This window comes from Staphylococcus sp. GDY8P54P, from assembly GCF_017892645.1.
Taxonomy (GTDB): Bacteria; Bacillota; Bacilli; order Staphylococcales; family Staphylococcaceae; genus Staphylococcus; species Staphylococcus ureilyticus.
The window spans coordinates 1-57,671 of record NZ_JAESLN010000029.1 but is presented as its reverse complement, the minus strand read 5'-3'; the positions used below and the strand labels follow the sequence as shown (position 1 = coordinate 57,671).

Here is a 57,671-nt window from a genome sequence, read left to right as displayed (position 1 = left end):
ATTTAGTGAAGGAGGAGAAATAATGAGACAAGTCTTACTTAATATGGTCATTGCATTTTTATGGGTGTTATTTCAAGATGAAGAATCATTTAAAGCTTCTACCTTCTTCTCAGGTTATCTTATTGGTTTAGTCGTTATTTATATCCTACATCGTTTTTTTGGCCAACAATTTTATTTGAAAAAGGTTTGGGTAGCATTTAAATTTTTAACGGTATACTTATATCAGTTAATTACATCAAGTATGACAACAATCAACTACATTTTATTTAAAACGAAAGACTTAAATCCTGGTTTAGTTAGGTATGAAACGACTTTAGAAACTGATTGGGAAGTTTCATTTTTGACTATTCTAATTATCATTACACCGGGTTCAACGGTAATTAGAATTTCAAAAGAGAGAAAAAAGATTTTTATACATGCAATTGATATCTCTGAAAAAGAAAAACAGAAACTGCTTAAAAGTATAAGACAATATGAAGGACTCATATTGGAGGTGGCAGAATGATCGAATCACTGATAAATTTCTTTATTACAAGTTCAATTATTTTATTTGGGATAGCACTTATCTTAACGTTGTTTCGGTTAGTAAAAGGACCGACGACAGCTGATAGGGTGGTTGCATTTGATACTGCTAGTGCTATATTAATGTCAACTGTCGGTGTGTTAAGTGTTGTCTTTGGTACCTTTTCTTTCTTAGATTCTATCTTATTGATTGCGATCATTTCGTTTGTAAGCACCGTTTCTATTTCAAGATTTATAGAAGGGGGGCATGTCTTTAATGCAAATAACAAGCGAAATCGTTAATTTAATTGCAGCTTTTATGATGTTTTTGGGTAGTATTATCGCTTTAATTAGTGCGATCGGTCTGATTAAGTTCCAAGATGTCTTTTTAAGAAGTCATGCCTCTACGAAAAGTTCAACATTATCAGTATTGTTAACACTTGTAGGTGTTGTCATTTATTTTATTTCTTCACAAGGTTATTTAAGTGTTCGGATGATTTTGGCATTGGTATTTATCAATTTAACATCTCCAGTAGGTGGACACTTGATATCAAGAGCGGCATACCGAACGGGCGCTTATATGTACAGGAAAAGTGATGCACCTAAACAAACAAGTATCTTATTAAGCGCTTCAGAAAATGATACATTTGAACAATTGAAAAAGCGTGCTCAAATACGGGAAGAGCGTAGACGTAAAATGAATGAAAAAGATCAGGATATGTATTAAATTAAATAAATCAGTTATTTAAGCATCTATTTATTTGCTTGAAAATAACTTATTTGGAAATTATGTATTTGACTAAGCGGGTTGGAAATCAAAGTTAAGTTTGATTTCCAACCCGCTGTTGTTTCTATATATGATGTTATTTGATTGGCATCGTGGTGTTTGTAGAATAACAAAATTTTATCATTGTTGAAGTGCAATACATTTTAGCGTCTGCTAAAAAAATGATAAAATTATATATATTTGTAATTGTGTTAATGTTAAAAAGTACATATCTGACAAATATCATTGTTCATACAAACAAAGATATGAAAGAGTTTGAGACACAATATGTTCATAAATAAAACGATTGTATTTTTGTTTCAACCTCAGCAATTATGAAAGTTTAAATGTTGAAAAGAGGTGAAACCATGCAAATATTTGAAACAATACTTATATTTTTAGCTGTAGTAATCGCAAGTTCTTTAGTTCATATTTTATTACCTAAAATCCCTTTAGCTTTTATACAAATTATACTCGGTATGTTACTGTATATTACCCCAGTTCCCGTCGAATTCCATTTTGATTCAGAATTATTTATGGTTGCTCTGATAGCACCGCTATTATTTGTTGAAGGTGTAAAAGTTTCTCGTGTACATTTAAGACGTTATATCAAACCTGTTTTAATGATGGCATTAGGTCTTGTAGTAACCACAGTAATCGTAGTTGGTTTATTTGTGCATTGGATTTGGCCCGAGTTACCGTTAGCTGCTGCGTTTGCGCTAGCCGCAATCTTATGTCCAACTGATGCCGTTGCTGTTCAAGCAATTACGAATGGTAAAGTACTCCCTAAAGGCTCTATGACAATTTTAGAGGGTGAGTCATTATTAAATGATGCTGCTGGTATCATATCTTTTAAAATTGCTGTAGCTGCATTGATTACGGGTGGCTTTTCAATGGTGAATGCTGTTGAACAGTTTTTAATATCTTCTATTGGTGGATTTATTGTAGGTTTAATTATTGGCGTGGCACTTGTTAGGTTTAGAGTATCACTTTCTAGAAGAGGTATAGAAAATATAAATATGTTTACGTTTATACAACTTGTGACGCCTTTTATTACATATCTCGTTGCTGAAATGTTTCATGCGTCAGGCATTATTGCAGCTGTAGTAGCAGGCTTGGTTCATGGGTTTGAACGTGACCGTATTGCACAGGCACGTACTAGATTACAAATGAGTTATAACCATACTTGGAATATATTGGGTTATGCATTAAACGGTTTTGTTTTTTCCATTTTAGGATTTTTAGTTCCAGAACTTGTTGGCAGAATTATAGAAAATGAACCCCATAATTTTATTTTTCTAATTGTAGTCACGGTTTTAATTGCTTTAGCAATTTATTTATTTAGATTTTTATGGGTGTTTGTTTTATATCCTTATTTTTATTTACCAATTAGCCCATTCCAAAAAATACTAACGAATTATGAAGATAATACGAAAGTCACTGAGAAACCACCAAAACGTGGTATGTATGCTTTTATTATGACATTGTGTGGCGTACACGGGACAATATCTTTAGCAATTGCTTTGACATTACCTTATATGTTGGCTGATCATCATTCTTTCGTATTTAGAGATGACTTATTATTTATCGCATCCGGTATGGTCATTATGAGTTTAATTATTGCACAGGTTTTATTACCTATTGTGACACCTAATGCGGTTCAACCGAAGCAACACGGTATGAACTTTAAACAAGCACGGGTGTATATTTTAGAAAAAGTTATAGAACACTTAAATAAATTATCCTCTGAAGAATCAAGTTATTTATATGGAAATGTTATCAAAGAATACCATGACAAATTAGCATTTCTTAAAACTGTTGAGAACGAAGATGAAAATACTAAAGAGTTAGAACGATTACAAAAAATTGCTTTTGATGTTGAAAATAATACGTTGAATAGTTTGGTATCTAATGGCGATATAACAACAAATATCCTAGATAACTATATGCGCTATGCGGAACGTACTCAGGTTTATAAACAATCATCTCTCATTCAACGTATTAAAGTTGAAGTGAAAACGTTTGTCTTAAAAAGTAGAATTAAAACAAAAGTGAGAACAAATGCAGCTTCCTCATTATCAGTGATTGAAAACTTGAGAGAAATTTCTAATGTTATGAGAACAGTGCATTATCGTGTAGTCAGTCGTTTAGGTAAGGAAACAACTGAAGCAAATAAATTAGAAGTTGGTATGATTTGTGATAGTTATTTAATGAGAATAGAAAACTTAACGCCTTCTAATTTCTTTAATCCAAAAAGTGAAACTTCAATTACTAAAATTAAATTAGGTGCACTTAGAGAACAGCGTCGTGTTTTGAATGAACTTTCTGAAGATGAAGAAATTAGTGAAGTTACTGCGCTAAAATTACGTGAAGCGATTAATTATGATGAAATGATTATCGTAGATAGTTTAACAGATTAAAGCGCATAAATTAGCAAGTTTAATTCATGCTTAAATAAAAGAAGTCATGAGTTACCTCTTCTTTTCAAGTTTTAAGGGAATGAGCGACGATATCTAATTTTATTAAACAGATGTCGTCGTTTAACCCGACAACGAGGGTATTAAGGATTACTTGAGCTACTGCTCATGCATAAGTCTTACTAATTCAGCAAAGCTGAAAGTATAAAGAGGAACGCCTGAGGTGCTGCTCATGCATAAGTCTTACTAATTCAGCAAAGCTGAAAGTATAAAGAGGAACGCCTGGGCTACTGCTCATGCATAAGTTTTACTAATTCAGCTATAGCTGAAAGTAAGACTAAAAAAAATCTCCATCAATGGGGGGAGGAGCCAACCATTGATGGAGTTAAGGGAGATAGATGATTTAAGGCTTGAATACCACCATACCGTACGTCATTAGGAGGGAAACGTACGGTATGGGGCTATTCACCTACAATGTAGGTTAAATAGCCTTATTTTATTCCATACTACCGTGAACAGTATTGATATTTTCTTGCATCATATTAAAATATGAATCTCCTTTAGTGCCTTTTTTACCTATAGAATCTGTATATACTTCTCCATAAATATCTAAGTTTGTTTCTTCACTTAGACTTTGCATACTTTTCTTATCTACACTCGTTTCTACAAGTAAATGTTTAAGGTTATTGTCTTGAACAAATTTTACAGCTTGCTTCATCTGTTCAGGGGTACCTTGTTTTTCGGTATTGATTTCCCAAATATAACCAGGTTTAATATCAAACTGTTTTGAGAAATATTTAAAAGCACCTTCACTTGTGATCATTGCACGTTGTTCTTTAGGTATATCATTGAATTTATCATGACTTTCTTTTTTCAAATCTTCTAACTTAGCGATATAATCTTTGGTATTACTTTGAATATCATCTTTATACTTGTCATTTTTCTTAATCAAGGCTTTGCTTATTTCTTCTACATATTTAATACCATTATCTAAACTTAACCAAGCGTGTGGATCTTGTTTTGATTCATCGCCTTCTTTAGCACCGTTTAAGTATAAAGGTTTAACATTTTTTGAAACTTTAACAACAGAACCATCTTCATATGACTTATTAGCTTGTGATAATGCGTTTTTAAACCAACCATTACCTGTTTCTAAGTTTAGCCCGTTATAAAACACAACGTCAGCATCTGTCAATGCTTTAATATCTTTTGGTTTTACTTCATATTCATGTGGATCTTGACCGATTGGGACGATACTATGAATATCTACTTTATCGCCTCCAACATTTTTGACCATGTCATAAAGGATTGAGTTTGTTGTTACAACTTTTATTTTTTCATGTGATTGAGAATTAGAATCGTTGTTTCCTTTACCACATGCACTTAAAAATAATAAAAGAATCATTGTAATTGTTAATAGTTTTTTCATTAAATTGCTCCTTTTTTTGTGAAAAATTGCATTTTATTACAAGTGAAAATAATGATATAAATGATAAACGCACATAAGACGATAGTTGCACCACTTGGAATATTATAAATATAACTAAAATACATACCGACAACTGAACTTATAACACTAATAAGACTAGAAATGATCATCATCGTATGTAATTTTTTAGCGATTAAAAATGCAGCTGAAGCAGGCGTAATCAATAAAGCGACAACTAATATAATACCTACTGTTTGTATGCTTGCTACCGTAACGAGTGAGAGCAATAGCATAACGAAATAGTGTAAAAATGTAGTGTTTAAACCACTCATTCTACTAAAAATTGGGTCGAATGTGGATATCATTAATGGTCTGTAGAAAGTTATAATTAAAATCATAACGATTAAACCAACTACGACTGTTGACCAAAAAGTAGCGTGTGTCACTGCTAATAGGTTACCGAAAAGAATATGATATAAGTCGGTGGTACTATTAATGAGACTAATTAAAATGACCCCGGTAGCTAAAAATGCTGTAAAACTAATACCTATCGCAGCATCAGGTTTGGTCTTACTACTTTTGGTAATGAATCCGATAAAGATACTAGCAATCATACCTGTCACTAACGCTCCAACAAACATAGGAACGCCGAATAAAAATGATAATGCGACCCCAGGTAAAACTGCGTGACTCATTGCGTCTCCCATAAGGGACAGGCCTCTTAATACAATGAGGCAACCTACTGTACCACAAACGATTCCTACAACAATTGAAATAATCAATGCATTGCTTAAAAATTTGTATTCAAATAGGTGTTGAAAAAATTCCATATCGTGTTACTTCCTTTCTATTTATGCCGATTCTGACTTTTGTTGCTCTTCCTGTGTGGGGTTTAAGAAAGTTTCGTTTAAATGGTCAGGTTGCATCGCAACATGACTTTCTCCAAAGAAACGAATTGTTTTGTTTAAAAGAATAACACGATTAAAATACTTTTCTGCTTTAGATAAATCATGGTGTACAATTAAAATTAATTTCCCAGCTTCTTTGAGCTCATTTAATTGAGTCATTATGATTTGTTCACTATGGAAATCGATACCTACAAATGGTTCATCTAAAAGATAGAGTGTACTTTCTGTCATGAGTGCTCTAGCTACTAAAACTCTTTGTAATTGACCTCCACTGAGTGCAGAAATTTGTCGATTTCTTAAATCTTGTAATTCTAATGTTGATAGTAGTTGATTAAGTCTAGCTCTTGTTTTAGGGGTAACAAACCTAAACCAACCAATATCTTTATAGGCACCTGAGAGTACAACATCTTCTACCTTAATTGGAAAGTCTAAGTCAATATGTGCTTTTTGTGGGATGTATGTAACATTTTTAAGTGTTTGTTGTATAGCAATGTTATGTAAATTAGCGATACCTGTTGACTTAAATTCACCAATAATTGATTTGAGTAAGGAAGATTTTCCTGCTCCATTGGGTCCCATAATACCTATAATTTCACCTTTTACGGGAATTTCTAAATTAATGTTTTCCAAGACATGTTTATTCCCTAAAGTGAGATTTAAGTTATTAATTTCTAACATTTTTCTACCTCCTTAAATTAAATTTTAGGCTAACCTAATTTAATTTATAATATAACATTAACTTTTAGCGTGTCAAGTAGATTCGTGATACAATAAAGTGAATGACTTGAGAGGTGAAACCATGCTAACTGAAGAAAAAGAAGATTATTTAAAAGCAATTTTGACTCATAATGGCGATCATTCTTTCGTTTCAAACAAGACGTTATCCCAGTATTTAAATATCAAACCACCATCTGTAAGTGAAATGGTGAATCGTTTAGAAAAATCGGGATTTGTAGAAACGAAGCCATATAAAGGTGTGCAATTGTCAGAAGAAGGTTTGACATATACCTTAGATATCATTAAAAGACATCGATTATTAGAATTATTTTTAATTAAGATATTAGAATATAATTGGGAAGAGGTACATCAGGAAGCTGAGGTGCTAGAACACAAAGTTTCACACTTATTTGTAGAACGTTTAGATAAATTATTAGATTACCCAATCACTTGTCCGCACGGTGGTATTATCCCTAGAGATAATAAATATAAAGAGATATATACTACAAATTTATTGTCGTTTGAAGCCGGTGATATAGTGACGATAAAACGTGTGCGAGATAGAACAGAATTGTTAGTTTATTTAACAAGTAAATCCATATTGATTGGGGAACAAATAAAAATATTAGATAAAGATGATACCAATAAAGTGGTAATGGTGCAGAAAGAAGAAAAAGTGACAGTACTGAGTTATGATAATGCAGAACATATTTATGCAGAAAAATAAGAATTTGCATACTGAAGTTTTTTATATGCAACTTAGAAGGATTTAAAAAATTGAAATCGTCTATCTAATAAGCATAAGACAAAGTTTGAAAAGGACATTGTAGTCATATTTAATAGTTAATAGTGATATTGAAAGGAAAAAAGTCTGAGTCATAAATCCTAAAAAATAGCACACAGATGATTTAATTCAATCTATCTGTGTGCTTCTTGTTATTCAATGCTGCGGCGTATTGTTGGCTCGCTTTCTTAGAGGACAGCTTCTGCCCGTCGTCTTCAGTTTGTCCTGTTGTCTCAAGCGTCTTATCAAAATACAACCTATTAAAGCCGATTTTTATATTATTTCAATGGATATTGGCTTTTTCACTTACCCAATAATTTTATGTCCTAGACTCTTTTTGAAGAGGTCTAAGGAATAAAGTAAACTCGGAATAATTGATATACAGTAAATAAATTGATCGCTATCCAAATGAAGCTATAGAGGAAGGTTGGAACACGAGTCAATGCTTTTAAAGTGCTACCATCCCAAGTGATTTCATTTGATGAGAAAGTCAATTTGAATATTGTCCAAGATGATTGAAGAACTTCTCCTAATAAAACACCTAAGATAAAATGTTGTGTAATGGATATAACATAAAGTATCGCTAATTGATTATCACTTTTAAATAAGCAATATAATAAAAAAATTAAAAGTATTACTATGAACATTGGTAATAGCTTTCTAGATGTTAAGCATACAAAATATATAAATATTAATAGGTAAGCAGTGATAAACAAGCTTGGATATTGATATTGCGTAGATAGAAATCCTATATATAACATCAATGGCGGCATAACGTAGCCACCGAATGTAGTGATGGACTGACCAACACTATTTTTTGATTGTGTTATGGCGTAGCCTTGTTGAGATGTTGCTAGACGCTCAGCTGGTCTTGCCACAATCACTAAGTCTCTCGCTCGTCCACCGCTCAATTTATTAAATAATATATGGCCAAACTCATGTGTTAATACAGGGATATAGTTAAAATAGATATCTAAAAATTGGTTGATAGGTTTATTTCGATAAGTATGTATGATGATATAGATTATAGCCACTAAAACAATCCAATAAAGATGTAATTGAATAGAAGAACTGAAAAACGCATTTAGCTTAGACATGAAATACCTCATTTTTAGAATACGAAAATTTAATATTTTACGAGATACGATAATAATCAAACAGTATCTCACATATAATAGTATAAAGTAAGATCATCCATAAATCATTTGGACTTTTGATGTATATTATATTTTAAAGCGGTTTGACCTAGGTTTTATTAATATTGTAATATATGCGAGAGTAACAGTATTCATATTACAAGTAATGTATTATAGGGTAACGAGAAAAAGAATTGAGTTAGGAGATAACCAATTATGACAAGAGCTAATAAATTAGAAAAGGTAAACGTATTATCTGTTTTATTCGATAATGTAACTCTGACAGAAATGCGTGACCGTATAAAGCTTTTTTTTGAATCACAATCTGAAAAGAATTTATTTATTGTAACTGCTAATCCTGAAATAGTTGACTTTTCTACTGAAAATGAAGCATATCGTAAGTTAATTAACAAAGCAGACTATGTCATTCCTGATGGTACAGGTGTAGTTATGGCTTCAAAACTGCTTAAAACCCCTTTGAAAGAACGTGTTCCAGGTATAGAATTAATGGAAGCATGTTTGAAAATTGCTAATGCTAATTATCAAAAAGTCTTTTTATTAGGTGCAAAAGATGAGGTTGTCGTTCAAGCTGTGAAGAAATTAAGTGAAAAATACCCTAATATTCATTTTGATTATCACCATGGCTATTTTAATTTAGAAGATGAAACGGTATTGAAACACGTGAGTTCATTTAATCCAGATTATGTTTTCGTTGGTATGGGTTATCCTAAGCAAGAACAATGGATTGAACGTCATGATCATTATTTTAAACAGACATTACTAATGGGTGTAGGCGGATCTATTGAAGTTTTTAGTGGAACGAAAAAAAGAGCGCCCAAAATATTTCGTAAATTAAATATCGAATGGATTTATCGTTTTATCATTGATTGGAAACGGTTTGGTAGAATGAAAGCCATACCGAAGTTTGTATTTAAAGTGATTAAGCAAAAAGCAAAGCAATAAAAAATCGGCTATAGCATTGTTAAGCTATAGCCGATTTTTTTACTACAATGACTTTGATATATTTAGCAAATATAAGTTTATTTTAGTTATGATTTATTTATTAAAATTGTCATGCAATTGTGCAGTCGTTATCTATGATATTTAACAGTCAATAAAATTATTTCACTTCAAATCTTGAGTTATCCAATTTACTTCTAAAGGCTTTTTGTTCCTCTTTGGAATATTTTTTAAAACCGTTTAAGAATTTTTCATATTCGGGTAAAACCTCGTCTAGTTCACCGAATTTTTTTAATTTACCAGCTTCTATCCACGCGATTTTAGTACAAAATTCACGCACTTGTTTCATATTATGGCTTACGAAGAAAATAGTTTTACCTTGCTTTTTATACTCGTAAATTTTATCTAAACATTTTTGTGCAAAAGTTTGGTCTCCAACTGATAATGCTTCGTCAATGACAAGAATGTCTGGATTTGTCGTGATATTAATTGAGAAACCTAACTTGGCTCGCATACCACTAGAATATTTTTTAACAGGTTGATAAATGAATTCTCCTAGTTCACTGAATTCAATAATATCAGGTGTTAAGGCTTTAATCTGTTTTCTTGTGAATCCCATGCATAACATTTTAAATTCTATGTTTTCAATACCTGTTAACTGTCCATTTAAACCAGCATTAATTGCAATCACACTAACTTCACCGTGGCGATTCACATCTCCAGCAGTAGGGGATAGGGAACCACCAATAATATTACTAAGCGTAGATTTACCTGACCCATTGATGCCTACAAGGCCTATAACATCACCTTCGTATGCTGTTAATGACAAATCATTCAGCGCATAAAATGTCTTGTTTTTATTAAAAGGGACTAAGGCATCTTTTAAACGCTCTTTATTATTGCGATAGATGCGGTATTCTTTAGTTACATGTTCAATGTTAACCGATACATTCATAATTTTACCTTCCTTATTTGCAGATAGTATATAGTATATTATATTATATATGAGTTGTTAAATTTATTAACCTATTGTAAAGTAAGTGAGTACAAATTTTAAGATAACGTTCTTATACAATTGTTAAAGTTTACTGAATTTAAGTTATAAAATCAACTAAAATGAGGTTATTTTAGCTTCGTTGTTTTTCTATTATACAACAATCATATGAGGAAGCACATCCGCTTTTATTACATAAAATATTTAATTTACCCAATTAAATATAGGTTGTTAAGATGAATAACAAAGCGTATATTAGATTTGAATGTAGACTTTTTATAGCATAATTATGATTAGCAAATTGATTGAAAGTGTGGTTTATTTAAATGAGTGCAGTGTGGGTAGTCTTAAAAGAGCATTTTAAAAATTTCTATCTAATTCAAAGGTTAGCACAATTCCAAGTTAAAATTACTAACACCAATAATTACCTTGGTATGGCTTGGGAATTAATTAATCCAGCAATGCAAATTATGGTTTATTGGTTTGTATTTGGTCTAGGAATTAGAACTAATAATCCAATCGAGGGTGTCCCATTTATTTATTGGTTACTCGTTGGTATTAGTATGTGGTTCTTTGTGAACCAAGGTATTTTGGAAGGTACGAAATCAATCGCAAGTAAATATAACCATGTCGCTAAGATGAATTTTCCGTTATCAATTATACCATCATATATAGTGATGAGTAGGTTCTATGGTCATATCGCACTATTAGTTGCTGTTATTTTATTATGTATGTTAGGTGGTTATTATCCATCTATTTTTACATTACAATTATTTTTATATGTACCATTTGCATTAATTTTTACTACAACAGTAGCATTGTTTACTTCTACGTTAGGTGTATTAGTAAAAGATACTCAACCAGCAATTCAAGCATTGATGAGAATGGTATTCTTTGCTTCATCTATTTTAATTGTACCGCCAGAAGGTATTGTTAAAGATGTTATGCAACTGAATCCAATTTATTATCTTGCTGAGGCGTATCGTGCATCGGTTCTATATAACGAATGGTATTTTGTTACACATTGGGAATTAACATTTTACAACTTCTTTATCATTGTGTTTTTATTTGTCATAGGATCTATATTGCATATGCGTTATAGAGATCATTTTGCAGACTTTATGTAATTGAATTCAGACAAAGACGATTTATATTTAATCCTTTGGTGGCTTAAAAGTCATTAAAGGATTTTTCTATAATTTTAAATATAAAATAGCTATAATAAAAGAGAATAAATAATTACCGGCGGTGGAAATTTGAGACAGTTAATAAAAAAACTTTATATGACAATCATTAGTTTTTTAAATTTGATATATATAAAGAAAAAAATAGATCATCATCATATTGTCGTCATGATGACATTTGCTGAAGATGTACTTCCAATCATCGAAGCATTAAATCGAAAATCTTATGAAGTGACAGTGATTGCCAAGGAAAGTAATAGAAAATATGTTGAACAATTAGATAATGTGACATTTATACCTGCGGGCAATAAAAAAGTCTTTAAACATATAAAGGCCTTGAGTACGGCAAAAATTATTGTGATAGATACATATTATTTATTGTTTGGCGGTTTCAAAAAGAAATCGCAACAGACAATCATTCAAACTTGGCACGCAGTTGGTGCACTGAAAAATTTTGGACTTACTGACCACCAAGTAGATTTAAATAATAAAAAAATGGTGAACCAATATAAAAATGTTTATCGCGCTACTGATAAATATTTAGTAGGGGGCGAACCAATGGTGAATTGTTTTAAATCCGCGTTTGGTGCGAAAGATGATCAATTTTTAAGAACTGGATTGCCTCGTCTTGTTCCATATGTAAATTTAGATATCAAACAAAAGCAGCAAGCATTAAAGTTACAATATGGTATCAATGATAAATTAGCGCTTTATGTGCCAACGTATCGCGAGCATCACCAAGCCAATCAGATTATTGATAAGGCGCGTTTTGAAACAGCATTACCTTCATACACATTGATGAGTAAGTTACATCCATCACTACCTCAAGATGAGCAACACAATATTAGTCTACAATCGCTTATGGTTATGGCGGACGTTATCATCACAGATTATAGCTCATTAGCAATAGAAGCAAGTTTGTTAAATAAGCCGACGCTTTTTTATGTCTATGATGAAGCAAATTATGAAAAAGTACGGGGGCTAAATTCATATTATTATGAAATTCCGGAATTTTACAAAGCATATAGCGAAGAAGACATCGTTCATATACTTCAAACACATGCAAGTGCATTAATGCCATTGTTCAAAAATTGGCATGACTATAATGTTCCAAATAGCTTAACTCAGGTTATAAATCATATAGAGAAAATGGTGAAAACATGAAAATATCAATTATCATACCTGTCTATAATGCAGCAAATACACTTCAAAGAGCAATAAGCTCGGTGGATACAAAGCAAGATTATGAAATTATTTGTATCAATGATGGATCAACAGATGAAAGTAAACAAGTTTTAGAAAGACTACAAAAAGCATACAAAAACATTCGTATTATTAATCAAGCAAATCAAGGTGCAGCTGTGAGCAGAAATAATGCATTGGAGTATGTTACTGGTGATGCTTTTATGTTTTTAGATGCAGACGATGAATTTTTGCCAAATAGTATCGATGCTATGGCAGATTACTTTCAACAGGATGAACATGTAGATATTGTACTAGGACAAATTGGAAGACTAAATAAAGGTGCATGGCAAAGTTTTTATACACACCAACCCATACAAAAATTTGATAAAGTGAATTTAGCACAATGTCCTGAAATGATGCAATCTATTGGTCCAGGAGGCAAGTTATTTAGTGCGACATTCAAAGATTTACGCTTCGATGAAGATGTAGTGTTTTGTGAAGAGCATACATTTATGATATCAGCTTATAAGAAAGCTCGAGATGTGCAATTATTACCTTTTATTGTGTATGGTTATCATGAAGAAAAAGGGTCGGTGACAGATCAAAGAGCAGATCGCTTTGTAAATTATATGAGCGATGCGATTAAAGTAAGACATAGAGTGATGCACACATTGTTATTAAGAGAAGAACGGATTTATTACAGTTATCGTATGGATGAACTCATTGTCAGTTACTTGTTGCAAGCATTTCTCACAAATAATAAAAAATTAACAGAATCATTTTTAGATGTTGTAACGTCTTATATGTATAATATGCAAGAAGCAGATTATTCAGGAGAAGCAATGTTTAGAATAATTAGGGTTGTTGAACAATGTGGAAAAAATTGGAATAAAGCGTTATATAAAAAATGGCGAGAAGCATTACTTAATGTAGGCATTGGTAGACCGAATTATTACCGTTTTCAAATGGAAGTGTTACCGAAACGTGTAAAATTCAGAGGTAAAATGAAATTAAAACAAATATTAAAAAAATGAATTTTGGGTATAGTTCGTAAACTTCAAATCAGTGTGCTATACTTTTAAAAAATGTAAATTTTAATTAAATTTTGTTAAGGAGTATGAGCGTATGAAACGTGTTATTACTTATGGAACGTATGATTTATTACATTATGGTCACATTGAATTATTAAGAAGAGCTAGAGAAATGGGCGATTATTTAGTAGTTGCACTATCTACAGATGAATTTAATCGCATTAAAAATAAAAAGTCTTATTATAATTATGAACAACGAAAGATGATGCTAGAGTCTATTCGTTATGTTGATCTTGTAATCCCTGAAAGTGGCTGGGGACAAAAAGAAATCGACGTCGATCGCTATGAAATAGATACTTTTGTAATGGGGCACGACTGGGAAGGTGAATTTGACTTCTTGAAAGATAAATGTGAAGTGATTTACCTTAACCGTACAGAAGGTATTTCTACTACTAAAATCAAGAAAGAACTTTATGGTGATGCTGAAAAATAAATCAGCAGTCATTTGTTGATATTGAATTATAATTTTAATAAATCATATGTTAAATAAATATATTAAGTGAGGCTGGGACATCGTAATGTCTCAGCCTCAACTTGTTTTGTCATCGAACAATCAAGCTCTGAAAAACCCCGAGAAGATTTCTAAGTTAAAGCATCTTTTCGGGGTATCATTTTGGCATTAATAATTCATGACTTTATTTATGATTTTTTCTGTTTTTGAAAGTTTCGATAATAAGATAAATAATAATTGCGATTGCAGCTATGATTAATATCGTACCTAATAAAGTGAGGATCGGATGTTCATCCCACGTCGTTTTCACAACTGTCGTAGTTTGATGCAGAATTGGTTTGCTTACTTTAACAGTTGGTGGGCCGTATTTATCGGAAATAAATTTTCGATCATATTCAATATGCAATTTACCATCTTCAATTACATAGTTATAATCATTTTTATCGAAATCATTTGGAAGTACATCGTATAAGTCTTTTTCTACATAATATGTTTTTCCATTAATTTTGTGATTGCCTTTTGAAATAATTTTTTTATATTTATATTGATCAAAAGACATATTCATTAAGGCATTGCCCATCATATTACGTTGTTTCTCGCCACCTAAGTTGTCGTAGTTACCAGCACCCATTATTGTTTGATTAATTCTAAATTTATCTCTTTTTGTAGTGATAGTGTGATTGTAATCTGCAATATCACTAGAGCCAGTTTTTAAACCATCTGTCCCCTCTAAACTCATATCCGCACCCTCTAAAGAGTGATTGAATGTGTAATATGTAACACCGTGTTGCGTTGGAGCTAATTGTTTAGTGAAATAAATGATTTTTGGTGTATCTTGAATGGTACGTTGAGCTAAAATTGCAAAATCTTTAGCTGTTGATGTATTATTCTCTTCATTTTTATATTTTTTTGGTGCAAAGTCTTTTAATTGTTTATTTTCAGCACCTGTTGGATTAACAAAATGTGTATCTTTCATACCTATTGATTTTGCTTTTTTGTTCATTTCATCTGTAAAATCTGAAAGGTTTCCAGATACTTCTTGACCTAATATAAGCGCTGCGGCATTACTTGAATTTGAAACAGTGATTTGGAGTAACTCTTTAATCGTGTAAGTCTCTCCAGGATAAAGCTTGGTATTACTTAATTCAGGCAAGGTAGACATGCTGTAATGTTTGTCTGTGATTTTAACTTTATCATCTAAAGATAAATCCCCACGATTAACGGCTTCGAGTGTTAAATACATGGTCATCAATTTGCTCATCGAAGCGGGATACCAATCTTTATCAGCGTTATATTGGTAAAGAATTTGACCGGTTTGGGCAATATTTATTGCACCTTCAGGTTGATAATTATCAGTAACATTATAACCATATTGATTTGCCGCCTGTGTAGGTGTGACTGTTTCAGCGTTGGCAAAAGGTGTTATAATTGAACCGACGAAGAGTACAGTTACAATTGCCAGAATTAACTTTCTCATAATTACATTCCCTCTTAATATGTTCTGTTTTATTGCAATAGAGGTATTTTAGCATATTGTATGTAGTTTATAAAATATTAAACAGAAGAATATTTTTTATAACTAATTTATTGAAAATTATTGTGTAAAACATGATAAAATAAATTGAAATTAATTTAACTTAATACTTTAAAATTAATCTGCTCAAAATTAATGTAAGTAAGAGGTAATTTAAAATATTTTTAGAAGAGGTAATTTAGATATGAATCAAGAGAATCCATTATTCTACTTATTTAAAAAATTATCATGGCCTGTTGGACTGATTATCATAGCTGTTTTAATTTCTTCATTAGGTAGTATTACAGGACTAGTAGTTCCTTTTTTTACAGGTAAGCTCGTAGATAAATTTTCTTTTGAAAATATTAATTGGATGTTTATCATAGCATTTATTTCTATATTTATTATGAATGCGTTGCTTAGCGGTATAGGACTGTATTTATTGAGTAAAATTGGTGAGAAAATCATTTATGCAATTCGATCCGTTTTATGGAAACACATCATTCACTTAAAAATGCCCTTTTTTGATAAAAATGAAAGTGGACAATTGATGAGTCGTTTGACAGACGATACAAAAGTAATCAATGAATTTATTTCACAAAAATTGCCCAACTTATTGCCTTCAGTATTGACTATTATCGGCTCTTTAATAATGTTATTTGTGATGGATTGGCAAATGACTTTGCTGACTTTTATCACGATACCTATATTTGTATTAATTATGATTCCATTAGGTAAAATTATGCAAAATATTTCTAAAAAAACACAGGCAGAGATTGCGAATTTCAGTGGCTTACTAGGTCGTGTATTAACAGAAATGCGCTTAGTTAAAGTTTCACGTACTGAAAAAATTGAGTTAAATAATGCTCATAAGAATTTACAAGAAATATACTTTTTAGGACTAAAGCAAGCTAAGATTACAGCTATTATACAACCTATATCTGGTGTAATTATGCTTTTAACGATTGCAGTTATCTTAGGTTTTGGTGCAATTCGAATTTCTACTGGAGCAATCACAGCAGGAACCTTAATTGCAATGATTTTTTATGTTATTCAACTTACGCAACCTATCATTAATTTATCAACTTTGGTTACAGATTATAAAAAGGCTGTAGGGGCAAGTAGTCGTATATATGAAATCATGGAAGAACCTACTGAAGTTTTTGAAATAGAACAAGCAAAACCAATGATTGATGGTAATTTAACATTTGAAAATGTACATTTTAAATACGGTAATAAACCAATTCTTACAAATGTGAGTTTTGATATACCATCTGGTAGTATTACTGCTTTTGTAGGACCTTCTGGTTCAGGTAAGAGTACAATTTTCAATATTATTGAACGAATGTATGACATAGAACAAGGTGATATCACTTATGGCGACCAATCGATTTATGATATAGATCTAGGTCATTGGCGTGAGAAAATAGGTTATGTCATGCAATCTAATTCAATGATGAATGGCTCAATCAGAGACAACATTTTATATGGCATTAATCGTGAAGTCTCAAACGATGAATTAATTTACTATGCAAAATTAGCAAATTGTCACGAATTTATTATAGCGTTTGAAGATGGATATGAAACAATTGTTGGCGAGCGAGGTTTGAAATTGTCAGGTGGCCAACGTCAACGTATAGATATTGCCAGAAGTTTTGTTAAAAATCCAGATATCTTATTATTGGATGAGGCAACCGCTAACTTAGACAGCGAAAGTGAGCGAAAGATTCAAGATGCTTTAGAAGAATTGATGGAAAACAGAACAACAATCGTGATTGCCCACAGACTATCTACAATTAAAAAAGCTGAACAAATTATTTTTATTGATAACGGTAGTGTGACAGGCATAGGCACTCATCAGGATTTGATTGGTAATCATGAAAAATATCAACAATTTGTTCATACACAAAATTTAACGAAGTAATATTGAAAACACGTATGATTGGATGCTGGATAAATATATTTTTTGACTATAAACGAACCATAAAATTTTTATTTTATATAATGTACATACATGGTATAATTATTGTGAATTCATAAGTGACAATCATTTGGGGAATGATAGATTTTTATCAAGAATGAAATTAAATAAATGGATTACAAAATTTAAGATGAGTATATTCGCTGCTATATAATTAAAATTGATAATTAACTTAATGAGCGAGAGCAGATATACTCATCTTAATAATTCTTATACATAATCGAGTGTTGCTTTTAAATATTCAAGTAGTTATTTATTCAATAAGAAATGGTGGGTGTATGATGTTTTTACTTATTAATATTATTGGGTTAATTGTGTTTTTAGGTATTGCTGTACTTTTTTCCAGAAAGAAATCAGATATCCAGTGGAAATCTATTGGCATTTTAGTCGTAATCAACTTATTCTTAGCATGGTTCTTTATGTATTTCCCTTGGGGGAAGTCAGCGGTTCAATTATTGGCAAATGGTATATCATGGGTTATTGAGTCTGCACATGTAGGTACGGGATTTGCTTTTGCCAGTTGGACAAATACAGAAATGATGGATATGGCTGTGAGTGCGCTATTTCCAATTCTATTAGTAGTACCACTTTTTGATATTTTGATGTATTTTAATATTTTACCCAAAGTTATAGGTGGTATTGGTTGGGCTTTAGCTAAAATTACACGTCAGCCAAAATTCGAATCTTTCTTTGGTATAGAAATGATGTTTTTAGGTAATACAGAAGCATTAGCAGTTTCAAATGAACAATTGAAACGCATGAAAGAAACACGTGTGTTAACAGTGGCAATGATGTCCATGAGTTCGATATCTGGTGCAATTGTTGGCGCGTATGTATCGATGATACCAGGTGACTTAGTGCTAACTGCTATTCCATTAAATATCATTAATGCAATTATAGTTTCTTCTATTTTAAATCCTGTTTCTGTGGAAGAAAAAGAAGATATTATTTATAGTATCCGTAATGAAGAAATTGAAAAACAGCCGTTTTTCTCATTTTTAGGAGATTCAGTATTAAATGCAGGTAAATTGATTTTAATCATCATTGCTTTTGTTATCAGTTTTGTTGCACTTTCTGATTTAATTGACCGTTTTATTAATTTAATCACAGGTATTATCGGTGGTTGGGCTGGTATAAAAGGAAGTTTTGGCCTAGATCAAATTCTCGGTACTTTTATGTATCCATTTGCTTTATTACTAGGATTACCGTTTGATGAGGCATGGATAGTGGCACAACAAATGGCGAAAAAAATTGTGACAAACGAATTTGTGGTGATGGGTCAAATTAAAGATGTTATTGATTCATACTCACCACACAGACGTGCAGTTATTGCAACATTTTTAGTATCGTTTGCGAACTTCTCAACAATAGGGATGATTATTGGAACATTGAAAGGTATTGTAGATAAGAAAACATCTGATTTTGTTTCGCAATATGTTCCAATGATGTTGCTTGCAGGAATTTTAGTATCGTTAATGACAGCTGGATTTGTTGGTTTGTTTGCTTGGTAATGATTGGTTGTAAGTGAATGACTCACTTAAAGATGATATATGTCGAAATAATTGTCTAGGTCTATCAATCATGTAAGAAAATTAAATACAGTGAATTTATAATCGATCGTCTTGAAGTAAAAGTTGTATTAATTACTTAGTTGATATCAATAGACGGTAAAAAAAGGAGCGTGAGAAATCAATTGATTATTGATGTCAATAACGCTCCTTTTTTATATTAATGCTTGTTCGTATATGTATTATGATGATTTTAAAATAAAAAATAAAGCCAAGTAATTGACGTGAGGAGACACATGCAATATTACTTGGCTTTTACGGGAAATGAATTAATTGTATATTAATAGTAAGGACTAGGTACTAAAAATATACTCGAGCAAAAATTGTTTTGTATGTTACTATAAACAACACAAAGGAGATGGCTTCTTATTGGCAATCAATAAGAAGATAAATTTTATTATAGCAAAGGAAAGTGTATAAGTAAACCGAAAATTCAGAATTTTTGAACTTTTAAAAGTGTAATAAAAAGAAATCTTATAATATCAAGGTTTTACAAGTAAGTGATTCAGAATTTTTTTCAAATATTGTTGTGGTATGTTCGATAGTTTGCTAATATTCAATTGATTGAAGTTAATATGAGGGGGTCATGTGGGTGAATAAAACAGTACGAGATTTGTTATTCGTTATAATTGGGTCATTTATATTTTCAGCAGGCGTTAATACTTTTATCATATCTGCTGATTTAGGCGAGGGAGGCGTGACCGGTATAGCTATCGTACTTTATTATGCCTTTCACATATCTCCTGGTGTAACAAACTTTGTATTTAATGCAGTACTTATCGCTATAGGTTACAAGTTTCTGAGTAAGAGAAGTATGTATTTAACGATAATAGCGACAATATTAATCTCACTATTTTTAGAACTAACAGTGAGTTGGAAAATTGAGACAGGTAATATTTTAGTTAATGCAGTATTTGGTGGCATGTCTGTAGGTCTAGGTATTGGTATTATCGTACTTGCTGGAGGGACAACTGCAGGAACAACGATTTTAGCTAGAATTGCTAATAAATATTTAGATGTTAGTACACCTTATGCACTGTTGTTCTTTGATTTAATTGTTGTTGCAATTTCATTAACAGTAATTCCTGTTCCGAGTGCGTTGGTTACAGTAATCTCACTTTATATCGGTACAAAAGTAATGGATTATGTCATAGAAGGTTTAAATACGAAAAAAGCAATGACGATTATTTCTAGTAAACCGGATGAAATAGCTAAAGTGATTGATGAACAGGTAGGACGTGGGTTGACAATTTTAAATGGGAGAGGCTATTTCTCTAAACAAGAAAAAGACATATTGTATGTTGTTATTACTAAAACGCAAGTTAGTAAAGCGAAACGTTTAATCAAACGCATTGATAACGAAGCATTCTTAGTGATTCATGATGTTCGTGATGTTTATGGTAATGGTTTCTTAATTGATGAACATTAAAAATGAAAAAATGCTAATTAAAACCTTGGTGTATGGATTAGATCCTACATCAAGGTTTTAATTTGAGTATCGCTACAATAATCCGATAACTAAGAATTTTCTTATATTGCTAAAAAAACTGTATGGCAATTTAAAATATATTCATAAACCATACATTTTGCTTGCTATCATAAAACATTTATTAGTCATCATATCTAAAAAATGATATAATATCATCTGTGATAATGATTATCATTTAAAGGACAAATTAGATTAAAAATGACATAGATATAGATTGTTTTTGGTACATTTTGTATTAGGAAGAAGGGAAATTATGACTCGATTAGAAGGAGAACAAGTTACGATAGGTTATGGGGATAATGTTATTGTAGATAATTTAGATGTTCATATTCCGACTGGTAAAATCACATCTATTATAGGACCCAATGGTTGTGGAAAGTCTACATTACTAAAAGCATTGTCACGTCTTTTACCAATTAAAGATGGTGAAATTAAATTAGATGGTGAAAATCTGCATACACAATCAACAAAAGAAGTTGCCAAAAAAATTGCGATTTTACCACAATCACCAGAAGTGGCCGATGGACTTACGGTTGGAGAGCTTGTTTCTTATGGTCGCTTTCCACATCAAAAAGGATTTGGGAGACTTTCTGCGGAAGATAAAAAGGAAATTGATTGGGCCATGAATGTAACAGGTACTTATGAATTCCGATTACGTTCTATCAACGATTTGAGTGGTGGTCAACGTCAAAGGGTATGGATTGCGATGGCATTGGCTCAAAGAACGGATATTATTTTCTTGGATGAGCCTACAACATATTTAGATATTTCACATCAATTAGAAATTTTAGAATTAATCACCCAATTAAATCAAGAACAAGGTTGTACTATTATTATGGTGTTGCATGATATTAATCAAGCAGTTCGATTCTCAGATCATCTGATTACGATGAAACAAGGAGACATTGTTGCTGCTGGAGGTACAGAAGATGTTTTAACCAAAGAAAACTTAGAAAAAGTATTCAATATAGATGTAGAGATTAGTACAGACCCTAGAACAGGGAAACCTATGCTAGTTACCTATGATTTATGTAGAAAAAGCTATTCAGAAATTTAGGTGTAATCATGGCTACGCAAAAAAAGGGAAAATTAAGCTTCACAACAACATTAATAATTAGTTTGGTTCTATTAGTCATTGCTTTGACGGTATCAATATTGATTGGAGATGCTAAAATTCACATTTCTACAATATTTGATGCGATATTTAATTATGATAATAAGAATCAACAACATAATATTATTAGTGAAATACGGATACCAAGAGATATAGGAGCAATGCTTGTAGGTGTAGCATTAGCGACTTCAGGTGCAGTCATTCAAGGCGTTACTAAAAATGGTTTAGCAGATCCGAGTTTAATCGGATTAAATTCAGGCGCTTCATTTATGTTAGCGCTAACTTTTGCATTTTATCCAACAGCACCATTTATAGTGCTTATGATTGCAGGATTTATCGGAGCAATCATGGGTGGATTTATTGTATTGATGATTGGTAGGTCAAGAAGTGATGGCTTTAATCCGATGAGAATTATACTGGCCGGAGCTGCCGTAAGTGCTTTGCTAACAGCCTTGAGTCAAGGTGTAGCGTTATTGTTTAGATTAAATCAAAGTTTAACGTTTTGGAGCGCTGGTGGAGTTTCTGGTACGACTTGGGGGCAGCTTGTTTGGGCAGCACCATTTATTATTATTGCATTAGTTATCATTATTGCGATGAGTAAACATCTAACTATTTTAAATTTAGGTGAAACTTTAGCAATTGGATTGGGACAAAATGTTGCTTTAACACGTGCAATTGCTTTGATTATATCCATGGTTATGGCAGGTATTGCCGTAGCAATGGTGGGTCAAATAGCATTTGTAGGACTAATGGTTCCACATATTGTACGTTATTTAGTTGGTACAGACTACGCTCGTGTTCTGCCATTAACTGCTGTTATTGGCGGGTTATTGCTACTCGTTGCTGATACGGTAGCGCGCATGTTAGGTGAAGCTCCAGTAGGTGCAATCATTTCATTTATTGGCGTACCTTACTTCTTGTATTTGGTTAAACGAGGAGGACGCTTTTCATGATAGACCCAAAATTAAGATATAAACAGTTCATTACCATGATTATTCTTATAATATTGGTGGTATTCGCATGTGCTTGGAGTATGACTTCAGGTGAATATAAGATGTCTATAGGTACTTTTTTTAAAACGCTTATAGGTCAAGGTGAATATACCGACACACTTATACTTATGGAATTTAGATTTCCGAGAATGGTTATTACTATTTTAGCTGGTGCTGCTTTAGCAATGAGCGGAGCTATCATACAAAGTGTAACTAAAAACCCTTTAGCGGAACCTGGTATTTTAGGTATAAATGCAGGAAGTGGGTTTGCTATAGCACTATTTATTGTAGTTGGTCAAGTGAATGCAGATAATTTTGTATATGTATTACCAATTATAAGTATGATCGGTGGTATACTGACTGCGCTAGTTATTTTTTCATTTAGTTATAATAAAGGAGAAGGTATCACACCAGCAAGTATGGTGTTAGTAGGCGTGGGTATGGCTACTGCTTTAAGTGGTGGGTCCTTGACGTTAATGTCAACATTTGACGAAGATCAATCAGAGTTTATTGCTTCATGGCTTGCGGGTAATATTTGGGGCGATGAATGGGCGTTTGTAATTGCCTTTTTACCTTGGGTCATTGTACTGATACCGTTTTTATTATTAAAAGCGAATGTTTTAAATTTATTAAATACGCATCAACATATTGCTCAAGGTGTAGGTGTGAAAATTGGTAGAGAACGAATTGTATTATTGTTAATAGCAGTAGTTCTGTCGTCAGCTGCAGTATCCGTGGCAGGAGCTATTGGTTTTATAGGTTTGTTAGGTCCACATATTGCTAAATCAATTGTTGGTCCGAGACATCAAATGTTTCTACCAATTTCCATATTTATTGGTGCCTTTTTACTTGTGTTGGCAGACACTGTCGGACAAGTGATATTACAGCCTTCTGGTATGCCAGCTGGTATTGTTGTATCAATCATAGGCGCACCTTATTTTTTATATTTAATGTATAAAACAAAATCAGTTTAAATATGAAAATAGAAATCATTAAATGTTTGTGTGTAATAAATAAGTATGCAATAAAATTTCGTTATAACTAGATAGTCATTTAAGAAAAACTTTACAGATGGGCGGGTTTTAGAATCAATTTTGAAAAAGATTGATTGAGAACCCGCTCTTTTTTTTAAATAAACCCTTTGAGTTGTTAGCGTTTACATTTGTGTGTAGGGTATACTATAAGTGAATAGTGAAAACAGGAGGTCCTCAATATGAAAAAGCTCATTAAAGATAAAACACAATTTTTACCAGATATGTTAGATGGTCTTTCGATTTCAAATAAAAATGTCGAAGTAATTGCTGATACGGTGGTTGTACGTAAACATAAAAAAGAAAAAGGCGTAGCTATTGTATCTGGTGGTGGCAGTGGTCATGAGCCAGCACATGCAGGTTACGTAGCGCAAGGTATGTTAGATGCTGCAGTGTGTGGTGAGGTATTTACATCTCCAACGCCAGATAAAATTTTAAGTGCGATTAAAGCTGTGGACAATGGAGATGGTGTACTGCTTGTTGTTAAAAACTATGCAGGTGATGTCATGAATTTTGAAATGGCACAAGAAATGGCAGAAATGGAAGATATCCAAGTAGAAACCGTTGTGGTCAAAGACGATGTTGCTGTTAGTGATAAAGCACAACGTAGAGGCGTTGCTGGAACAGTATTTGTGCATAAAATAGCTGGATATTTAGCAGAAAACGGAGCCTCACTATCGCAAATTAAAGAAAAATTAAATGAATTATTACCAACTATCAAATCAATAGGTATGGCTTTAACGCCACCATTGGTTCCAACAACAGGTCAATATGGCTTTGATATAGATGATGGATCTATGGAGATTGGTATCGGCATACATGGTGAAAAAGGTCTCTCACGCCAAAAAGTTGAAAGTGTAGATTTAGTCGTTGAACGATTGATTGCCGAACTATTGAAAGAGATAGATGATGAACGACTTATTGTGATGATAAACGGTATGGGAGCTACACCTTTATCTGAACTAAATATTGCAACAAAATACGTGGCACAACAACTCGAAGATAAACAAAAAGATGTGAAATTATGGTTAGTTGGAGACTATATGACTTCATTAGATATGGAAGGTTTATCAATAACATTTTTACCATATACGGAACAAGTTTATGAAGCATTGATTGCACCGACAAGTAGCCCGTACTTTAATGCTTAAATAAAAAATATAGGTTAGGAAGTGAAGCGGAATGAATGTGTCAGAGTTAAAAGAGAGATTGCTTAATTTAGTTGATGTCTTTGAAGAGAAAGAATCATTATTAACAGAATTAGATAGAGCAATTGGTGACGGTGATCATGGCGTAAATATGTTAAGAGGGTTTAAAGCCTTGCCCGAACAGCTAGATGATAGCTCTGTGTCTACATTATTAAAATCTACTGGTATGGCTTTAATGTCTAATATTGGTGGTGCTTCTGGTCCACTTTATGGATTTAGTTTTGTGAAAATGTCTCAAGTTGTTGGTGATGAAATTGATAAAGAGAATTTAAAAACAATGCTTAACACATTTTCGGAGGCAGTTGCGCAACGTGGGAAAGTAGTGTTAAATGAAAAGACAATGTATGACGTTATTGAACGTACCAACAAAGCGATAAATAATGGTGAAACTTTATCATTTGAAGATTTACAATCTTTTGCAGAAGCAACTAAGGATATAGAAGCAACGAAAGGTAGAGCAGCCTATTTTAAAGAAGCGTCAAAAGGGCATGTGGACCCGGGTGCACAAAGCAGTGTATATATTTTAAACGCATTAATAGGAGCTGATTAATATGACACAAATTATTATTGTAAGCCATAGTAAAGAGATAGCAGATGGTACAAAAGCTTTGGTAAATCAAATGGTAGGAGAGAATATTAAGATTACTGCACAAGGTGGTGTGCATGGTGAAATTGGCACATCATATGATGATATCCAAACAATGGTGAATCAAGTAGATGACGACGCATTATGTTTTTATGACATAGGTTCTGCTGAAATGAATACAGATTTAGCGATTGAGATGTATGAGGGAGAGCATCGTTTAGAAAAAATAGATGCCCCGATTGTTGAAGGTACTTTTACTGCAGCAGTAAATCTTTCTGTAGGAAAAACGATAGATGAAGTGTTAGATGAATTGAATACGAAATTTGGCTAAGTCAACGTATTAATCAATGATCTCTTTCAAGTAGTTATAATGATATATATAGCGTATGTCGTTCTAACTGCTTCAATTAACTTGACAAAAATATTCTTTTTTATATGAATATATAATTAAGATATGGTAAAATGAGACTTAACTGTTAAAGAAATCTGGATATCTAGGAGGACATTGCAATGAAAGAATTGATACAAAAGCATGTCTTAAACGGCGAATTTGAATCAGTATACCGTCTTATGTCCCAGACAGATTTTATGGAATTTGAAGAAGCTTATATCTCAAGCGCTCATGAAGTGGAAAGTATCATGTTTTATACGTGTATTTTAGATATGATGAAAACTGAAGAAACAGCAGAAATGCATGACTTAGCTTTTCTACTACTCGTTTATCCATTAAGTGAACTACAAGGTGCTTTAGATTCTGCATATTATCATGCAGAGTCATCCATAAAACTTACTGACGGCAAAGAAGTAAAAAGCTTATTACAGATGTTGTTATTACATGCAGTTCCTGAACCAGTCATTTCTGATAAAAAAGCATTAGAGATTTCTCGTCAAATACTTAAACTAGATCCAACAAATAGCGTTGCGCGTAATGTACTAAAAGAAACAGCAAAACGTTTAGATAATGTTGTCGTTGATTTCAATGAACTTAATCGTTTTAAAAATGCACATTAACTTGAGTAAGTGACAGTTAAATCATAGAATAGTGTTTAATTCTGATGTGAAAACAATTGTATATGAAAATGACTTTTTGAGGCTGAGACAAATTGATTGTCTCAGCCTTTTTCATGAGCATAGTTCAGATATTTATTTTAAATCAGTAAAGTTTCTGCTCCGTTTTCTTTGTTTTATTGTTATAACATTAATAAAAATAAGACTTAAATTTATTTTTTATATTTGTTTGGTACATTAGATGATGATGCAATGAAAATTTTTTCAAAAAATTTTTCATTATAATTTTTGAATTATTATGAAATTTAGAAATGTATAAATTTGCAAAAAGTTATTGGAATTTATTCATATTTATAGTGTATCTTGGAATTGACGATTTATTTTTAAAAGATAAAATGAATGATTAAAAAGAAATATATTGCTTAACTATTATGTTTAATTTTAATGAATTGTGCAAATCTTAATTTTCTCATGTTGCAAATTACAGTCAGTACGTTATAATTACAAAATGTGTTAACTATGAGGAGGTTATTTATCACATGGGGTTGAATAAAGAAGCTATAAAAATTGGTTTCGCTTATGTCGGTATCGTAGTAGGTGCTGGCTTTTCAACAGGACAGGAAGTTATGCAATTCTTCTCGCCATATGGCTTATGGTCATATATTGGTGTTTTACTTTCTGGGCTAATTTTAGGATTTATTGGTAGACAAGTTGCGAAAATTGGTACTGCGTTTGACGCACAAAACCATGAATCAACTTTGGACTACTTATTTGGAAATGCGTTCAGTAAAATCGTAGATTACTTACTAATCTTTTTCTTATTTGGTATTTCAGTTACTATGATTGCTGGAGCAGGATCAACATTTCAAGAAAGTTTCGGTGTACCAACGTGGTTAGGTGCATTGATAATGGTAATTGCAATATATATCACACTATTGATGGACTTTAATAAAATCGTACGAGCTTTAGGTATTGTTACGCCATTTTTAATTATATTAGTAGTTATTATTGCTGCTTACTATCTTTTCAATGGTAGTATTTCATTAGGTAAAGTTAACGAAACTGTACCAAGTGACAGCTTATGGTTAGGTATACTTAAAGGTATTAACTATGGTGGTCTTGCATTTGCGGTAGGATTCAGTACTATTGTCGCTATAGGCGGCGATGCTTCAAGACGTCGTGTTTCAGGCGCTGGTGCGCTATTTGGTGGTATTATTTATACCGTGTTATTAGCGTTAATTAACTTTGCATTACAGTCTGAATTTCCAAAAATCAAAGATGCAGATATTCCGATGTTAACATTAGCAAATGCAATTAATCCTTGGATAGCACTAGTGTTATCAGTAATTATGTTAGCAGTAATGTATAATACAATTCTTGGTTTAATGTATTCATTTGCAGCGAGATTTACAGAACCGTATAGTAAAAAATATCATATCTTTATCATAGTTATGGTATTTGTGGCTTATGGTTTAAGCTTTGTAGGTTTCGCAGGTTTAATCAACTATTTATATCCAATAATGGGATATGTTGGTCTTATTGTTGTTATTGGAGTACTTATTAAGTATTACAGTAGAAAACGACAAAACAAGAAATTTATTGCTTAACTTTTAAAAGTGAAAAATTGTAAATTGATATATGATATAACTCAGCTTGCTAACGTATGCAAGCTGAGTTTTTTAGTTTATTATCCTTGTAATACTATTGTGAATTTATTTATTATGGTACAATGCTTCCGAAAGGAAAGGTAATCTATGAAGAAAAAACATAAATGGACCCTTATCACAACGTTTATCATAGTCACGGTTGTAGTAGTTATGGCAGTACTTTTAAAACTACAGTATGATAGACAAAACTCGAGTAGAGTAAACGAAAAAGTTCAAATTAATAATAAAAATGTGAATGCTTTTACAAATATCACATATGGAAAAGGGGCACCCAATAGTCGACTTGATATATTAACGCCAAATGAATTAGATCAAGATAACAAACTTCCAGTCATTTTTTGGATGCATGGCGGAGGATTTATTGCGGGAGATAAACAATATAAAAACCCATTATTATCTAAAATTGCTGAACAAGGATATATTGTGGTGAATATTAATTATGCACTTGCACCAGATTTTAAATATCCTACCCAGTTACAACAGATTGATCAAGCGGTAAGTTTTATTAAGAGAAATAAACATGAGTTACCAATTGATTTCAATCAAGTTATTTTTGGCGGTGATTCCGCAGGTGCGCAGTTATCAAGCCAATATACAGCAATACAAACGAATAAATCTTTAAGAGAGGATATGAACTTTAAGCAACAATTTGAAGCAGATCAGCTTAAAGCAGCTATCTTTTTTGGTGGCTTTTATGACATGAAGACAGTTAGAGCGACAGAATTCGCAAGAATTCAGCTCTTTATGGAAAGCTATACTGGAAAACGAGATTGGGAACAACAATTTAAGTATATAAGTGAGATGTCTACCATCAATCAAGTTACAGAAGATTATCCGCCAACATTTTTATCAGTGGGCGATGCCGACCCATTTTATAGTCAGAATATTGAATTCTATAAAAAATTAAAGTCAACAGACGTACCGGTGGATACATTATTTTATGACGGTTCTCATAAATTGAGACATCAGTATCAATTTCATATGGAATTGCCAGAATCACAGCAAAATATGAAAGACGTCTTAAGGTTTTTAAGCAGAAATACAACTTCTTCAGGCGTTGAAACGGAATATAAATCTGAAGAAGCGAATCCAAATGGAGTTGAATTAAACCCATATTAGATATCGATGATGTAACTATGTTTGATTTAAATAACATCAATGTTTTAAGGAAATTAAAAAACACTTTCGTTGAATGCAAATGAGATGTATTCATACGGAAGTGTTTTTTTAATAATAATGTATAGACTCGATTTAACTTAGTCGTTCTTTTGACTAAACGATTGAAATTGAAATAGAAGGATATACAGAACATATGGAAGTGATAATATAAAGGTGTAAGCAAGCTAGGTTTGGTTGGTATCATATACACTTCAATAATGGTTTAATTGTTAAAATATAGATGAAGACGAAGTTGTCATTTGGATATTTATCCAAAAACGATTAAACTGCAAATAAGGAACTATTTACTAATTTATTACATTAAAATCATTAAATTAGTAATTTTGCCATGATATATTTATTATAATATCGATGATCAATAAACAATTTATCTTTAAGTTCTCCTTCGACTTGATAGTTTGCACTTTTAAATAAATCAACAGCGGTCGTATTTTCGGGAACTACTTCAACTTCAATACGGTGAATGTCATGGTTTAAGCACCAAGCTTCTATGGAATTAATTAATGATTGTCCTAATCCTTTTTCACGATAATGCCTTATAACTCCCATAGAAAAGTGTGCTTCATGTCGTGTACGTTCGAAACTTTCGGTAGTGACAATTGCAAATCCTACGAGTTCGCCATTGTTTTCTGCAATATAAATTGCATTAGAAGGAGAAGTTATATAATGTTCTAAGGTTGCAATAGCATCCGTATTAGAGGGCGCATACTCACCAGGATTGTATATCAAATAATCAGATTCATCATAGATTGTACTTAATAGTTTTATAAAAGGTTCTATATCGTTGATACCAATTTCTCGAATTTGATGAACCATATATGTCCACTCCTCATTTCTAATTTTTATAACTCAGTTATAGTATAACTTAACATCATTAACATGAATTTACTAGGGAATATTTAAAACAAGAAAAATATATGATAAAGGATGTCGTATAATGAAACCAAATATATTGCTTGCGGGTGTTACAGGTTATATAGGAAAATATCTAATTGAATCCATTAAAGATGAAGGAATCTTATATACATTGTCTAAGTATCCAAAAGAAAAAGAATATCAAGAAATTATTTGGCTTGAAAAAGATATTTATAACTATAATGATGTTTTAACTGCTATGGACGGTATAGATATTGCAATATTTTATTTAGATCCAACCAAGCATTCTGCTAAGCTGACGCATGCAACTGCTAGAGATATCAATTTGATAGCTGCAGATAATTTTGGGAGAGCTGCTGCCAAACAAGGTGTGAGTAAGATAATATATATTAGTGGTAGTCGCTTCGATGTTGAAACGAAGCAGCGTTTATCAGCATACGGTACTGAAGTAGAAGAAACGACGGCAGAAGTCGCCCGCCCTCACGTAGCAGTTGAGTTACAGACTTCGAAATATGATGATGTCAGAAGTGCGTTAAGTATACAACTACCGATGAATTGGACATTAAGCCAAATGGTAACATATTATTTTAAGTGGCTAGATGAAACGAAAGGAACATTGTTGCATACAGCAAAACAAGGGGATAATTTCATTGTGTACATGAAAAACAAACGCAAACCTATACTAGTACTACGCAAAGAGAACACTGAAAAAGACATCATTACGTTGCATCTTGTGAGTGGTAGAATTGTAAAACCTAATTTAAAAAAGCAAGGGAAATTAGAATTTCGCAAATTAAAAGACACACAACAAGTCATCGTTCATTTGTTTGATTATATTCCTAAATTAACTTGGCCTGTTTATTACTTAATGCAATCACCTTTCCAAGATTTAATGATGCGAGGATTTGAAATTGATTGCCGCATTAAACATTACCAAGGTCGAATTAACTCCGGGGAAAATATAAAATATACAAAATAATTGAGGTGAGCTTATGGAAATTTTATTAGTGGAAGATGATATGACTTTATTTAAGGAACTTAGTGAAGAGTTGGAACAGTGGGACTTTAATGTTAATGGTATTGATGATTTTAATCTTGTAATAGAGAAGTTTAAAGCGGTTGATCCGGCAATAGTTATTATGGATGTTAAGCTACCCAAATATGATGGATTTTACTGGACGAGAAAGATTCGCGAAATATCAAACACACCAATTTTATTTTTATCTTCAAGAGATAATCCAATGGATCAGGTAATGAGTATGGAATTAGGCGCAGATGACTATGTTCAAAAACCATTTAATACAAACATTTTAATTGCTAAACTACAAGCGATTTATAGACGCGTTTATCAATTTAGTATAGATGAGAAAAGAGTCATAACTTGGCAACAAGCGACATTGGACCTTACTAAGGATAGTATTAATAAAGACGATCAAGTCATATATTTATCTAAAACAGAAATGATTATTTTAGAGATGTTAGTGAAAAAACAAGATACGATTGTTACTAGAGATACATTAATAACTGCACTTTGGGATGATGAAGCATTTGTCAGCGATAATACATTAACAGTCAATGTGAATCGGTTAAGAAAAAAGCTTGCAGATATTAATATGAAAGATGCAATTGAAACGAAAATCGGTAAGGGATATATGGCTCATGGATAGTATGAAATGGGTATGGTTATTCTTGCGTTCACGTAAAAACTGGATATTTTGGTTGCTCGTTTTACAATTCATCTTTTTAGGTATTGCTTTTTTAGATTATGATTTAAATGTAAATAGTGTTTTATATATAATTATTTTAAATATAGGGTTAAGCTGTATTTTCTTATTATTTACATATTTAAAAGAAGTTAAGTTTTATAAGCACTTAGATGATAATATAGAACCCGAAGCGTTAAAGCATAAATCATTGGCCGATACGCCGTTCCAAGAAGAAATGTTAGCATATTTATATCATCAAATTACGACACAAAAAAGTTTAGTGACTAAGCAAAAACAACAAATCAAATCTACGGAAGCTGCGTTAACAGATTTTGTGCATGATATTAAGACGCCTGTCACTGCTTTAAAATTATTAATTGAAAAAGAAAGCGATGATAATAGAAGACGTGCACTCTTATTTGAATGGACACGTATCAATGACATGCTAGATAAACATCTATTTCTGACTCGATTAGAGTCGCAAAATAAAGATATGTATTATGAAAATGTTTACTTAAAACGTTTAGTTATAGACGAAATACAAATCACTAGATATATTAGCCAAGCGAAAGGTATAGATTTTGAACTTGAATTTGATGACAATTATAAAGTATATACAGATACGAAATGGTGTCGCATGATGATAAGACAAATTCTTTCCAATGCTGTTAAATACAGTGAAAACAGCACGATTCATGTAAGCGGCAAACTACTCGAAAACCATGTGACGTTGGAAATTAAGGATGAAGGTAGAGGAATTAGCAAAAAAGATTTGCCGAGAATTTTTGATAAAGGTTTTACTTCAACGGAAAATCGTAATGAAACGACATCTTCTGGAATTGGTTTATATTTGGTGAAAAATGTAAAAGAGAAATTAGGGATAACTGTTCATATCAATTCTGAAGTTAATAATGGAACGAAAGTGCAATTTGTTTTTCCAAACCAAAATGAAATTGTTAGCATGTTATCTGATTATTGATATTGCTCATGTACGTTGTATAAAAAACTCTATAACCATTAAATAAGCGACATTTGACCCATAAATGATGCGATGAACGATAAGAAGGCAATTTCTAATTTTATGGAGAAATTGTCTTTTTTATTATCAATCTATGATGCAATTAAAATAAAACATATCTACATTTAACTTTATTTAGGATGAAATAGAGCGCAGAATGAAATTTTTGATAGTATCTACAAATTCAAAAAATCAACTTTCTTTTGAACTAATTGTATCTAATTTAAGTTTGATATATAGAAAAATAATTGTTGCTTAAAAATAGTAATTATGCAAATATTGCTATTGTGTGTTTTGATATACGAATTTATAGATTTTAAAATCATTTTTGAAAAATTATAAATTTCGCAGAACAATATACACAAAATTATTAATTTAACGAAAATGTAATGTTAAGAATTTGTAAATTTAATTGTAGGATTGTTAAAATTGTGCTATTTTCAAATAAGGACAAATCAACATTTGTGAGATTTTTTAAACCTAGTAAGCAAAAACTCATTTACATAATTTTAATAAAATTAAAACAGTAATGGGTCTATTGTAAATCTTGCCAATCTTAATTTGTCTAGAAAAGAATGTAATTTTTTAAATTTATTGAAGGTGATTATATTGGTCACTGTAAATGGAGGATTTTTTGAATGTTTAACAAGAAAAAAGATAAGTTCATGGTGAAACTTGAAGAAATGGTTTTCAACTTAGACCGTGCAGCAATTGAATTTGGTAAAATGGATTTTAATACACACTTAGACCTTAAAGCATACTCAGATAATATTAAAACTTACGAATCACATGGTGACGAGCTCATGCATCAAGTGATTTCGGATTTGAACCAAACATTCATTACACCTATTGAACGTGAGGATATCCTCTCTTTATGTAACGCTATTGATGATGTTTTAGATGCAATAGAAGAAACATCAGCAATGTTTGAAATGTACTCTATAGAATATACCGATGAATATATGGCTGAATTTGTTGATAATATCCAAAAAGCTATTGCTGAAATGAAATTAGCAGTAGGCTTACTTGTCGATAAAAAATTATCTCACATGCGCATTCATTCTATTAATATTAAAGAATTTGAAACTAACTGTGATGGTATATTACGTCAGTCAATTAAACATATTTTTAACAGTGAAACTGATCCTATCACGCTTATTAAAATCAAAGAGATTTATGAAAGTTTAGAAGAAATTGCCGATAAATGTCAAGCTGTAGCGAATAACTTTGAAACAATAATAATGAAAAATAGCTAAGGAGTCCTAACTTATGGAATATATTTTGATTATCACAGTAGCTATCGTTATTTTTTCTTTGATATTTGACTTTATCAATGGTTTCCATGATACAGCCAATGCCGTCGCTACTGCTGTTTCAACACGTGCATTAACTCCTAGAACTGCGATTATTTTGGCGTCAGTTATGAACTTTATTGGTGCGTTAACATTTACTGGAGTTGCAAGTACGATAACAAAAGATATTGTAGACCCATTTAAATTAGAAAATGGTCTAGTTGTGGTTTTAGCTGCTATTATGGCAGCAATTATTTGGAATTTAGTAACTTGGTTTTTTGGAATACCTAGTTCTTCTTCACATGCATTAATTGGATCAATTGCTGGTGCAGCAATTGCTTCTCAAGGTACATTTGCTGTACTACATTATCAAGGCTTTACAAAAATAATCATAGTATTACTTTTATCACCAGTTATTGCGTTTTGTGTTGGTTTTATTATGTATTCAATTGTTAAAGTAGTTTTCAAAAATGCAAATCTAACGAAAACGAATCGTAACTTTAGATTTTTCCAAATTTTCACAGCTTCATTACAATCATTTTCACATGGTACAAATGATGCACAAAAATCAATGGGGATTATTACTTTAGCACTCATAGTTGCGAATATCCAAACAGGTACAAGCACTGAGCCTCAATTATGGGTTAAGATTGCCTGTGCTACTGCAATGGGGTTGGGTACAGCTGTTGGTGGTTGGAAAATTATCAAAACAGTTGGTGGAAATATAATGAAAATACGTCCAGCTAATGGTGCAGCAGCGGATTTATCTTCTGCTTTAACTATTTTTGTTGCGTCATCACTACATTTCCCACTTTCAACGACACATGTTGTGTCTTCATCTATATTAGGTGTGGGTTCTTCTAACCGCATTAAAGGTGTGAAATGGAATACAGCACAACGTATGATTGTGACTTGGGTAATTACATTGCCTATTTCAGCATTATTAGCTGCTTTAATATATTTTGTAATTAATATTGTTTTATAAATATTAACAAAAATGAGTGATAAATAGCTGAATGACTTTAAAATAAATACAAGATAAAGATTCTATGACATAAATACTAGAAAAACAGCACTCGGATGATTCAATTCATCTGAGTGCTTCTTTGTTTTATTCCATAATTCGTATTGTTGGTTCGTATTCTTAGGAACGGAGCTTCAACCTGTAGTCTTCAGCTTGTCCTGTTCCTTCAAGCATCTCGTCAAAATATAATGTACACATATATAATTTTATATTGAAATACTTAAAAAAAGCGCTTACGTATATTTAATAAACACTACTATACTAAATTATCAAGATGCTATATCGTATCATCCTAAAATATTTTATACTACCAAGATAATAGGGACTTTATTGGTGGTAGGTAGTGTTTTTGTGTGTGCATTTCTGTGCGCTGCCTTTGCTTGTAGTGTTCGACTAATGCTATGTAGTTGTCATAAATGATTGTCGAGATTAAAAAATATATAAATAAAGTAAGTAAACAAAATAAAGCGTCAATTTCTATAAAAACCTTATAGAAATTGACGCTTATTTATTAATGTTAGAGGTTTAAGATGCTTCCTCTTTTTAATGAATGTAATTATAGCTAGAAGCAGTAGATGCTGGAATTGTACGATAATCTACTGTACCTGGAGGTGTATTATAATTCATTTCTGATATTAAAATACTGCCATCAGGATTTACTTGCTCAACATATGCAACGTGACCAATTGGACCTTCGTAATTTTGCATGATAGAACCAGCAGTTGGTGTGTTGTTTACTGTGTAGCCGTCTGCTGCAGCATTGTTAGCCCAGTGATCAGCATTCCACCAATATGTACTAATTGGTTGTCCAGTTTCTGCTCTACGGTTAAATACATGCCATGTACATTGACCCCAATCATATAAATTAGCGTCACTAGCAGAATTATTACCAGTAGAAGGCGATTGTGTAGCAGTGTTACCAGAACCACCAGAACCACCAACACTTGATCCATTTGGAATCTTAAGTGATTGACCAGGTTGGATTAAATAACCATTTAGATTGTTCGCTGACATTAATGCATCAACTGAAACACCATAATTGTTAGCAATGATATTTAATGATTCACCAGATTTAACTGTATGTGAAGAACCACCTGATGTTTGTGAAGAAGCGTTTGAACTTGAGCTTTGACCACTTCCACCAATTTCGATAACTTGTCCCGGAAATACCATGTTGTTATCGAGGTTATTGTTTTGTTTAATCTCATCTACTGAAACACCATATTGTTCTGAGATTGTCCATAGTGACTCACCTGATTGTACTGTATGCTGTGTTGATGCTTCAGCTTCATGGTTAGCAATAAATGCTGCTGCACCTGAAGCAGCAGTGACTGCAAATGCAAACTTTTTCAAAAGAACTCCTCCTCACACCTATATAAATAACTCATTTTAAATTAAATATATCTGTTTGATTTTCTTTAATTGAATTCATGTTACATACTAACAAAAATTAGGTGACTTGTGTCTATTGTTATAGAGATGTAACATTATTAACATTTTAGAACATTGAGATGTAAACCTAATAAATACTTTTGTTATGGACTTTAAACGAAATTTTGGTTTTGAAATTCATTTAAAAATTTATGACTTTGTAACATTAGAAAACGTGTGGAATTCAATTAACGTTAACATCTTTTTGGAATTGATAGTTAAAATGTTTGATTTTAGGTGGAATAGTGAAAATGAAAGTAATGTATTTTATATAAACAAAACTTTAACAACATTTAAGCACATTAATCAGATATGTTGAGGAATACATTCTAATTAATGTGTAAGATGTTATAACATCTAAGGAGTGAAATGATTGGCTGAATCAACACAACAAATTAATCAAAAACAATCTAAATCAAAGCAGGATAAATCCAATTCTCATGCGTATGGTAAAGTATGGTTATTCTTTATTTATTATTGGATTATTTTTGGCATTGGTTGCTATTTTGGGCAGTTTTTACCCATGGAATGGAGAAAACCACTCTCTATCGTCTTGCTAGTTTTAGTTTTATTTACAGTTTTAACGAATCGTGCACGTAAATATGGATTGGTAATTTCACATATATATGCAATTATTGTCGGCTTATTGTCCTATGCTACATTTACAGCTTATTTGCAAAATTTAGGACCAGAAGTGTTTTATAAGAATGTGTTACTAGCAATAGGTGCTTTTATCGCATTTGGTTTAATTGGCTATTTCATTGTCGATAACGCTTCAGGAATGGGTAAATACTTATTTGTAACATTAGTGGCTCTGATTGTTGCTGGAATTATTGGTATGTTTGTGCATAATCCAATTTTCCATACAATCATTACAGTAGTAGGCTTACTATTATTCTTATTATATACAATATATGATTTTAATCGTATGAAACGTGGTCAGTATTCTCCACGGGAAATGGGATTCAACCTATTTATCAATTTATTACACATTATTAAATATGTACTAAGACTTGCGAATAAATTTAAAAAGTAAATATTAGATTTAAAATTAAAAAATATGAGTTATAAATTCTAATAGAAGCGAGAGCCGTAACTGGATTTTTACAGAAATTCAGTTACGGTTTTTTAGATTATTATTTTGCTTTTAATTTTTATTTGTCTAGTATCTTAAAATGATCATTACACAATATTCAGCTAATATAAGATTGACATGCAACGATGACTTTAATTTATGATTACATAATAATGTTATATAACAACTTATTTTATCAATAATAAAATATAAAAAAGTTAGAATTAAGGACGATGAATGAAAAAATATGTTGACAAATTAAATTATTATATTCAAAATTATGTAATGGTAAAACATGTACTTTGAAACTAAAAAAGTGAATGTTCTATTTTCAAAAGATGAAAATATAAAAGAAATAATCAATTTTATAAAAATGATTTTATATGTATGGTGTATAACAGAATATGAGAGAGGTTGGAATATGGAAGTACAGTGTTTAAATATTATTTCTAATAATTTTTATCCTACTAAACGTGTAACAGATGGCATACTAGTATTACTGCCAATAAAAGGAGTATTAGAAATTCAACAATTTACAGCTAATATAAAAGTTGAAACGGAATTGTTAATCGTAAACCATACAGAAATTTTTAGCATTAAACGCAATGGAGCAACCATTTTATTATATATAGCGAGTGATTGGTTTTTAGAACGAGGTTATCCTTTTTTTGATTATCAATACGCCTCTAAGTTGATTCAGTCTACAGCACAATTAACTAAATCCTTAATTGAGCTGACGAAACACTATTTGAACGATACTTTAAGTTATGATATTTATGAAAATTACATGGTCAAAATTGTTGAAATTATTGCTAATGAAGCTAAAGTAGATTCGGATTATTTATCCCAACAAACTGATCACGCATACTTTGGTATTACTGGAGAAATACTTGATTATGTAAATCGTAATTTGAAGCAACCATTAACATTAAAGTCAATTGCTGACCATATATTTATTTCACAATCAAATATATCTAGTCAATTTTATAGTAAGCTAGATATGAATTTTAAAACTTATGTGGATACATTAAAATTGGCGGCATCTATGAAAGAGCTATTGGATAGTCAACATACCATTGGAGAAATATCTGATTTATACGGTTTTAGTAGTGCAGCACTTTACAGTAAAAAATTCAAACAATATTACGGTTACACACCTAATCAATATCGTAAACTCTCAAAATACAATAAGTATTTATATTTTCCTTATGAAACATTGAATGACACATTTAAAGATCAAGTAAAGGCTCAACTTACTGCAAAATTAGAAGATAGTTATGTACAAAACAATGAAATTAGTATTTGTACTGATCATTTTTTGGATAATCGTAATTCATCCATGATTATTCAAATTTACACAATAGCAGAGTTATACCAATTGTATACTGATTCTAAAATGAGTTATTTGTTTGAAAATGAGGAACAGATTTATATTTATTGCAATATCAACGTAAAAGATATTCAACAATACATTTCTGAACAAAAAACATATAAAGCTTTTGACTTTATCATATCAAATAATGCTAATTTGGTACTTCAAATCTACGAAAGTCAAGATGTTGAAATATATTTGAATCAGATTTGCAAACCCTACGCGGCTTATTTGCAAACTAGCACAAACTTAAACAGAGATTTATTAAAAAAGATAAGCTATTGTTTTGATTTAAGTACAATGTCAATAAAAGAGATATACCGGAACATTATCAAAATTAAACAATTTAGAGAGAATGTAAAATTTGGTATTGATATTACTCGTTTATTTAATGAACCAGATGCTTTTAAAATGATGGAAGTACAATTAAAGAGAATTGGTTTTGATTACTATTTTGTAGATAATCAAAAGTTATCGGTGCCATATTTTAATGAATCACATGAAATGCTGTTGACGAAAGAAATTTTTAAATTTAATTATATAAGGAAAATCATGGCAGAAATGTGTTTGGAGGATAGGTATTATTTTTTATTAAATGTAAGAAATAATTTTTTATTGCATGACGAGTCAATGAATATTATTGAAAGTCCGCCATTGTTAGTCGGTGTGTTTAAAAGAATATTAAAGCATTTTTCGGTTATAGGTGTAGATTTGATACAGCAAATGAACGGTAATGAGGCGTTATACTTATATGATAAAAGTGGTTTCCGTACATTGGTAGGAACTATGTTTCATCGTTTAATAGAAAAAACACGTTATAAAGTTTATGAACATGATTTTTATACTATTATTGATCAAGAGGATAAAATTAGCGTTTATATCAGTGATTGGCAAATTATGGAAAATGAAGTTTCAAAGCACTATACAACAAAAATGTCGGTTAATATCAATTTCAAAGATTTGAAGTTAAGAAAAAAATATTTGATTTTTAAAGAGACATATAATGATGCGCATGGAAATATCAATTGTGTGATACCTTGCAATTTGCGCGAGAAATATCCGTGGTCTGATATATTTATAGAAAAAATTGAATCATATAATCAGCCACGCATAAATGTTTTCGAACATTCATTTAACGACAAATCTTTAAGCGTAGCAATCGATCATAATACTGTACACATTATTGATATTTATAAATAAATGCTTAATCCTAAATTATATAATTAATTTAACATGTTTTGTGATATTCAATTTACTGCTGTTCGTAATAATGACAAAGCTATAAAAATAAATGATAAAGACAGAGTTACTTTTTTTAGAGATAATGAAATTGTATTGCTTACTAGCATTTGGAGGTGTAGCAACAATGAATGATGAAAAAAAGGCGCAGTTATTAAAAATTTATAAAAAATATAATAAAGTAATGTCTTATGTAGAAAATAAATATAAGCTAACAATGAATGACATTGCTATTTTGGAAATAATACAACAAAATTGTCAACAGCAAAACATGCTGATGCAGCCATTTTTAAAAATTGCGACGACTGAACTCGATTTGAGTCGAACAAAAGTGTTGGCATCAATTCGACGATTAATTAACCAAGATCGTGTAAGCAAATTACGTTCGACAAAAGATGAGAGAAAAGTTTATTTATCGATGACTGAAGAAAATGATAGGAAGTATCACACTTTGTTAGATGAAATTGAAACACAGGTAGACTAAAATATTAAAAATTTATGTTTACATAATGACAATAAAGCTTTAATCAGTTACAAATATTAAATAGTATAATGGTACTTCGTGACGAAAGTAGGACAGAAATTTAATTTTATTAAATGGATTTCGTCGTCTCTTCTAATAAGGATTACCTGAGCTTTAGCTCATGCATAAGAACCACTAACCCAACAAGTTGGGAAGTGGTTCTTTATATGTTTCAAAATCACTTTTAATATGTATTTAAGTACTCAAAGAAGCGGTTTTCATATCTTAAAATTACCGATGTATAACGTTAAAAGGGGCTAATTCATTCTATATGGATGATACTCTATGTGACAAACAATCAATGTTTGATACAAACTAATAAGTTGCCAAAAGGTATAGATATTTCGAGAGACGTAATAAAAAATACAAGCAAAGTAGTAGGTTAGTCTATGTGATATAATAAAAATATTGTATAATATGATGTACTGACATACGCATTTAATTAGAAAGTGAGATGACATTATGGGACGTAAGTGGAATAATATTAAAGAGAAAAAGGCCCAAAAAGATAAGAATACGAGTAGAATTTATGCTAAATTTGGTAAAGAAATTTATGTAGCGGCTAAATCTGGTGAGCCCGATCCAGTATCAAACCAAGCATTAAGGTTAACTCTAGAAAGAGCAAAAACATATTCTGTACCAAACCATATTATAGATAGAGCTATTGAAAAAGCTAAAGGTGGCGGAGAAGAAAATTATGATGAGTTGCGATATGAAGGGTTTGGCCCGAATGGCTCTATGATAATCGTAGATGCGCTTACTGATAATGTAAATAGAACTGCATCTGATGTTCGTGCTGCATTTGGTAAAAAAGGAGGTAATATGGGAGTTTCTGGATCTGTTGCTTATATGTTTGAACACACTGCAGTATTTGGTGTTGAAGACAAGTCAGCGGATGATGTCTTGGAAAGCTTAATGGAACAAGAGATAGATGTTAAAGATGTCATTGATGAAGATGGTTTAACCATTGTATATGCTGAGCCTGATCAATTTGCCCAAGTGCAAGATGCATTACGTGCATCAGGTGTTGAAACATTTAAAGTAGCGGAATTTGAAATGTTACCACAGTCAGATATTGAGTTATCAGCAGAAGATCAGGAAACATTTGAACAATTAATTGATGCATTAGAAGAATTAGAAGATGTTCAGAATGTATTCCATAACGTGGATTTGAAATAGCATGAATAAAAATCAAGAAGTACAAAAATGGATTGACCAATTACAATTACATCCGCATCCAGAAGGTGGCTATTATAAAGAGACTATCAAAGCGGTACCGACTAGCTCAAATCAAAGATCGGCTTATTCGAGCATATACTTTCTTTTAACGCACGATAATATATCACATTTTCATCGAATAGATGCTGATGAAATCTGGTATTATCATGCAGGAGATTCTTTGACTGTTCACATGATATACCCTGATGGCAATTATCAAAAAGTAACAGTTGGCCCCAACATCGAAAGTGGTGATGTATTGCAACATGTTGTTCCAAAGGGCACAATTTTTGCATCGTCTATTGAAGGCTGTGCTGGTTATGCGCTTGTTGGTTGCATGTGTCATCCAGCATTTGAATTTAAACATTTTAAGTTATTGAGTAAAGAGTGGCTAAACGAAACATATCCAGCCTTAAAACACATTAATGATCGTTACGCTTTATCAATAATCGACATTAATAGTTAAATATAAAGGAAAACTCGTATTACTTTCTCGTTAAAACAGTTGTGAAAGTAATACGAGTTTTTTAAATATTATTTTGATGTACCAAAAACTTCATTAGCAATTTCAACAATATAAGCTAGCTTTTTCCACTGTTCTTCTTCAGTTAATTTATTGCCTTCTTCAGTAGAAGCAAAGCCACATTGTGGACTTAGACAAATTTGTTCTAAATCTATATAGTTTTGTGCTTCTTTTATACGTTTTAAAATAGTGGTTTTATCTTCTAATTCACCATTTTTTGATGTGAATAATCCCAACACTGCAAATGAACGATCTTCTGGGAAAAATCTTAAAGGTTCGAAATCACCTGAGCGATTATCATCATATTCTAAGAAGAAACCATCTAATTGTTCTTTAAATAGATATGGAGCGATTGGTTCATAACCACCAGAAATAGCCCACGTAGATTGATAATTTCCACGACAAATATGTGTTGTGATCAATAAATCTTCTGGTAAACCACTGATTGCTTCATTGATAACTTTATAAGCGAGTTGACGTGCAACTTCTTTTTCAGATTCACTTCTATCACGCCCACGTGTATTTTGTGTTCCTGATGTTAAATTTGCCCAATACACATCATCTAGTTGTATATAACGTGCACCGAGATCATAGAATTTTAGTAAACTATCGTGATAAGCTTTTGCTACATCATGCGCAAAATCATTGATATCAGGATAAATGTCTTCGTTTAAAATATTAGGATGGAACAATTGATTTGGACTTGGAATAGAAACTTTTGCCGTTGCACGGCCATTTACCTTTTCATATAAAAATTTAAAGTGTTCAAAATGGGGATGATTTGGGTTAAATGTAACTTTATCAACCACCTTGACGTTGTGATTTCTAGTTTCTACACCTTCAAATGTTAAACCACGCTCTGATGTGTAACCTTCAACACCATCTAAGTTTTCTAAGAAATCAAAATGCCACCAACTTCTGCGGAATTCACCATCAGTAATACTATGTAAGCCAATTTCTAGTTGTTTATCTATGATGCGTTCAATTTCCTCATCTTCTATATTTTTTAATGTTTGAGCATTAATAACGTTATTTTGATAATCTTTACGTGCATCTTTTAAACGTTGTGGACGTAGTAAACTTCCTACGTGATCTGCTCTAAATGGTCTTTGTGACGTTGACATATGGCTATCTCCCTTTTTAAAGAATTTTCTGAAAAATATATTAAAAATTTAACAAACTTCTCAACAATTGTCAATTTCGCTTTTACACTATGAAATATAGTACAATAAACATAATTATCTACTCGCTATTAATTAAAAATTTAAATGTAACAAACATAAGATGACATGTAAGGTTCAGTTTTATATAATAATGACAAGGAGTTGGTGGCAGTGAAAGTAAAATATATTGATAAACGTCACTGGCGTCGCATCATTGACCGAGAATATACGGAAGTCAAAGTGAATAATAACAAATTTAAAGGTATTATTGGGTTAGTAACGATGAAAAAGGTACGTGAACCTCTAGAAGTATCGGTCGTAGGACAAAATATTGTTGTGGCTGATGATAACTATCAGTGGTTACAAATATTACCTGAAAAAAAACGTTATAGTATCACAGTGATGTTAGACGACAATGGCAATCCATTAGAATATTACTTTGACATAAATATTAAAAACGTTACGCAAAAAGGAAATGCACGTACGATTGATTTATGCTTGGACGTATTAGCATTACCTAATGGAGAATACGAACTTGTTGATGAAGACGATTTGTTACGCTCGTTAAACCAAGGCCAAATAACCAAGAAGCAATATCACGAAGCTTATATTATCGCGCATCAGTTAATGATTAAAATTGATACAGATTTTACAACTATGCAGAATAAAATTATGTATTGTTTCCATAAAATAAAACAAAAGTCGAAATCTCAAAAGCAATCCTCTTTTAATAAACATAAATTTAAAGGCAAAAAGCATAAAAACGTTGTGTACAATGAGGCTAAACATAAGCCAATAAAAAATTACAATAAGCATCATAATCATTCTAATCAAGATAATAGCAAATCACATCAAAGTAAGATAAAAGATTCTAATGCATCTCAATAATCTTGAAATTGTTATAAAAAATTCCCTATATTAGTCAAGCGTTAACCATGTTATAGTAAACACTGCGAGAATTGAAGAGTATTAAAAGTAATTCATTAGCGCAAAGTAAATAAAAGTAAGGCCACCATAAATAAAGATATTTAGTATTTGTAAAAAATAGGGGGATAATTATGAAGATTGACGATTATCGCTTGTTAACTACATTAGATGAGACGAAAACGCTCAGAAAAGCAGCGGAAATTTTATACATCTCTCAACCAGCAGTAACACAACGATTAAAAGCGATAGAAAATGCATTTGGCGTCGACATATTCATTCGTACAAAAAAACAATTAATAACGACGACTGAAGGCATGATGATTATTGAACATGCACGTGATATGTTGAATAGAGAGCGTCTGTTTTTAGATAAGATGCAAGCACATATCGGTGAAGTAAATGGTACGATTTCTATTGGTTGTTCATCCTTAATAGGGCAAACGTTGTTGCCGGTAGTATTGAATTTGTATACACGACAATTTCCAAATGTAGAAATCCAAGTTCAAGTAGGGTCGAGTGAACAAATTAAAGCTAATCATAGAGATTACCATGTGATGATTATTCGTGGGAATAAAATGATGAATTTAAGCAACACGCATTTATTTAATGACGAACATTATTTTATACATCCTAAAAATCGTAATGATGAAGTAGAAAAGATGCCGTTTATCGAATTTCAGGCTGATCCTATATACATTAATCAAATTAAAGAATGGTATGGCAGCCAAATTGGTCAAGATTATCATGCGATGATTACGGTTGATCAAGTTGCGACATGTAAAGAAATGTTATTAAATGGCGTTGGCGTGACCATATTGCCGGAAATCATGATGAAACACTTAGATAGGGAACAGTTTGCGTTTCAACGCGTAGATATAGACGATAAACCGCTGATTCGTTCTACTTATTTGAGCTATGATCCAAGCATGTTACAGTTGCCGCAAGTTGATTCATTTATTAATTTAATAATGGAATACGTGGAATAACAATTTTAGATAATTGAATATTTTGGTTCATTGATAAATATAACTTTATGAAGAGTTATATGAATTTAATAGGAATAGAGGACGCTAAATGTTTAGTGAATTGTTACATATAAAAAATTACAAATTATTTGTCGTTAATATGATGATGTTAGGTATGGGCATCGCCATTACTGTACCGTATCTGGTATTATTTGCTACAAATGATTTAGGTATGACTTCTAGCCAATATGGGTTGCTATTAGCATTAGCTGCAATTAGCCAATTTACAATGAATACAATTGTAGCACGCTTTTCTGATACACATAGTATCAACAGAAAGACAATTATTATTACTGCACTTTTTATGGGGGCAGTCAGCTTTTCAATTTATTTTTACATTCATGAAATCTGGGTTTTTATAGTAATGTATGCCATTTTCCAAGGTTGTTTTGCCCCAGCCATGCCTCAAATGTATGCGTCAGCAAGAGAATCAATCAATACTTCTACATCAAAGGACAGAGCGAAATTTGCTAACGCTGTATTACGTTCAATGTTTTCATTCGGTTTCTTGTTCGGTCCACTTATTGGTGCATTGTTACTCAGTTTTAAAGGATATGCGGGTTTATTTGGCGGAACGATAACAATCATATTATTCACACTATTATTACAAGTTTTTTTCTTTAAAGATATTCAAACAAAGCATACAGTAGCAGATAGTACACATGTTGAAGCGGCGGCACCTAATATGTTGCGTGACAAGGTCTTATTTGTACCCTTTTTAGCTTTTATTTTATTACATATAGGACAATGGATGTACACGTTGAATATGCCATTGTATGTGACGAACTTTTTGAAAGAACCAGAAAGTCGAGTAGGTGTGCTAGCTAGTATTTGTGCAGGACTTGAAGTACCTTTCATGGTCATATTAGGCATTTTATCTGCTAAATTGTCGACACGTACGCTATTGATACTTGGGGGATTATTCGGAGGATTATTTTATTTTAGTATTGGCGTATTTAATAGTCTGATCATGATGATAATAGGACAGGTGTTTCTAGCTATTTTTCTAGCTATTTTACTTGGATTAGGGATTAGTTATTTCCAAGATATTTTACCTGATTTTCCTGGTTATGCATCTACATTATTTGCGAATGCGATGGTTATCGGACAATTATGTGGTAATCTTCTCGGTGGTATAATGAGTCACTGGGTAGGCTTAGGTAATGTGTTCTTTGTTTCTGCAGGTTCAATATTTTTAGGTATGATTTTAATATATTTTACAAAAGAACAAAAATTTACAGAAGAAAGTATGGAGTAGATAGAAATGACATTGATTTTATGGTTATGCATTATAGCATCATTTATTTTAGCGTTTATTGGTTTAATAAAGCCAATCATACCGTCAGTACTTGTATTATGGATTGGTTTCTTAATTTATCAATTCGGCTTTGACAATCATCATCTGTCTTGGATATTTTATGTATCGATGGCATTGTTCACAATATTTATCATTATTGCAGATTTCATTATGAATAAATATTTTGTCAGCAAGTTCGGCGGATCAAAATTAAGTGAGTATGCAGCGTTGATTGGTGTTATTGTAGGCTGTTTTGTCTTTCCACCATTTGGAATAATTATTATTCCATTTATAGCTGTGTTAGTAGTTGAATTTATACAAGAGCCGCATTTTTCTAAAGCTTTAAAGGCAAGTTTTGGCTCAGTAATAGCGTTTTTAGCAAGTTCCATCGCTCAAGCGATAATAATGATTATTATGGTTGTTTGGTTTTTCATAGATGCATTATTAATCAATTAATCAATGTGATGAAAGATATTACAAACGGTGTACAATCATGGTGAGCGCACTTATAGCATAAATAAAGTGAAATTTAAGCAATCTTCTTGTTTTCGTAATTACTACTTTAGTATAATCACTCACATGTGTTAAAAAGTGGAAAAGGAAGGGAGTCTTAAATGAAATATCCAATTGCTATATGGATGCTTGCAATCGGTGCTTTTGCAATCGGAATGACAGAGTTTGTAATTATGGGATTATTGCCAAACATCGCTAGGGATTTTGATGTCAGTGTAAGCCAAGCAGGGCAACTGATTACAGGTTATGCTTTAGGTGTAGCTATCGGTGGGCCTATCATTGTGATGTTAACAATTAAATGGAATAGAAAATATTTATTGTTGGCATTAATGGCGATATTTATTGTAGGAAATATTGCAGCCTCATTTAGCCCAAATTATGGCTTTATGATGACGAGTCGAATTATTACTTCATTAGCTCACGGTTCATTTTTTGGTATAGGTTCAATATTAGCAGCGAGTATGGTTAAGCCAGAAAAGCGTGCGAGTGCGATGGCATTAATGTTTATGGGCTTAAGCATGAGTAATATTTTAGGCGTGCCGTTTGGAACTTTAATCGGACAAAACTTTGGTTGGCCAATGACATTTATTATTATATCAGTCATCGGAGCTTTAGCATTAATAGGTATTATCATATTTGTACCGATGAAAAAAGAAACAGTTAAATCATCTGTATTAAATGAACTGAAAATTTTAAAAGAAAAACGTTTATGGTTAACCTTAGCTGTTACATTATTCGGATTTAGTAGTGTATTTGCTTACTTTACTTATATATCAACAGTGCTCATTGATGTGTCACATGTACAAGAAAATTTAATCTCATATTTATTGATTATATTTGGTATTGGAGTCACATTAGGTAATGTTGTAGGTGGAAAGCTTGCAGATTGGAATTTAAATAAGGCATTAAAAATAATATTTAGTGTATTTATTTTATATTTCATTTTATTATACTTTGTGCAAATGAATGGATTATTAATGGTAGCAGGTATTTTCTTTTTCGGTCTCATCGGTTTCAGTATGAGTCCGTCACTACAATATAAAAGTACGTTAATTTCACAAGATGCACCAACACTTGCGAGTACACTTAACCAATCAGCATTTAATTTAGGTAATGCTTTGGGTGCATTTATCGGAGGTGTCGTGGTAACAAATTTACCAGTTGCATCGTTAAGTTTAATTGCGCCGATTCTAACAGTGATTGGTCTTATTTTCTTATTTATCAATATTGCAATAGAAAAGAAAGAAAATATAACAACATAGGTGAAACATAAACTAAAAACACGTCAGCCACTTCTCGAATTTTAGAAGCTTGTGCTAACGTGTTTTTTAATAGTATTTATAATGAAGCATTGGTGTTTTTATTAGTAAAATGATGATCGATATATAATGCGATTGGAATGAATATAAATGAAATGATAATAAAAGTCCAATTGCTAATTAATAAATAAGGGCCTACAGTTAAAAACATCTGTGGAATGAAAAAGACATAAAATATTCCACATACAGATAAAAGTAAAACGAGATATGTTAATAACCAAGATAAGTGTGATGTATTAAAACAACGTATTTGTACAGTTTTAAATAACATCCAAATAAAGAAAAATATGATAGCAATACCTACGATTAAAGTAAGCGGGAAAGTATATAAATATAGTCGTTTTGCACCAATAAAAAATCCAGCAAACCCTTTGAGAAAACAAAAAATACCCACAAAAAGCATAATATGACGCATAATGTATTTGAAAATGTTTCTTATTGTTTCATTTGGTAAACGTCTAAGTTCTCTTTTGGCATGGGCTTTAGGATCGTGATCAAAGAATTCCATTGCTAATGTGCCATCCTTTTCAGCTTCTAATAACTGATTTAAAACACGGTTTAACATTTTTTCAGAATCATGTGGGTTGACACTCAAATCAGCTCTGACATAAGTCATGTAGTTTTCAAACGTATCTCTGTCTGTATTATTTAAGCGTAATGCTTTCACATTGTTTTCACGCATTAATTTATCAGTAGATTTCATTGGCATTTGGCATTCCTTCTTATGTATAAAATATATTTATAATGCTAATTATGACGAAAATAGTATTATAAATCAATAACACTTTCAAAGGAGTAATAATGGAGTATTTAAAACAATCACATCAACAATATTTAAATGAAATTGCGGAAATTCATGAACAACAACTTAACCAACAGTATGAGCATTATCAAAACACTACTATTTCTGTTGCATTACGCAAAGAAATGATTGAAAATGGATTATTAGCCAATACTGATGTTGTGATTACCGAAATACAAGAACAACAAATGATTGCTTTTATTTGGGCAAGATATATAAAGCAATATCAAAAGGTTATTATTGAAATGATGTATGTTTCGGAAGACAATCGAAATCAAGGTATCGCGAAAGCATTAAAAAAAGAGGTTGAAATATGGGCATATAGGAGGGGTGCTTCAGAAATTGAGAGCACGGTAGTCAATCACAACCATGCCATGAAAGATTTGAATTTTAAACTTGGATATTATATAAGTACGGTGACTATGAATAAAAGATTAAGAATAAATAATGAAGATGAGTAAAAATAATGATAAAATTATATTATTATTATGAAATTAACAAAAGGAGTTCTTACATGAAGAAATGTTTAGCACTCATACTAGCATCCACTGTCTTATTGACTGCATGTGGGAAAAATGATGAAAAAGCAACGTTAGAGAAAGATATTGATAAATTGGAAAAACAAAATAAAGATTTGAAAAAACAAAAAGAAGACTTAGAAAAAGAGAAAGATAAACTGAAAGATAAGTCGAAGAATTTGGAAAAAGATGTTAATGCTGAAACATAGGCTTCTATACTAATTGCGTTACAAATGGATTTCATGCAATATTTCCCAGGAAATTATTGTACTATCGTTTTACAAATTGTTATAATGGGTATCATTAACGTAATGAATATAAAAAGTTTCTAAAAAATAGATTTGAAATTATGAGTCAGTTGCTTAGTATTACTTTATATTAAGTGTGACTTTATAATGAATCATTTATTATCCGCAGTTTATAAATAATCATTTTTCATTAGGAGAAAGAGGGAATAACGATGCATGAAAAAGATTTTGTATTATTAGAAGGGCGTTCAATTACGCTCCCAGAATTAGGTAGAGAAATTGAAAGTATTACTGGTAGAGAAATCAAAGATTCGACTGGTGAAATTAAACGTGTTATTGCACATTTACCCAATTTTGAATCTGATACAGATACATTTGTAGCTACTTACAAATTAAATCATAAAAATGATTTCATAGATGCAACATTTACGGCGCCCAAAAGTGAACGTGGTCGGTTGAAAGAAGTAGCTGTAAACGTTGAATTGATTAGCTATATTTCAAGAGCATAAGCAATGTTTAATCCATGTGATAGCGCGGTATGAGAATAATCATAACGCGTTATTTTCTATAGAAATTTAATTTCCAGTTTAGAGGTGTAACAGTATGACAGTTTACATAGAAACTGAGCGTTTAAGGTTACGGGACTGGCAAGCAGAAGATTTACTTCCATTTCAGCAGATGAACGCGAATCACCAAGTCCGTAGATATTTTCCAAGTTTATTAAGTTTTCGACGTTCAGAACATGATATGAAAAAGATGAATGATATTATTATCAATCATGATATAGGCCTTTTTGCTGTTGAATTAAAAGAAACAAATGGATGGCTTGGTTTTATCGGATTGAACTATGTACCTAAAGCCAGCAAGTATACGTTTGATGAGCTACCATTCTATGAAATCGGTTGGCGTTTGATCCCCGAAGTGTGGGGGAATGGTTTCGCTACTGAAGGTGCAGAAGCGGTACTCGAATATGCAAAACAGCTGGGGATTAACGAGGTCTATGCATTTACTTCAGAAAATAATGAACCTTCACGTAAGGTTATGGAAAAAATAGGTATGAAATTATATGATTTCTTTGAATATCCAGAATTAAGTAAGTATCATCCACTTAAAAGACATGTTAGATATTATAAAAATTTAACAAAACAAGCAAAATAAAATTGTAAATAAGTAATGGGGTATAAATCCTATTCTTATGAAGAAGACTAATCCAATTTTTAATATATGGATTAGTCTTTTTGTTTACTATGATTTTGTATCGTCCATGCCTGCCTGGGAATGTGATTCAAGCCATTAGTCTCTCATTCATATCATTTCCCTAGGCGTCAGCATGACATAAAAGCGGTATGGTGACTGTGTTTTAAAGTGTTTTGCTTGATGTTAGTTTTTTAATAAGTTGGCTTAATTTTTGTAATGCGAATTCTATATCTTCAATGTTTATATAGGAATAAGAAAATCTTATATGATATTGTGCGTTTTTATCATAAATTTCGCCTGGATTAATTAAAATTTGATTTTGTATCGCTAAATCGAACAGTACTTTCATGTTTATTGGTACATTTAATTTGAACCAAATATAATAAGAACCTTTAGGTATGGACCAAGTACCTAAATCTTGAAAATGTTGATTTAAAGATGCTAAAAATTTATCACGTCTCTCTATAAGTGCTTGTTTTAAATAATTTAAATGTTGCTCATGGTAAAAAGAGTTATTTAGCCATTCAGTTGCGATAAATTGTGATAATGAACTGGCACCATAATCATTTTGCATTTTCAAATCCGCTAAGTGCATAACAACTGATGGTTTACCTATAATCCATCCTACCCTTAAACCAGGGCTTACCGTTTTAGATAAACTACTAATATATAGGATATTATCATTCTCTTCTAATGACTTTAAAGGTTGAGGACGATCTCCTTCGAACCACAAGTCGCCATAAACGTCATCTTCTACTATAGGGATTCCTGTTTGTTGGCATTGTTGAATTAATTTATATTTTTCTGTTTGCGTATATGCGTGTTGTGTAGGGTTATGTAAAGTCGGTATACAATAAAAAATGCTATTTTTATATAGTGTTTTAGCATTGAAAATAGTGTTAATTTGTTGTTTGATTTTAGATATTGTCAAAAACCTAAGATCTGCTCGAATGTTATGCCATGTATGCACAGAATTTATATATGAGGGCGTTTCTATAATTATCTTTGAATTTGGAATCAGTAAACCATCAGCGATGAGTTTTAATCCTTGCAATGCACCTGAAGTGACGCAAATGTTTGCTTCATCACATTCAATCCCCAATTTTTTAACATGATTTACAATTGCTTTTCTTAAATTTAAATTACCTAAGGGGTGTTCATAATTAGTTTTAAGCGCAGTAGTCGTTTGTTTTGAAAAAATATCTTGAAATTGCTTGTTTGGGATTAATTGTGGACTGAGTTCACCAGTACTTAAACGTAAGATATGCGCATCGAATTCTAATTCGTTAATTCGTTGTATAAAGTATTGATTATTTTTAGAAGCGCTATTTTTAATGTAGTCATGCCAATTCATATTTTGATTAATATAAGTATTCCAATTACTTTTTGAAACGTAAAACCCTTTACGTGCTTTGCTTTCTAAAATTCCATAACTTTGTAGTATTTCTAAGGACTGAATAACAGTTGAACGATTGACGCGATATTGAGCTGCCAAATTTCTCTGAGAAGGTAATTTCATACCTGCTTCTAAATCACCATTTTTAATCTTCGAAAGTATATCATCAATAATTGCTTTATATTTTGGCATGAACATGCTAAATCTCCTTTAAGTAATTGGTGGGTTTTTAAAATTATAACTGGTTGGTAAAAATCAATTAAATATATTGTATCATGATTATATATAGAAAAATGGTCGTAACTCATATTTGAATATTTAATGCTTATGGTTAGTGTATAGGATTCATTCATTTATTGACTGCACACGTATCATGCGTCAATAAATACATAATGATAAATAATTCTTATTTATTATGAATATTATATTTTTGCGTTAGTTAAGTTTGAGTGAAAACTGGTACGGTTTAATGATAATTTAGTTTTGAAAAAAGAGGAGATAATATGTTGCAACCAATGATTCATGGTTTGTTTTTAGCTTTGGGTTTAATCTTACCTTTAGGCGCACAAAATGTATTTGTATTTAACCAAGGAGCAAACCAAAAACAATTAATTAAGACTATACCAGTAATTATAGCTGCAGGGTTATGTGATACATTATTAATAGTATTAGCTGTATTAGGGGTGTCAGTCTTATTACTATCACTACCGATGTTACAAATCGTAATTTATTGTGTCGGCTTTATCTTTCTTAGTTACATGGCTTGGTCATTATGGCATGAAAAACCACAAACGCTTGAACGTTATCAATCAATGTCCGCGCGAAAGCAAATTGGATTTGCCATGTCAGTCTCATTATTAAATCCTCATGCAATTATGGATACTATTGGTGTTATAGGAACGAATGCAGCAATATATGAAGGCGTGGATAAAATGGTTTTTACGATGACGACAATTGCTGTTTCTTGGATCTGGTTTATATTTTTGGCAATTGCAGGTAAAGTCGTAGGTAATATTGATAAAAGAGGCAAATATATTTTAATATTAAATAAATTTTCAGCAATAATTATTGTGATTGTTGCATTAATAATATTAAAACAATTACTGGCAATACTAGTTTAAGCATAAGAAAAGCAGAGGTAGTGGCATTTGTAGTGCACACATATCTCTGCTTTTAAAATTTAGTCGTAACTTCTAATACCTAATGGTTCATAGTTATGAATCGCTTCGAACAGTGCTTCAGGATTGTTACATAGCGGTGCCAGCGATTGATATTTTTTATCGATAAAGCCTTCATGAATCATATGGTCAATCAATGTTTGCAAAGGCTCAAAAAAGCCGTTGATATTATAGATAGCGATTGGTTTTTCATGAATACCGATTTGCGACCAACTATACATTTCAAAGAATTCTTCTAAAGAACCAGCGCCTCCTGGAGCCATGACAAACGCATCTGCCAATTCTGCCATTTTGTTTTTTCTTTCATGCATAGAATCAACTAAAATGAGTTCGCTTAGTCTCGTACTAGTAATTTCTCGTTCATTTAACATATTTGGCATCACGCCAATAGCACTACCTCCGTGATCTAATACGCCATCTTGAATAGCTCCCATAATTCCAACAGAACCAGCACCAAATACTAATTCATAGTTATGTTTAGCCATATAAGTGCCTAATTGGTAAGCTTGTTTCATGTAAGATTCATCTTTACCTTTACTAGCACCGCAATAAACAGCAATTTTTTTCATACTTTATTCCTCCGTAAATAATGACACATCATTAATTATAGACAAAAATTTTTGTTCAAATATCGCAATGTCATCTGTTGTAAAAGAAGATGGGCCTTTAGTGCGCCCGCCACTTTTTCGAAATTGTGCACTCGCATGTCGTTGTTCTAACAAAGTGTTGATATTATTTTGATCAAATATAAATCCTTTATGGTGCATCACAACTTTAGCTTTGTTTAATAATAAACTTGCAAGTCCATAATCCTGTGTTATTACAATATCTTCTGATCGCGTGATTTTAACAATTTTATAGTCGACTGCATCCGGGCCATCATCAACATAAATGACATTGACGTGATCAGGTTGCATTTTTGAAGAAAAATGACTAAAGCTTCGGACAATGGTAGCAAAGATGCTTGTCCCTTTTGTCAATTCAACAACAGAATTGGTAACAGGACAAGCATCTCCATCAATGATGACTTGAGTCATAATAATTATTTACCTTTTTCTTCATTGTTTTGCTTTACAATGCTTTTAGCAACATAATTTTTGTATTTTTTGAACTCCGCTAAACGGTCTTTTTTATTTTTTTCGCGAGCTTTGTCTTCTTCTTTATGACGTTTATCAATATTTTTTTGTAATTTTTTATTGAATTTATTTATTTCTTTGCGGTTTTCTTTTTCTAGCTTTTCGCCTTTTTGTTCTGTCTCTTTGTCTAATTTTCCTGGTGTCATGCCAACTTTTTCCATATGTTTATTAGATTTTTTCATAGATTGAATGCGTTGTTTTTCATTATCTTGACGTTTTTTTTCTTCTTCATTGTGGCGTTTATCAATATTTTTTTGTAATTTCTTCTTCATTTTGTCTGCTTCTTTACGATTCTCTTTTTCAAGTTTTTCGCCTTTTTTCTCAATGTAAGCAGGATCATGTTCTTTAGCAATACGTTTTAATTCACGTTTTTGATCCATATTATGTTTTTTATCAATAACATAATCTTTTGCATTTGCAGATTTATCTACTACTGTATCTTTAATTTGAACAGATTTGTTTGCTACGGTTTTTGAAGCTTTAGCAGTTGCATCACTAGCTTTTTTAACATCTGGATGATCTTTAATACGTTTACGTTCAACGATTAACGGTACTAAAAACACAGGCGCTACTGTGATGATTGTTTTAATTAATTGCTTTTTGTCCATACTCGTTGCCTCCAATAATTTTATACTATCTACTTATTACCCCATAATACATCATAATAAACGGTAAATACACGTACTTTCATGGAAATTATTTCTGCAATTTTAGACATGAAATTTAAGAAGAGGCTGGACAAATTACTTGTCTCAGCCTCTAACTGTTTTATTGTCCACTGATTCCTTGACCTATACCAAAACCAAAGTAAAGGATTGCAATAATAATGACTAATATAATTCTATAAATAGCAAATGGAATCAATTTTATTTTACTAATTAAGAATAAGAATGTTTTAATGGCAATTAAACCAACGATAAATGCTGTGATAAACCCTAGGAAGTAAAAACCGATGTGATTTAAATGAATATATTCAAAGTTTTTGACTAGAGATAAACCACTTGCTGCTAACATTACAGGAACTGCCATAATAAATGTGAAATCAGAAGCAGATTTATGGTTCATTTTCATGAGCACACCTGTAGAAATTGTAGAACCAGATCTACTGAAACCAGGCCACATAGCGATAGCTTGGGATAAACCAATTACAAAAGCTTGGAAATAATTAATTTGGTCTACAGTTTGTGGATTCGTAACTTTTTTACTGTATATATCTGCAATAATCATATATATTGCACCGATAAATAATCCAATCATGACTGTTGGGACACTAAATAAATATTTTTCAATAACATCATCAAACATTAAACCAAGTATACCTGCTGGAATCATACCAACGATAATATGTAGTAAGTTTAAGCGTTTAGGTTTTTGACCGATGCCATCGATAGGTTCAGATCTATATTTCCCTATATGTAACATTTCAAAATAACGTTCACGGAATACCCAGGCACCTGCGAATACAGAACCGAGTTGAATTACAATTTTAAAGGTAAACGCAGATTCTGAACCTAAAAATTGAGTTGATTTTAACCACATATCATCTACAAGAATCATATGTCCAGTAGAAGATACAGGTGCAAACTCAGTTAATCCTTCGACAATTCCTAGAATGATTCCTTTTATCAATTCAAGCAATATCATAATTAACCTACTTTCATAATATGGATTATAGTTTATTCATTTTCATTTTATAATAATAGCACATTAAAATTATAAAGTGCCATAGATAAATAAGATTTTGGACTAAAGACTGAGAGAAAAAGTACTTACTTCAGATAAAGTCCGTATAATTG

58 protein-coding genes (1 of these 58 running past the window's edge) are annotated in these 57,671 nt (G+C 31.6%); 43 read left to right on the top strand and 15 right to left on the bottom strand.

From position 1 onward, the window contains the following. The 5 genes from mnhD2 to KA883_RS09895 form a co-directional block, all read left to right on the top strand. Positions 1 to 23, top strand: the 3' end of a protein-coding gene (mnhD2, locus tag KA883_RS09915; protein ID WP_046207308.1) for a Na+/H+ antiporter Mnh2 subunit D. 1,480 nt of this gene lie to the left of the window's left edge; 23 of the gene's 1,503 nt are visible here — the last part of the coding sequence; its start codon lies beyond the left edge, outside the window; it ends in the stop codon at positions 21 to 23. Next, on the top strand, positions 23 to 505 hold the full coding sequence (gene mnhE2 / locus KA883_RS09910; RefSeq protein ID WP_040029960.1) for a Na+/H+ antiporter Mnh2 subunit E: 483 nt from the start codon (positions 23 to 25) through the stop codon (positions 503 to 505). The genes mnhD2 and mnhE2 overlap by 1 nt, the downstream gene beginning before the upstream one ends. Further along, complete coding sequence (gene mnhF2 / locus KA883_RS09905; RefSeq protein WP_046207309.1) at positions 502 to 804, top strand: Na+/H+ antiporter Mnh2 subunit F; 303 nt, start codon at positions 502 to 504, stop codon at positions 802 to 804. Before mnhE2 ends, mnhF2 begins: the two co-directional genes overlap by 4 nt. Beyond that, complete coding sequence (locus tag KA883_RS09900) at positions 779 to 1,228, top strand: Na+/H+ antiporter subunit G (protein ID WP_046207310.1); 450 nt, start codon at positions 779 to 781, stop codon at positions 1,226 to 1,228. Before mnhF2 ends, KA883_RS09900 begins: the two co-directional genes overlap by 26 nt. Positions 1,229 to 1,635: 407 nt before the next feature. Continuing rightward, the gene (locus tag KA883_RS09895; protein ID WP_046207311.1) at positions 1,636 to 3,687 is read left to right on the top strand and encodes a cation:proton antiporter; all 2,052 of its coding nucleotides are present in this window, start codon (positions 1,636 to 1,638) and stop codon (positions 3,685 to 3,687) included. A gap of 493 nt (positions 3,688 to 4,180) precedes the next feature. Here KA883_RS09895 and mntC read toward each other — a convergent pair whose 3' ends face one another. From mntC to KA883_RS09880, 3 genes are read right to left on the bottom strand one after another with little or no spacing between them, the layout of a single operon-like run. Further along, entirely contained in the window at positions 4,181 to 5,113 is a 933-nt protein-coding gene (gene mntC / locus KA883_RS09890; protein WP_046207312.1) for a manganese ABC transporter substrate-binding lipoprotein MntC, read from the bottom strand. After that, entirely contained in the window at positions 5,113 to 5,943 is an 831-nt protein-coding gene (locus tag KA883_RS09885) for a metal ABC transporter permease (protein ID WP_046207313.1), read from the bottom strand. The genes mntC and KA883_RS09885 overlap by 1 nt, the downstream gene beginning before the upstream one ends. A 21-nt stretch (positions 5,944 to 5,964) precedes the next feature. Beyond that, a complete protein-coding gene (locus KA883_RS09880) occupies positions 5,965 to 6,699 on the bottom strand; it encodes a metal ABC transporter ATP-binding protein (protein ID WP_046207314.1) in 735 nt (244 codons plus the stop codon). A gap of 121 nt (positions 6,700 to 6,820) precedes the next feature. On the opposite strand from KA883_RS09880, the gene KA883_RS09875 reads away from it, so the two are divergent. Beyond that, positions 6,821 to 7,465: a metal-dependent transcriptional regulator gene (locus KA883_RS09875; protein WP_046207315.1), complete on the top strand. Its 645-nt coding sequence runs from the start codon at positions 6,821 to 6,823 to the stop codon at positions 7,463 to 7,465. Between the two features lie 404 nt (positions 7,466 to 7,869). Here the strand turns inward: KA883_RS09875 and KA883_RS09870 are convergent, their stop codons facing one another. Next, a complete protein-coding gene (locus KA883_RS09870; RefSeq protein ID WP_046207316.1) occupies positions 7,870 to 8,619 on the bottom strand; it encodes a M50 family metallopeptidase in 750 nt (249 codons plus the stop codon). Positions 8,620 to 8,874: 255 nt separating this feature from the next. On the opposite strand from KA883_RS09870, the gene tarA reads away from it, so the two are divergent. Further along, positions 8,875 to 9,621: an N-acetylglucosaminyldiphosphoundecaprenol N-acetyl-beta-D-mannosaminyltransferase TarA gene (gene tarA / locus KA883_RS09865; protein ID WP_046207317.1), complete on the top strand. Its 747-nt coding sequence runs from the start codon at positions 8,875 to 8,877 to the stop codon at positions 9,619 to 9,621. Between the two features lie 157 nt (positions 9,622 to 9,778). On the opposite strand, the gene tagH is transcribed toward tarA, so the two are convergent. Further along, complete coding sequence (tagH, locus tag KA883_RS09860; RefSeq protein WP_046207318.1) at positions 9,779 to 10,573, bottom strand: teichoic acids export ABC transporter ATP-binding subunit TagH; 795 nt, start codon at positions 10,571 to 10,573, stop codon at positions 9,779 to 9,781. A gap of 365 nt (positions 10,574 to 10,938) precedes the next feature. Here tagH and KA883_RS09855 point away from each other — a divergent pair, with 365 nt between their 5' ends. From KA883_RS09855 to tagD, 4 genes are all read left to right on the top strand, one after another. Further along, entirely contained in the window at positions 10,939 to 11,739 is an 801-nt protein-coding gene (locus KA883_RS09855; protein ID WP_046207319.1) for an ABC transporter permease, read from the top strand. 129 nt (positions 11,740 to 11,868) lie between these two features. After that, the gene (gene tarB, locus KA883_RS09850) at positions 11,869 to 12,960 is read left to right on the top strand and encodes a teichoic acid glycerol-phosphate primase TarB (protein WP_046207320.1); all 1,092 of its coding nucleotides are present in this window, start codon (positions 11,869 to 11,871) and stop codon (positions 12,958 to 12,960) included. After that, positions 12,957 to 14,015 carry a glycosyltransferase family 2 protein gene (locus KA883_RS09845; RefSeq protein ID WP_046207321.1) on the top strand — a complete coding sequence of 353 codons (1,059 nt, stop codon included), beginning with the start codon at positions 12,957 to 12,959 and terminating at the stop codon, positions 14,013 to 14,015. Before tarB ends, KA883_RS09845 begins: the two co-directional genes overlap by 4 nt. A gap of 91 nt (positions 14,016 to 14,106) precedes the next feature. Next, complete coding sequence (tagD, locus tag KA883_RS09840; RefSeq protein WP_019468395.1) at positions 14,107 to 14,505, top strand: glycerol-3-phosphate cytidylyltransferase; 399 nt, start codon at positions 14,107 to 14,109, stop codon at positions 14,503 to 14,505. 202 nt (positions 14,506 to 14,707) lie between these two features. On the opposite strand, the gene pbp4 is transcribed toward tagD, so the two are convergent. Continuing rightward, the gene (gene pbp4, locus KA883_RS09835) at positions 14,708 to 16,000 is read right to left on the bottom strand and encodes a penicillin-binding protein PBP4 (RefSeq protein WP_046207322.1); all 1,293 of its coding nucleotides are present in this window, start codon (positions 15,998 to 16,000) and stop codon (positions 14,708 to 14,710) included. A gap of 241 nt (positions 16,001 to 16,241) precedes the next feature. Between pbp4 and KA883_RS09830 the strand changes: the two genes are divergently transcribed. The 12 genes from KA883_RS09830 to KA883_RS09775 all read left to right on the top strand — a co-directional run bounded on the left by KA883_RS09830 (position 16,242) and on the right by KA883_RS09775 (position 29,799). Then, positions 16,242 to 17,960, top strand: a complete 1,719-nt coding sequence (locus KA883_RS09830) for an ABC transporter ATP-binding protein (protein WP_046207323.1) — start codon at positions 16,242 to 16,244, stop codon at positions 17,958 to 17,960. A gap of 338 nt (positions 17,961 to 18,298) precedes the next feature. Next, the gene (locus KA883_RS09825; RefSeq protein WP_046207324.1) at positions 18,299 to 19,528 is read left to right on the top strand and encodes a NupC/NupG family nucleoside CNT transporter; all 1,230 of its coding nucleotides are present in this window, start codon (positions 18,299 to 18,301) and stop codon (positions 19,526 to 19,528) included. Positions 19,529 to 20,177: 649 nt separating this feature from the next. Further along, positions 20,178 to 21,014: a YitT family protein gene (locus tag KA883_RS09820; RefSeq protein ID WP_046207325.1), complete on the top strand. Its 837-nt coding sequence runs from the start codon at positions 20,178 to 20,180 to the stop codon at positions 21,012 to 21,014. Between the two features lie 313 nt (positions 21,015 to 21,327). Continuing rightward, positions 21,328 to 22,131, top strand: a complete 804-nt coding sequence (locus KA883_RS09815; RefSeq protein WP_046207326.1) for an ABC transporter ATP-binding protein — start codon at positions 21,328 to 21,330, stop codon at positions 22,129 to 22,131. Positions 22,132 to 22,139: 8 nt separating this feature from the next. Then, complete coding sequence (locus tag KA883_RS09810) at positions 22,140 to 23,141, top strand: FecCD family ABC transporter permease (RefSeq protein ID WP_046207327.1); 1,002 nt, start codon at positions 22,140 to 22,142, stop codon at positions 23,139 to 23,141. Further along, on the top strand, positions 23,138 to 24,154 hold the full coding sequence (locus tag KA883_RS09805; RefSeq protein ID WP_046207328.1) for a FecCD family ABC transporter permease: 1,017 nt from the start codon (positions 23,138 to 23,140) through the stop codon (positions 24,152 to 24,154). The genes KA883_RS09810 and KA883_RS09805 overlap by 4 nt, the downstream gene beginning before the upstream one ends. Positions 24,155 to 24,393: 239 nt before the next feature. Then, positions 24,394 to 25,362: a dihydroxyacetone kinase subunit DhaK gene (gene dhaK / locus KA883_RS09800; protein WP_046207329.1), complete on the top strand. Its 969-nt coding sequence runs from the start codon at positions 24,394 to 24,396 to the stop codon at positions 25,360 to 25,362. 31 nt (positions 25,363 to 25,393) lie between these two features. After that, positions 25,394 to 25,969 (top strand): dihydroxyacetone kinase subunit DhaL, encoded by a 576-nt coding sequence (gene dhaL / locus KA883_RS09795; protein ID WP_046207330.1) that lies wholly within the window; start codon positions 25,394 to 25,396, stop codon positions 25,967 to 25,969. 1 nt (position 25,970) lies between these two features. Further along, positions 25,971 to 26,336, top strand: a complete 366-nt coding sequence (gene dhaM / locus KA883_RS09790; RefSeq protein WP_046207331.1) for a dihydroxyacetone kinase phosphoryl donor subunit DhaM — start codon at positions 25,971 to 25,973, stop codon at positions 26,334 to 26,336. 179 nt (positions 26,337 to 26,515) lie between these two features. Then, positions 26,516 to 27,016, top strand: a complete 501-nt coding sequence (locus KA883_RS09785) for a hypothetical protein (protein ID WP_046207332.1) — start codon at positions 26,516 to 26,518, stop codon at positions 27,014 to 27,016. A gap of 536 nt (positions 27,017 to 27,552) precedes the next feature. Then, complete coding sequence (locus tag KA883_RS09780; RefSeq protein WP_210139968.1) at positions 27,553 to 28,620, top strand: YkvI family membrane protein; 1,068 nt, start codon at positions 27,553 to 27,555, stop codon at positions 28,618 to 28,620. Between the two features lie 147 nt (positions 28,621 to 28,767). Continuing rightward, the gene (locus tag KA883_RS09775; protein WP_210139967.1) at positions 28,768 to 29,799 is read left to right on the top strand and encodes an alpha/beta hydrolase; all 1,032 of its coding nucleotides are present in this window, start codon (positions 28,768 to 28,770) and stop codon (positions 29,797 to 29,799) included. A gap of 369 nt (positions 29,800 to 30,168) precedes the next feature. Here KA883_RS09775 and KA883_RS09770 read toward each other — a convergent pair whose 3' ends face one another. Continuing rightward, entirely contained in the window at positions 30,169 to 30,675 is a 507-nt protein-coding gene (locus KA883_RS09770) for a GNAT family N-acetyltransferase (RefSeq protein ID WP_046207335.1), read from the bottom strand. Positions 30,676 to 30,796: 121 nt separating this feature from the next. On the opposite strand from KA883_RS09770, the gene KA883_RS09765 reads away from it, so the two are divergent. The 5 genes from KA883_RS09765 (at position 30,797) to KA883_RS09745 (ending at position 35,736) form a co-directional block, all read left to right on the top strand. Then, positions 30,797 to 31,714, top strand: a complete 918-nt coding sequence (locus KA883_RS09765) for an NAD-dependent epimerase/dehydratase family protein (RefSeq protein ID WP_046207336.1) — start codon at positions 30,797 to 30,799, stop codon at positions 31,712 to 31,714. A 13-nt stretch (positions 31,715 to 31,727) separates the two neighbouring features. Further along, complete coding sequence (locus tag KA883_RS09760) at positions 31,728 to 32,402, top strand: response regulator transcription factor (RefSeq protein ID WP_046207337.1); 675 nt, start codon at positions 31,728 to 31,730, stop codon at positions 32,400 to 32,402. Then, positions 32,395 to 33,420, top strand: coding sequence for a sensor histidine kinase (locus tag KA883_RS09755; RefSeq protein ID WP_046207338.1), 1,026 nt, complete (start codon positions 32,395 to 32,397; stop codon positions 33,418 to 33,420). The genes KA883_RS09760 and KA883_RS09755 overlap by 8 nt, the downstream gene beginning before the upstream one ends. Positions 33,421 to 34,097: 677 nt before the next feature. After that, positions 34,098 to 34,715, top strand: a complete 618-nt coding sequence (locus KA883_RS09750; RefSeq protein ID WP_019468170.1) for a DUF47 domain-containing protein — start codon at positions 34,098 to 34,100, stop codon at positions 34,713 to 34,715. A 13-nt stretch (positions 34,716 to 34,728) separates the two neighbouring features. Further along, positions 34,729 to 35,736, top strand: coding sequence for an inorganic phosphate transporter (locus KA883_RS09745; protein WP_046207339.1), 1,008 nt, complete (start codon positions 34,729 to 34,731; stop codon positions 35,734 to 35,736). Positions 35,737 to 36,318: 582 nt separating this feature from the next. Here the strand turns inward: KA883_RS09745 and KA883_RS09740 are convergent. Then, positions 36,319 to 37,128 (bottom strand): LysM peptidoglycan-binding domain-containing protein, encoded by an 810-nt coding sequence (locus tag KA883_RS09740; RefSeq protein WP_046207340.1) that lies wholly within the window; start codon positions 37,126 to 37,128, stop codon positions 36,319 to 36,321. A 451-nt stretch (positions 37,129 to 37,579) separates the two neighbouring features. Here KA883_RS09740 and KA883_RS09735 point away from each other — a divergent pair, with 451 nt between their 5' ends. From KA883_RS09735 to KA883_RS09715, 5 genes are all read left to right on the top strand, one after another. Beyond that, positions 37,580 to 38,242: a Bax inhibitor-1/YccA family protein gene (locus tag KA883_RS09735; protein ID WP_046207341.1), complete on the top strand. Its 663-nt coding sequence runs from the start codon at positions 37,580 to 37,582 to the stop codon at positions 38,240 to 38,242. 460 nt (positions 38,243 to 38,702) lie between these two features. Further along, entirely contained in the window at positions 38,703 to 40,853 is a 2,151-nt protein-coding gene (locus KA883_RS09730; protein WP_210139966.1) for a helix-turn-helix transcriptional regulator, read from the top strand. 166 nt (positions 40,854 to 41,019) lie between these two features. Next, complete coding sequence (locus tag KA883_RS09725; protein ID WP_046207343.1) at positions 41,020 to 41,376, top strand: transcriptional regulator, SarA/Rot family; 357 nt, start codon at positions 41,020 to 41,022, stop codon at positions 41,374 to 41,376. 501 nt (positions 41,377 to 41,877) lie between these two features. Next, complete coding sequence (locus KA883_RS09720; RefSeq protein WP_210139965.1) at positions 41,878 to 42,594, top strand: YebC/PmpR family DNA-binding transcriptional regulator; 717 nt, start codon at positions 41,878 to 41,880, stop codon at positions 42,592 to 42,594. Between the two features lies 1 nt (position 42,595). After that, a complete protein-coding gene (locus KA883_RS09715) occupies positions 42,596 to 43,099 on the top strand; it encodes a cupin domain-containing protein (protein ID WP_046207345.1) in 504 nt (167 codons plus the stop codon). Between the two features lie 68 nt (positions 43,100 to 43,167). On the opposite strand, the gene KA883_RS09710 is transcribed toward KA883_RS09715, so the two are convergent. Next, on the bottom strand, positions 43,168 to 44,280 hold the full coding sequence (locus tag KA883_RS09710; protein WP_064209556.1) for a 5-methyltetrahydropteroyltriglutamate--homocysteine S-methyltransferase: 1,113 nt from the start codon (positions 44,278 to 44,280) through the stop codon (positions 43,168 to 43,170). 210 nt (positions 44,281 to 44,490) lie between these two features. Between KA883_RS09710 and KA883_RS09705 the strand changes: the two genes are divergently transcribed. The 5 genes from KA883_RS09705 (at position 44,491) to KA883_RS09685 (ending at position 49,343) form a co-directional block, all read left to right on the top strand. Then, positions 44,491 to 45,207 carry a ribonuclease FAU-1 family protein gene (locus KA883_RS09705; RefSeq protein WP_046207347.1) on the top strand — a complete coding sequence of 239 codons (717 nt, stop codon included), beginning with the start codon at positions 44,491 to 44,493 and terminating at the stop codon, positions 45,205 to 45,207. 170 nt (positions 45,208 to 45,377) lie between these two features. Then, positions 45,378 to 46,232 (top strand): LysR family transcriptional regulator, encoded by an 855-nt coding sequence (locus KA883_RS09700; protein WP_046207348.1) that lies wholly within the window; start codon positions 45,378 to 45,380, stop codon positions 46,230 to 46,232. An 88-nt stretch (positions 46,233 to 46,320) separates the two neighbouring features. Further along, the gene (locus tag KA883_RS09695; protein ID WP_046207349.1) at positions 46,321 to 47,529 is read left to right on the top strand and encodes a sugar efflux transporter; all 1,209 of its coding nucleotides are present in this window, start codon (positions 46,321 to 46,323) and stop codon (positions 47,527 to 47,529) included. A gap of 6 nt (positions 47,530 to 47,535) precedes the next feature. After that, positions 47,536 to 48,024: a DUF456 domain-containing protein gene (locus tag KA883_RS09690; RefSeq protein WP_046207350.1), complete on the top strand. Its 489-nt coding sequence runs from the start codon at positions 47,536 to 47,538 to the stop codon at positions 48,022 to 48,024. 158 nt (positions 48,025 to 48,182) lie between these two features. Then, positions 48,183 to 49,343 (top strand): MFS transporter, encoded by a 1,161-nt coding sequence (locus KA883_RS09685; RefSeq protein ID WP_046207351.1) that lies wholly within the window; start codon positions 48,183 to 48,185, stop codon positions 49,341 to 49,343. Between the two features lie 76 nt (positions 49,344 to 49,419). On the opposite strand, the gene KA883_RS09680 is transcribed toward KA883_RS09685, so the two are convergent. Then, a complete protein-coding gene (locus tag KA883_RS09680; protein WP_046207554.1) occupies positions 49,420 to 50,103 on the bottom strand; it encodes a DUF1129 family protein in 684 nt (227 codons plus the stop codon). 98 nt (positions 50,104 to 50,201) lie between these two features. Between KA883_RS09680 and KA883_RS09675 the strand changes: the two genes are divergently transcribed. The 4 genes from KA883_RS09675 to KA883_RS09660 all read left to right on the top strand — a co-directional run bounded on the left by KA883_RS09675 (position 50,202) and on the right by KA883_RS09660 (position 52,126). Further along, positions 50,202 to 50,663: a GNAT family N-acetyltransferase gene (locus KA883_RS09675; RefSeq protein ID WP_046207352.1), complete on the top strand. Its 462-nt coding sequence runs from the start codon at positions 50,202 to 50,204 to the stop codon at positions 50,661 to 50,663. Between the two features lie 53 nt (positions 50,664 to 50,716). Beyond that, positions 50,717 to 50,929, top strand: coding sequence for an SA0632 family lipoprotein (locus KA883_RS09670; protein ID WP_046207353.1), 213 nt, complete (start codon positions 50,717 to 50,719; stop codon positions 50,927 to 50,929). 251 nt (positions 50,930 to 51,180) lie between these two features. Further along, positions 51,181 to 51,477, top strand: coding sequence for a hypothetical protein (locus KA883_RS09665; protein ID WP_046207354.1), 297 nt, complete (start codon positions 51,181 to 51,183; stop codon positions 51,475 to 51,477). 94 nt (positions 51,478 to 51,571) lie between these two features. After that, positions 51,572 to 52,126, top strand: a complete 555-nt coding sequence (locus KA883_RS09660; protein WP_046207355.1) for a GNAT family N-acetyltransferase — start codon at positions 51,572 to 51,574, stop codon at positions 52,124 to 52,126. Positions 52,127 to 52,328: 202 nt separating this feature from the next. Here KA883_RS09660 and KA883_RS09655 read toward each other — a convergent pair whose 3' ends face one another. Continuing rightward, entirely contained in the window at positions 52,329 to 53,759 is a 1,431-nt protein-coding gene (locus tag KA883_RS09655) for an aminotransferase-like domain-containing protein (protein WP_046207356.1), read from the bottom strand. A 305-nt stretch (positions 53,760 to 54,064) separates the two neighbouring features. On the opposite strand from KA883_RS09655, the gene KA883_RS09650 reads away from it, so the two are divergent. Further along, complete coding sequence (locus KA883_RS09650) at positions 54,065 to 54,682, top strand: LysE/ArgO family amino acid transporter (RefSeq protein ID WP_046207357.1); 618 nt, start codon at positions 54,065 to 54,067, stop codon at positions 54,680 to 54,682. A 59-nt stretch (positions 54,683 to 54,741) separates the two neighbouring features. On the opposite strand, the gene KA883_RS09645 is transcribed toward KA883_RS09650, so the two are convergent. The 4 genes from KA883_RS09645 to KA883_RS09630 all read right to left on the bottom strand — a co-directional run bounded on the left by KA883_RS09645 (position 54,742) and on the right by KA883_RS09630 (position 57,519). Continuing rightward, a complete protein-coding gene (locus KA883_RS09645) occupies positions 54,742 to 55,308 on the bottom strand; it encodes an LOG family protein (protein ID WP_046207358.1) in 567 nt (188 codons plus the stop codon). Positions 55,309 to 55,311: 3 nt separating this feature from the next. Then, positions 55,312 to 55,776 carry a YaiI/YqxD family protein gene (locus tag KA883_RS09640; protein ID WP_046207359.1) on the bottom strand — a complete coding sequence of 155 codons (465 nt, stop codon included), beginning with the start codon at positions 55,774 to 55,776 and terminating at the stop codon, positions 55,312 to 55,314. Between the two features lie 5 nt (positions 55,777 to 55,781). Next, positions 55,782 to 56,483, bottom strand: a complete 702-nt coding sequence (locus KA883_RS09635) for a hypothetical protein (protein ID WP_046207360.1) — start codon at positions 56,481 to 56,483, stop codon at positions 55,782 to 55,784. Between the two features lie 160 nt (positions 56,484 to 56,643). After that, positions 56,644 to 57,519: an undecaprenyl-diphosphate phosphatase gene (locus KA883_RS09630; protein ID WP_046207361.1), complete on the bottom strand. Its 876-nt coding sequence runs from the start codon at positions 57,517 to 57,519 to the stop codon at positions 56,644 to 56,646. Positions 57,520 to 57,671 lie beyond the last annotated feature (152 nt).

Excerpts from the sequence above, each read along its gene's own strand:
- mnhE2 (WP_040029960.1), top strand. The coding sequence starts at position 23 with ATGAGACAAGTCTTACTTAATATGGTCATTGCATTTTTATGGGTGTTA.
- mnhF2 (WP_046207309.1), top strand. The coding sequence starts at position 502 with ATGATCGAATCACTGATAAATTTCTTTATTACAAGTTCAATTATTTTA.
- KA883_RS09900 (WP_046207310.1), top strand. The coding sequence starts at position 779 with ATGCAAATAACAAGCGAAATCGTTAATTTAATTGCAGCTTTTATGATG.
- KA883_RS09895 (WP_046207311.1), top strand. The coding sequence starts at position 1,636 with ATGCAAATATTTGAAACAATACTTATATTTTTAGCTGTAGTAATCGCA.
- mntC (WP_046207312.1), bottom strand. The coding sequence starts at position 5,113 with ATGAAAAAACTATTAACAATTACAATGATTCTTTTATTATTTTTAAGT.
- KA883_RS09885 (WP_046207313.1), bottom strand. The coding sequence starts at position 5,943 with ATGGAATTTTTTCAACACCTATTTGAATACAAATTTTTAAGCAATGCA.
- KA883_RS09880 (WP_046207314.1), bottom strand. The coding sequence starts at position 6,699 with ATGTTAGAAATTAATAACTTAAATCTCACTTTAGGGAATAAACATGTC.
- KA883_RS09875 (WP_046207315.1), top strand. The coding sequence starts at position 6,821 with ATGCTAACTGAAGAAAAAGAAGATTATTTAAAAGCAATTTTGACTCAT.
- KA883_RS09870 (WP_046207316.1), bottom strand. The coding sequence starts at position 8,619 with ATGTCTAAGCTAAATGCGTTTTTCAGTTCTTCTATTCAATTACATCTT.
- tarA (WP_046207317.1), top strand. The coding sequence starts at position 8,875 with ATGACAAGAGCTAATAAATTAGAAAAGGTAAACGTATTATCTGTTTTA.
- tagH (WP_046207318.1), bottom strand. The coding sequence starts at position 10,573 with ATGAATGTATCGGTTAACATTGAACATGTAACTAAAGAATACCGCATC.
- KA883_RS09855 (WP_046207319.1), top strand. The coding sequence starts at position 10,939 with ATGAGTGCAGTGTGGGTAGTCTTAAAAGAGCATTTTAAAAATTTCTAT.
- KA883_RS09845 (WP_046207321.1), top strand. The coding sequence starts at position 12,957 with ATGAAAATATCAATTATCATACCTGTCTATAATGCAGCAAATACACTT.
- tagD (WP_019468395.1), top strand. The coding sequence starts at position 14,107 with ATGAAACGTGTTATTACTTATGGAACGTATGATTTATTACATTATGGT.
- pbp4 (WP_046207322.1), bottom strand. The coding sequence starts at position 16,000 with ATGAGAAAGTTAATTCTGGCAATTGTAACTGTACTCTTCGTCGGTTCA.
- KA883_RS09830 (WP_046207323.1), top strand. The coding sequence starts at position 16,242 with ATGAATCAAGAGAATCCATTATTCTACTTATTTAAAAAATTATCATGG.
- KA883_RS09825 (WP_046207324.1), top strand. The coding sequence starts at position 18,299 with ATGTTTTTACTTATTAATATTATTGGGTTAATTGTGTTTTTAGGTATT.
- KA883_RS09815 (WP_046207326.1), top strand. The coding sequence starts at position 21,328 with ATGACTCGATTAGAAGGAGAACAAGTTACGATAGGTTATGGGGATAAT.
- KA883_RS09810 (WP_046207327.1), top strand. The coding sequence starts at position 22,140 with ATGGCTACGCAAAAAAAGGGAAAATTAAGCTTCACAACAACATTAATA.
- KA883_RS09805 (WP_046207328.1), top strand. The coding sequence starts at position 23,138 with ATGATAGACCCAAAATTAAGATATAAACAGTTCATTACCATGATTATT.
- dhaK (WP_046207329.1), top strand. The coding sequence starts at position 24,394 with ATGAAAAAGCTCATTAAAGATAAAACACAATTTTTACCAGATATGTTA.
- dhaL (WP_046207330.1), top strand. The coding sequence starts at position 25,394 with ATGAATGTGTCAGAGTTAAAAGAGAGATTGCTTAATTTAGTTGATGTC.
- dhaM (WP_046207331.1), top strand. The coding sequence starts at position 25,971 with ATGACACAAATTATTATTGTAAGCCATAGTAAAGAGATAGCAGATGGT.
- KA883_RS09785 (WP_046207332.1), top strand. The coding sequence starts at position 26,516 with ATGAAAGAATTGATACAAAAGCATGTCTTAAACGGCGAATTTGAATCA.
- KA883_RS09780 (WP_210139968.1), top strand. The coding sequence starts at position 27,553 with ATGGGGTTGAATAAAGAAGCTATAAAAATTGGTTTCGCTTATGTCGGT.
- KA883_RS09775 (WP_210139967.1), top strand. The coding sequence starts at position 28,768 with ATGAAGAAAAAACATAAATGGACCCTTATCACAACGTTTATCATAGTC.
- KA883_RS09770 (WP_046207335.1), bottom strand. The coding sequence starts at position 30,675 with ATGGTTCATCAAATTCGAGAAATTGGTATCAACGATATAGAACCTTTT.
- KA883_RS09765 (WP_046207336.1), top strand. The coding sequence starts at position 30,797 with ATGAAACCAAATATATTGCTTGCGGGTGTTACAGGTTATATAGGAAAA.
- KA883_RS09760 (WP_046207337.1), top strand. The coding sequence starts at position 31,728 with ATGGAAATTTTATTAGTGGAAGATGATATGACTTTATTTAAGGAACTT.
- KA883_RS09755 (WP_046207338.1), top strand. The coding sequence starts at position 32,395 with ATGGATAGTATGAAATGGGTATGGTTATTCTTGCGTTCACGTAAAAAC.
- KA883_RS09750 (WP_019468170.1), top strand. The coding sequence starts at position 34,098 with ATGTTTAACAAGAAAAAAGATAAGTTCATGGTGAAACTTGAAGAAATG.
- KA883_RS09745 (WP_046207339.1), top strand. The coding sequence starts at position 34,729 with ATGGAATATATTTTGATTATCACAGTAGCTATCGTTATTTTTTCTTTG.
- KA883_RS09730 (WP_210139966.1), top strand. The coding sequence starts at position 38,703 with ATGGAAGTACAGTGTTTAAATATTATTTCTAATAATTTTTATCCTACT.
- KA883_RS09725 (WP_046207343.1), top strand. The coding sequence starts at position 41,020 with ATGAATGATGAAAAAAAGGCGCAGTTATTAAAAATTTATAAAAAATAT.
- KA883_RS09720 (WP_210139965.1), top strand. The coding sequence starts at position 41,878 with ATGGGACGTAAGTGGAATAATATTAAAGAGAAAAAGGCCCAAAAAGAT.
- KA883_RS09715 (WP_046207345.1), top strand. The coding sequence starts at position 42,596 with ATGAATAAAAATCAAGAAGTACAAAAATGGATTGACCAATTACAATTA.
- KA883_RS09710 (WP_064209556.1), bottom strand. The coding sequence starts at position 44,280 with ATGTCAACGTCACAAAGACCATTTAGAGCAGATCACGTAGGAAGTTTA.
- KA883_RS09700 (WP_046207348.1), top strand. The coding sequence starts at position 45,378 with ATGAAGATTGACGATTATCGCTTGTTAACTACATTAGATGAGACGAAA.
- KA883_RS09695 (WP_046207349.1), top strand. The coding sequence starts at position 46,321 with ATGTTTAGTGAATTGTTACATATAAAAAATTACAAATTATTTGTCGTT.
- KA883_RS09690 (WP_046207350.1), top strand. The coding sequence starts at position 47,536 with ATGACATTGATTTTATGGTTATGCATTATAGCATCATTTATTTTAGCG.
- KA883_RS09685 (WP_046207351.1), top strand. The coding sequence starts at position 48,183 with ATGAAATATCCAATTGCTATATGGATGCTTGCAATCGGTGCTTTTGCA.
- KA883_RS09680 (WP_046207554.1), bottom strand. The coding sequence starts at position 50,103 with ATGAAATCTACTGATAAATTAATGCGTGAAAACAATGTGAAAGCATTA.
- KA883_RS09675 (WP_046207352.1), top strand. The coding sequence starts at position 50,202 with ATGGAGTATTTAAAACAATCACATCAACAATATTTAAATGAAATTGCG.
- KA883_RS09670 (WP_046207353.1), top strand. The coding sequence starts at position 50,717 with ATGAAGAAATGTTTAGCACTCATACTAGCATCCACTGTCTTATTGACT.
- KA883_RS09665 (WP_046207354.1), top strand. The coding sequence starts at position 51,181 with ATGCATGAAAAAGATTTTGTATTATTAGAAGGGCGTTCAATTACGCTC.
- KA883_RS09660 (WP_046207355.1), top strand. The coding sequence starts at position 51,572 with ATGACAGTTTACATAGAAACTGAGCGTTTAAGGTTACGGGACTGGCAA.
- KA883_RS09655 (WP_046207356.1), bottom strand. The coding sequence starts at position 53,759 with ATGTTCATGCCAAAATATAAAGCAATTATTGATGATATACTTTCGAAG.
- KA883_RS09650 (WP_046207357.1), top strand. The coding sequence starts at position 54,065 with ATGTTGCAACCAATGATTCATGGTTTGTTTTTAGCTTTGGGTTTAATC.
- KA883_RS09645 (WP_046207358.1), bottom strand. The coding sequence starts at position 55,308 with ATGAAAAAAATTGCTGTTTATTGCGGTGCTAGTAAAGGTAAAGATGAA.
- KA883_RS09640 (WP_046207359.1), bottom strand. The coding sequence starts at position 55,776 with ATGACTCAAGTCATCATTGATGGAGATGCTTGTCCTGTTACCAATTCT.
- KA883_RS09635 (WP_046207360.1), bottom strand. The coding sequence starts at position 56,483 with ATGGACAAAAAGCAATTAATTAAAACAATCATCACAGTAGCGCCTGTG.
- KA883_RS09630 (WP_046207361.1), bottom strand. The coding sequence starts at position 57,519 with ATGATATTGCTTGAATTGATAAAAGGAATCATTCTAGGAATTGTCGAA.